At 67.1% G+C, this 55,222-nt stretch carries 56 protein-coding genes, 1 tRNA gene and 2 pseudogenes (1 of these 59 cut by a window edge); 19 read left to right on the top strand and 40 right to left on the bottom strand.

From position 1 onward, the window contains the following. Positions 1-1,402: the 5' portion of a heavy metal translocating P-type ATPase gene (locus E3O49_RS15480; protein WP_241981041.1), read on the bottom strand. It extends 1,088 nt beyond the left edge of the window; only the first 1,402 of its 2,490 coding nucleotides appear in the window; it begins with the start codon at positions 1,400-1,402; the stop codon falls past the left edge of the window. Positions 1,403-1,512: 110 nt separating this feature from the next. Here E3O49_RS15480 and E3O49_RS15475 point away from each other — a divergent pair, with 110 nt between their 5' ends. Next, positions 1,513-1,824: a hypothetical protein gene (locus tag E3O49_RS15475; RefSeq protein ID WP_134403004.1), complete on the top strand. Its 312-nt coding sequence runs from the start codon at positions 1,513-1,515 to the stop codon at positions 1,822-1,824. A gap of 2 nt (positions 1,825-1,826) precedes the next feature. Next, positions 1,827-2,045 carry a hypothetical protein gene (locus E3O49_RS15470; protein WP_134365889.1) on the top strand — a complete coding sequence of 73 codons (219 nt, stop codon included), beginning with the start codon at positions 1,827-1,829 and terminating at the stop codon, positions 2,043-2,045. Between the two features lie 245 nt (positions 2,046-2,290). Here the strand turns inward: E3O49_RS15470 and E3O49_RS15465 are convergent, their stop codons facing one another. From E3O49_RS15465 to E3O49_RS18855, 16 genes are all read right to left on the bottom strand, one after another. Further along, on the bottom strand, positions 2,291-3,226 hold the full coding sequence (locus tag E3O49_RS15465) for a M56 family metallopeptidase (protein ID WP_160141130.1): 936 nt from the start codon (positions 3,224-3,226) through the stop codon (positions 2,291-2,293). 29 nt (positions 3,227-3,255) lie between these two features. Next, entirely contained in the window at positions 3,256-3,636 is a 381-nt protein-coding gene (locus E3O49_RS15460) for a BlaI/MecI/CopY family transcriptional regulator (protein WP_134365891.1), read from the bottom strand. A 100-nt stretch (positions 3,637-3,736) separates the two neighbouring features. Further along, on the bottom strand, positions 3,737-4,369 hold the full coding sequence (locus E3O49_RS15455) for a DUF3105 domain-containing protein (RefSeq protein WP_134365892.1): 633 nt from the start codon (positions 4,367-4,369) through the stop codon (positions 3,737-3,739). 14 nt (positions 4,370-4,383) lie between these two features. Further along, on the bottom strand, positions 4,384-4,686 hold the full coding sequence (locus E3O49_RS15450; protein WP_134365893.1) for a glutaredoxin family protein: 303 nt from the start codon (positions 4,684-4,686) through the stop codon (positions 4,384-4,386). Positions 4,687-4,720: 34 nt separating this feature from the next. Continuing rightward, complete coding sequence (locus tag E3O49_RS15445) at positions 4,721-5,341, bottom strand: redoxin domain-containing protein (RefSeq protein ID WP_134365894.1); 621 nt, start codon at positions 5,339-5,341, stop codon at positions 4,721-4,723. Then, a complete protein-coding gene (locus E3O49_RS15440) occupies positions 5,341-6,348 on the bottom strand; it encodes a cytochrome c biogenesis CcdA family protein (RefSeq protein ID WP_198417498.1) in 1,008 nt (335 codons plus the stop codon). Before E3O49_RS15440 ends, E3O49_RS15445 begins: the two co-directional genes overlap by 1 nt. A 105-nt stretch (positions 6,349-6,453) precedes the next feature. Further along, the gene (locus E3O49_RS15435; RefSeq protein WP_134403003.1) at positions 6,454-7,956 is read right to left on the bottom strand and encodes a multicopper oxidase family protein; all 1,503 of its coding nucleotides are present in this window, start codon (positions 7,954-7,956) and stop codon (positions 6,454-6,456) included. A 58-nt stretch (positions 7,957-8,014) separates the two neighbouring features. Continuing rightward, positions 8,015-8,758 (bottom strand): cytochrome c biogenesis CcdA family protein, encoded by a 744-nt coding sequence (locus tag E3O49_RS15430; protein ID WP_134451867.1) that lies wholly within the window; start codon positions 8,756-8,758, stop codon positions 8,015-8,017. 24 nt (positions 8,759-8,782) lie between these two features. After that, positions 8,783-9,724 carry a prolipoprotein diacylglyceryl transferase gene (gene lgt / locus E3O49_RS15425; protein WP_134368114.1) on the bottom strand — a complete coding sequence of 314 codons (942 nt, stop codon included), beginning with the start codon at positions 9,722-9,724 and terminating at the stop codon, positions 8,783-8,785. Positions 9,725-9,788: 64 nt separating this feature from the next. Next, positions 9,789-10,361, bottom strand: a complete 573-nt coding sequence (locus tag E3O49_RS15420) for a TlpA family protein disulfide reductase (RefSeq protein WP_241976046.1) — start codon at positions 10,359-10,361, stop codon at positions 9,789-9,791. A gap of 31 nt (positions 10,362-10,392) precedes the next feature. Then, positions 10,393-11,703: a M23 family metallopeptidase gene (locus E3O49_RS15415; protein WP_134404960.1), complete on the bottom strand. Its 1,311-nt coding sequence runs from the start codon at positions 11,701-11,703 to the stop codon at positions 10,393-10,395. Beyond that, a complete protein-coding gene (locus E3O49_RS15410) occupies positions 11,690-12,370 on the bottom strand; it encodes a M23 family metallopeptidase (protein ID WP_160141129.1) in 681 nt (226 codons plus the stop codon). The genes E3O49_RS15415 and E3O49_RS15410 overlap by 14 nt, the downstream gene beginning before the upstream one ends. Before the next feature lie 286 nt (positions 12,371-12,656). Beyond that, a complete protein-coding gene (locus E3O49_RS15405) occupies positions 12,657-13,259 on the bottom strand; it encodes a DUF305 domain-containing protein (protein WP_166789039.1) in 603 nt (200 codons plus the stop codon). A gap of 96 nt (positions 13,260-13,355) precedes the next feature. Next, entirely contained in the window at positions 13,356-13,847 is a 492-nt protein-coding gene (locus E3O49_RS15400; protein ID WP_134368118.1) for a hypothetical protein, read from the bottom strand. 102 nt (positions 13,848-13,949) lie between these two features. Further along, positions 13,950-16,205, bottom strand: coding sequence for a heavy metal translocating P-type ATPase (locus tag E3O49_RS15395; protein ID WP_134368122.1), 2,256 nt, complete (start codon positions 16,203-16,205; stop codon positions 13,950-13,952). A gap of 32 nt (positions 16,206-16,237) precedes the next feature. Further along, positions 16,238-16,558, bottom strand: a complete 321-nt coding sequence (locus E3O49_RS18855; RefSeq protein ID WP_134368119.1) for a heavy-metal-associated domain-containing protein — start codon at positions 16,556-16,558, stop codon at positions 16,238-16,240. 238 nt (positions 16,559-16,796) lie between these two features. Here E3O49_RS18855 and E3O49_RS15385 point away from each other — a divergent pair, with 238 nt between their 5' ends. Then, entirely contained in the window at positions 16,797-17,114 is a 318-nt protein-coding gene (locus E3O49_RS15385) for a metal-sensitive transcriptional regulator (protein ID WP_134368120.1), read from the top strand. Positions 17,115-17,560: 446 nt separating this feature from the next. Here the strand turns inward: E3O49_RS15385 and E3O49_RS15380 are convergent. The 3 genes from E3O49_RS15380 to E3O49_RS15370 form a co-directional block, all read right to left on the bottom strand. Next, a tRNA-Gln gene (locus tag E3O49_RS15380) sits at positions 17,561-17,632 on the bottom strand. Positions 17,633-17,838: 206 nt separating this feature from the next. Next, complete coding sequence (gene gltX / locus E3O49_RS15375) at positions 17,839-19,359, bottom strand: glutamate--tRNA ligase (protein ID WP_134451865.1); 1,521 nt, start codon at positions 19,357-19,359, stop codon at positions 17,839-17,841. A gap of 11 nt (positions 19,360-19,370) precedes the next feature. Then, positions 19,371-20,396, bottom strand: coding sequence for a LysR family transcriptional regulator (locus E3O49_RS15370; protein WP_134451863.1), 1,026 nt, complete (start codon positions 20,394-20,396; stop codon positions 19,371-19,373). An 81-nt stretch (positions 20,397-20,477) separates the two neighbouring features. Between E3O49_RS15370 and E3O49_RS15365 the strand changes: the two genes are divergently transcribed. Next, positions 20,478-21,602, top strand: coding sequence for an aminotransferase class V-fold PLP-dependent enzyme (locus tag E3O49_RS15365; protein ID WP_134365231.1), 1,125 nt, complete (start codon positions 20,478-20,480; stop codon positions 21,600-21,602). 146 nt (positions 21,603-21,748) lie between these two features. On the opposite strand, the gene E3O49_RS15360 is transcribed toward E3O49_RS15365, so the two are convergent. After that, positions 21,749-22,459, bottom strand: coding sequence for a type 1 glutamine amidotransferase domain-containing protein (locus tag E3O49_RS15360; protein WP_134365230.1), 711 nt, complete (start codon positions 22,457-22,459; stop codon positions 21,749-21,751). 48 nt (positions 22,460-22,507) lie between these two features. Next, positions 22,508-23,527: an NADP-dependent oxidoreductase gene (locus E3O49_RS15355; protein ID WP_134365229.1), complete on the bottom strand. Its 1,020-nt coding sequence runs from the start codon at positions 23,525-23,527 to the stop codon at positions 22,508-22,510. A 94-nt stretch (positions 23,528-23,621) separates the two neighbouring features. Here E3O49_RS15355 and E3O49_RS15350 point away from each other — a divergent pair, with 94 nt between their 5' ends. Next, entirely contained in the window at positions 23,622-24,257 is a 636-nt protein-coding gene (locus E3O49_RS15350) for a TetR/AcrR family transcriptional regulator (protein WP_134402827.1), read from the top strand. A gap of 17 nt (positions 24,258-24,274) precedes the next feature. On the opposite strand, the gene E3O49_RS15345 is transcribed toward E3O49_RS15350, so the two are convergent. The 3 genes from E3O49_RS15345 to E3O49_RS15335 are packed head-to-tail and all read right to left on the bottom strand — an operon-like array spanning position 24,275 to position 27,266. Next, the gene (locus E3O49_RS15345; RefSeq protein WP_134365227.1) at positions 24,275-25,039 is read right to left on the bottom strand and encodes a fumarylacetoacetate hydrolase family protein; all 765 of its coding nucleotides are present in this window, start codon (positions 25,037-25,039) and stop codon (positions 24,275-24,277) included. Then, positions 25,036-26,202, bottom strand: coding sequence for a branched-chain amino acid aminotransferase (locus E3O49_RS15340; protein ID WP_134365226.1), 1,167 nt, complete (start codon positions 26,200-26,202; stop codon positions 25,036-25,038). The genes E3O49_RS15345 and E3O49_RS15340 overlap by 4 nt, the downstream gene beginning before the upstream one ends. Then, entirely contained in the window at positions 26,199-27,266 is a 1,068-nt protein-coding gene (locus E3O49_RS15335) for a 3-isopropylmalate dehydrogenase (protein ID WP_134365225.1), read from the bottom strand. Before E3O49_RS15335 ends, E3O49_RS15340 begins: the two co-directional genes overlap by 4 nt. Positions 27,267-27,367: 101 nt before the next feature. On the opposite strand from E3O49_RS15335, the gene E3O49_RS15330 reads away from it, so the two are divergent. Beyond that, positions 27,368-27,634, top strand: coding sequence for a DUF6458 family protein (locus E3O49_RS15330; RefSeq protein WP_134365224.1), 267 nt, complete (start codon positions 27,368-27,370; stop codon positions 27,632-27,634). Positions 27,635-27,657: 23 nt separating this feature from the next. On the opposite strand, the gene E3O49_RS15325 is transcribed toward E3O49_RS15330, so the two are convergent. Further along, a complete protein-coding gene (locus tag E3O49_RS15325) occupies positions 27,658-29,163 on the bottom strand; it encodes an MFS transporter (RefSeq protein WP_370262106.1) in 1,506 nt (501 codons plus the stop codon). Between the two features lie 113 nt (positions 29,164-29,276). Here E3O49_RS15325 and E3O49_RS15320 point away from each other — a divergent pair, with 113 nt between their 5' ends. After that, the gene (locus tag E3O49_RS15320; protein ID WP_134365223.1) at positions 29,277-29,870 is read left to right on the top strand and encodes a TetR/AcrR family transcriptional regulator; all 594 of its coding nucleotides are present in this window, start codon (positions 29,277-29,279) and stop codon (positions 29,868-29,870) included. A gap of 12 nt (positions 29,871-29,882) precedes the next feature. Here E3O49_RS15320 and serA read toward each other — a convergent pair whose 3' ends face one another. Beyond that, positions 29,883-31,475 (bottom strand): phosphoglycerate dehydrogenase, encoded by a 1,593-nt coding sequence (gene serA / locus E3O49_RS15315; RefSeq protein WP_134402826.1) that lies wholly within the window; start codon positions 31,473-31,475, stop codon positions 29,883-29,885. A 97-nt stretch (positions 31,476-31,572) separates the two neighbouring features. Between serA and E3O49_RS15310 the strand changes: the two genes are divergently transcribed. Further along, positions 31,573-31,968 (top strand): DoxX family protein, encoded by a 396-nt coding sequence (locus E3O49_RS15310; protein WP_134365221.1) that lies wholly within the window; start codon positions 31,573-31,575, stop codon positions 31,966-31,968. Between the two features lie 10 nt (positions 31,969-31,978). On the opposite strand, the gene E3O49_RS15305 is transcribed toward E3O49_RS15310, so the two are convergent. From E3O49_RS15305 to E3O49_RS15295, 3 genes are read right to left on the bottom strand one after another with little or no spacing between them, the layout of a single operon-like run. Then, positions 31,979-32,347: a hypothetical protein gene (locus E3O49_RS15305; RefSeq protein WP_134402825.1), complete on the bottom strand. Its 369-nt coding sequence runs from the start codon at positions 32,345-32,347 to the stop codon at positions 31,979-31,981. After that, complete coding sequence (locus tag E3O49_RS15300) at positions 32,344-32,880, bottom strand: DNA polymerase III subunit gamma/tau (protein ID WP_134365219.1); 537 nt, start codon at positions 32,878-32,880, stop codon at positions 32,344-32,346. Before E3O49_RS15300 ends, E3O49_RS15305 begins: the two co-directional genes overlap by 4 nt. 36 nt (positions 32,881-32,916) lie before the next feature. Next, entirely contained in the window at positions 32,917-33,975 is a 1,059-nt protein-coding gene (locus tag E3O49_RS15295) for a zinc-dependent alcohol dehydrogenase family protein (protein WP_134402824.1), read from the bottom strand. A 173-nt stretch (positions 33,976-34,148) separates the two neighbouring features. Between E3O49_RS15295 and E3O49_RS15290 the strand changes: the two are divergent. Continuing rightward, positions 34,149-34,430: pseudogene (locus tag E3O49_RS15290) on the top strand (alpha/beta fold hydrolase); the annotation flags it as partial. Positions 34,431-34,490: 60 nt separating this feature from the next. Here E3O49_RS15290 and E3O49_RS15285 read toward each other — a convergent pair. The 6 genes from E3O49_RS15285 to E3O49_RS15260 form a co-directional block, all read right to left on the bottom strand. Beyond that, positions 34,491-35,627, bottom strand: coding sequence for an FAD-binding oxidoreductase (locus tag E3O49_RS15285; RefSeq protein ID WP_134402823.1), 1,137 nt, complete (start codon positions 35,625-35,627; stop codon positions 34,491-34,493). Positions 35,628-35,833: 206 nt separating this feature from the next. Then, complete coding sequence (gene ilvC / locus E3O49_RS15280; RefSeq protein WP_134365217.1) at positions 35,834-36,862, bottom strand: ketol-acid reductoisomerase; 1,029 nt, start codon at positions 36,860-36,862, stop codon at positions 35,834-35,836. A gap of 75 nt (positions 36,863-36,937) precedes the next feature. Beyond that, positions 36,938-37,447, bottom strand: coding sequence for an acetolactate synthase small subunit (gene ilvN / locus E3O49_RS15275; RefSeq protein ID WP_134365216.1), 510 nt, complete (start codon positions 37,445-37,447; stop codon positions 36,938-36,940). A gap of 2 nt (positions 37,448-37,449) precedes the next feature. Further along, positions 37,450-39,285: an acetolactate synthase large subunit gene (locus E3O49_RS15270; protein WP_134402822.1), complete on the bottom strand. Its 1,836-nt coding sequence runs from the start codon at positions 39,283-39,285 to the stop codon at positions 37,450-37,452. Between the two features lie 35 nt (positions 39,286-39,320). After that, on the bottom strand, positions 39,321-41,015 hold the full coding sequence (gene ilvD, locus E3O49_RS15265; RefSeq protein WP_134365214.1) for a dihydroxy-acid dehydratase: 1,695 nt from the start codon (positions 41,013-41,015) through the stop codon (positions 39,321-39,323). Positions 41,016-41,044: 29 nt separating this feature from the next. Beyond that, complete coding sequence (locus E3O49_RS15260) at positions 41,045-43,252, bottom strand: bifunctional alpha,alpha-trehalose-phosphate synthase (UDP-forming)/trehalose-phosphatase (protein ID WP_241975940.1); 2,208 nt, start codon at positions 43,250-43,252, stop codon at positions 41,045-41,047. Positions 43,253-43,443: 191 nt separating this feature from the next. Between E3O49_RS15260 and E3O49_RS15255 the strand changes: the two genes are divergently transcribed. The 4 genes from E3O49_RS15255 to E3O49_RS15240 all read left to right on the top strand — a co-directional run bounded on the left by E3O49_RS15255 (position 43,444) and on the right by E3O49_RS15240 (position 45,842). After that, a complete protein-coding gene (locus E3O49_RS15255; RefSeq protein ID WP_134402820.1) occupies positions 43,444-44,088 on the top strand; it encodes a hypothetical protein in 645 nt (214 codons plus the stop codon). After that, positions 44,085-44,891, top strand: a complete 807-nt coding sequence (locus E3O49_RS15250; protein ID WP_134451862.1) for a PspA/IM30 family protein — start codon at positions 44,085-44,087, stop codon at positions 44,889-44,891. Before E3O49_RS15255 ends, E3O49_RS15250 begins: the two co-directional genes overlap by 4 nt. Positions 44,892-45,149: 258 nt before the next feature. Next, positions 45,150-45,338, top strand: a complete 189-nt coding sequence (locus tag E3O49_RS15245; protein WP_134365211.1) for a hypothetical protein — start codon at positions 45,150-45,152, stop codon at positions 45,336-45,338. Positions 45,339-45,428: 90 nt separating this feature from the next. Continuing rightward, a complete protein-coding gene (locus E3O49_RS15240) occupies positions 45,429-45,842 on the top strand; it encodes a hypothetical protein (protein ID WP_134365210.1) in 414 nt (137 codons plus the stop codon). A gap of 46 nt (positions 45,843-45,888) precedes the next feature. Here the strand turns inward: E3O49_RS15240 and E3O49_RS15235 are convergent, their stop codons facing one another. Then, positions 45,889-47,265 (bottom strand): glucose-6-phosphate dehydrogenase, encoded by a 1,377-nt coding sequence (locus E3O49_RS15235; RefSeq protein WP_134402818.1) that lies wholly within the window; start codon positions 47,263-47,265, stop codon positions 45,889-45,891. Between the two features lie 29 nt (positions 47,266-47,294). On the opposite strand from E3O49_RS15235, the pseudogene E3O49_RS15230 reads away from it, so the two are divergent. The 5 genes and pseudogenes from E3O49_RS15230 (at position 47,295) to E3O49_RS15210 (ending at position 51,637) form a co-directional block, all read left to right on the top strand. Then, positions 47,295-49,123 (top strand): annotated as a pseudogene (locus E3O49_RS15230) (glycoside hydrolase family 15 protein). Positions 49,124-49,190: 67 nt separating this feature from the next. Then, positions 49,191-49,811 (top strand): biotin transporter BioY, encoded by a 621-nt coding sequence (locus E3O49_RS15225; RefSeq protein ID WP_134365208.1) that lies wholly within the window; start codon positions 49,191-49,193, stop codon positions 49,809-49,811. After that, the gene (locus E3O49_RS15220) at positions 49,808-50,488 is read left to right on the top strand and encodes an energy-coupling factor ABC transporter ATP-binding protein (RefSeq protein ID WP_134365207.1); all 681 of its coding nucleotides are present in this window, start codon (positions 49,808-49,810) and stop codon (positions 50,486-50,488) included. The genes E3O49_RS15225 and E3O49_RS15220 overlap by 4 nt, the downstream gene beginning before the upstream one ends. Next, positions 50,485-51,078: an energy-coupling factor transporter transmembrane component T family protein gene (locus tag E3O49_RS15215; RefSeq protein WP_134365206.1), complete on the top strand. Its 594-nt coding sequence runs from the start codon at positions 50,485-50,487 to the stop codon at positions 51,076-51,078. The genes E3O49_RS15220 and E3O49_RS15215 overlap by 4 nt, the downstream gene beginning before the upstream one ends. Before the next feature lie 100 nt (positions 51,079-51,178). Further along, positions 51,179-51,637: a flavodoxin family protein gene (locus E3O49_RS15210; protein ID WP_241975938.1), complete on the top strand. Its 459-nt coding sequence runs from the start codon at positions 51,179-51,181 to the stop codon at positions 51,635-51,637. A 49-nt stretch (positions 51,638-51,686) separates the two neighbouring features. Here E3O49_RS15210 and E3O49_RS15205 read toward each other — a convergent pair whose 3' ends face one another. Genes E3O49_RS15205 through E3O49_RS15195 form a run of 3 tightly spaced genes read right to left on the bottom strand, consistent with a single transcriptional unit; the run spans position 51,687 to position 54,806 of the window. Beyond that, positions 51,687-52,583 carry a glycine betaine ABC transporter substrate-binding protein gene (locus tag E3O49_RS15205; RefSeq protein ID WP_134365205.1) on the bottom strand — a complete coding sequence of 299 codons (897 nt, stop codon included), beginning with the start codon at positions 52,581-52,583 and terminating at the stop codon, positions 51,687-51,689. A 52-nt stretch (positions 52,584-52,635) separates the two neighbouring features. Next, entirely contained in the window at positions 52,636-53,523 is an 888-nt protein-coding gene (locus E3O49_RS15200; RefSeq protein ID WP_134402817.1) for an ABC transporter permease, read from the bottom strand. After that, positions 53,520-54,806 carry a quaternary amine ABC transporter ATP-binding protein gene (locus E3O49_RS15195; RefSeq protein ID WP_241978593.1) on the bottom strand — a complete coding sequence of 429 codons (1,287 nt, stop codon included), beginning with the start codon at positions 54,804-54,806 and terminating at the stop codon, positions 53,520-53,522. The genes E3O49_RS15200 and E3O49_RS15195 overlap by 4 nt, the downstream gene beginning before the upstream one ends. Before the next feature lie 78 nt (positions 54,807-54,884). On the opposite strand from E3O49_RS15195, the gene E3O49_RS16890 reads away from it, so the two are divergent. Beyond that, positions 54,885-55,222: hypothetical protein (locus E3O49_RS16890; protein ID WP_206750368.1), on the top strand; the 338-nt coding region annotated here is incomplete at its 3' end.

Raw genomic sequence — 55,222 nt, 5'->3', positions numbered from 1 at the left:
CGGTGCCGACCATGATGGCGGTCGGTGTCGCCAGGCCGAGCGCATCCGGGCAGGTGATGACGACGACGGTGATCGCGAAGAGGATCGCGGTAGGAAGGCTCGCGCCGGCCAGGAGCCAGGCGCCGAGGGTGGCGCTGCCGCCGATGAGGGCTACGAGCACGAGCCAGAAGGCTGCGCGGTCGGCGAGGCGTTGTCCGGGTGCCTTGGAGTTCTGCGCTTCCTGGACCAGGGCCACGATCTGAGCGAGCGCGGTATCGGCGCCGACTTTGGTCGCGCGCACGCGAAGGGTTCCGGTGGTGTTGACTGTGGCGCCGATCACGGTCGATCCGACGCTCTTTGCGACGGGAAGGCTCTCCCCGGTGACCATGGATTCGTCAATGTCAGACTCACCGTCTTCCACAACGGCGTCAGTTGGAACTTTGGCTCCGGGCCGCACCAGAAGCAGGTCGCCGGGGACAACCTCCGCCGTCGGGACCTCAACCGGTTCTCCGTCCCGGATGACCAATACCAGGGACGGGGCCAACTCGAGAAGCGTGCGAATGGCATCGTTTGCGCCGCCCCTGGCCCGCATTTCGAACCAGTGTCCCAAGAGGACGAAGCTGGTTAGAACGGTTGCAGCCTCGTAGAAGACATCCCCGCCACCGGTGAGGGTGACGAACAGGCTATAGAGCCAGCCCGCTCCAACACCGACGGCCACCAGCACCATCATGTCGAGGGTGCGAGCCCGCAGAGCCCGGACGGCCCCATCGAAAAAGATCCAAGCCGAATAGAAAACGACTGGCAGGGACAGTATCAACGCGAACACGTCATCGCGCAGCCCGAACGGGGTGGGAACCGTGAAACCGAAAACTTCCCGGCCGATCGGCGACCACAGAGTGATCGGAACCGACAGGATGGCCGCCACCAGAAGCCGGTTGCGCATGTCCCGGATCATGCCAGCCATGGACATGTCGCCGTGGGCACCACCATGTCCCATGGTCTCCTGCATGGTTCGAGCCGGTTGCCCGGGTTTCATTTCATGTGTGGCGTGGTCGGTGACGGATTCCGCCATCGGGTCGCAGATGTGATCGGGCACGGAGCGTCCAGCGCAGTGGTAACCGCATTCCCGGATCCATCCCGCCAGGTCAGCGACGGAGGTCTGTCCGGGATCGAAGGTCACGTTGGCCGTCTGCGCCACTGGATTCGCTTCAACAGTCACCACGCCGGGCCGGCGGGCGAGCACTGACTCAACGATCGCTTGCGAGGAGGCCCACTGCACCCCCCGCACTTCCACGACGGTAGTTTCAAATTTCTCGCTCATGTGACGATCCCATTCCTTAAATCGGCTCCACAAGAACGGCTTTCCAACCCGTGGAACACTCCCCACCATATACCCACGGGGGGTATACGCATACGTGATCATCGGTTTTCATCGGCAGTTTGCATCGACTTTCCTGTGCGTTGCCGTTGACTGCGATCATGGCTCAGCTCATCTACTATCATGGATAGTATTTAACAACAAAGGAGGCGCTCATGCGCTCACGAATTTGGATTTACTCTCTTACCGCCGGTGCCCTGCTTGCGGCAGGTGCCGTCGCTCCGGCCTATGCCGCCGAGAGCATTGCCACGGACAGTAGCCTGTCGGTAACGATTCCCCAGGCGGCGGGTGACGGCCGCGATGCGACGGTTGCCGCGCACGTGCACACGATGCCAGACATGCCAGACATGCCAGACATGGTGGCTGCGACGAACGGCATGGCCAACATGCATGAAGCGATGATGACTCATCATCACCCGATGAGGCCTGCTACGCCCGGTCGCGAACACGGAAAGGCTGAGGAGTAGCGGTGGGCGCGGCACTGTATGGTCTCGCCCTGCTCGCCTGCCCGGTCGGCATGGGGTTGATGATGTGGTTCATGTTGCGTGGGAAGAAGGCACCTGACGCGCTGACGGCCATGGCACCGGCCGACAAAGAGGAGTTGACCAACCTCCGCACGGAGGTGGACCGGTTGCGGGCGAGCCGGAGCGGTGCCTCGGCACAGCCCGGAGACGCGGGCGTCCGGTGAGCGAAACCGTCCTCCCTGCGGTAGTTTTGACGGCCTCACTGACTTTCACCTACCTCTTCTGCATCCGTCCTATGCGTAAGGGGAGTTCTGTCCACGGCGGGGCCGCTCAAATCCTGCACGACGCCGGCCCGAGCGCCGAGGACGTGGCCGAGCTGGCGCGTTTGCGCCAGGAAGTAGCGACGTTGCGAGGATAGCGCACACAGAAACCCCCATCCGTAACGGATGGGGGTTTCTGTGTTCGCAGGCTACATCGTCAGGGCTTGTCCGCTTACCGGGCAGGGTGGCATTGGCGTCGCCGCGGATGCCGGTGCAATGGCGACGAACACGGGCACTGAAAGGAGTATCCCCAGGGCCAGGGCTGCCAGGGTTGTCCGTCCGGCCCCGAGGGGCCGGACGGGTGAAATGAGCCTTCGGACTCGGCTGAGGGCTGACTCTCCGCCCGCGCCCAGAGCCGTCACGGGAGTCATTCCATGCTCGGCCAGGCGCACCAGTGCCGTTGCTACCGTGGTGCGATCGCTCTGACGGGCGGCATTGTCATCGGCGAGCATCTCAACGAGCCGGCCCAGCTCCGTGCGGGCGGTGCGGAATGCCGCGATACGTGGGAACGCCCGCTGTAGGGAGTCGGCCGCTGCCAGGATCAGGTCGTGGCGACCTCGTAGGTGCGCGCGCTCGTGGGCCAGGACCGCCAGGAGCTGACTATGATCCAAGGCGGACAAGGCCGCACTGGTTAGAACGATTTGGCGGCCGCGGCCGGGTAAGCAGTATGCGGCGGCGGCCGGGTGCTCGACGACGAGCGCGTCGTAGCGGAGGTGGGGTCGCGCGATCAGGGCCAGGGCGTCCAGTTGCGCCTTCCTGTTGCGGGCCGCGAGCGTTCTATCAGCGACGACGCAGTAGGCGACTCGGGCGAGGATGACCAGCGCTGCGGCGGCCCCGGTGGCGCTGACAACGGCACCGCCAGGAGTGGAGTATTGCGCAACGATGGTCATGGCGCAGGTGCGGATCAACTGGCCGAGGTCCGTGGTCCAGGGAATTGCCGGCACCGCCAGGCTCAGGCCGGCGAGCAGCGCCGCCGAAACAAGGGAGACGCTCAGCGCCTGCCATGCGGCGATGCCGATTCGTGGAGACCGCTCGAGCCATGAAGCCCGGCTCAGCAGTGCTGGCCCGAGCAAGGCAAGGGCCACGGCAAAGACTGTCAAAACAGCTGGCGCTGTCATGGAGCTATGCTTTTTCGACCTTGAAGGTGGTCATCCAGCGCATTGCGAAGGCTGGCGACTTCCTCAGGCGGGATGTGTTCGAGGAAATGCAAAAGCGTCACCGCCGTGTCCGCTCCTCCGGCAAGAACCTCACCCATGAACGCAGCGGTGTGTTGCTCGCGAGTCTGTGCCGCTTTGTAGAGGTAGGCCCGGCCGTCCTTCTCCCGGGTCAGCATGCCTTTGCGGCGGAGGTTGTCCATCACTGTCATCACCGTTGTGTAGGCCAGAGTGCGTTCGTGCTGTAGATCTTCCAACACCTCGCGGACGGCGACCGGGTGCCCCCAGGACCAGATACGGTCCATGACCAACTGCTCCAGCGTGCCGAGTGGTCGCACCATCTGTGGCTCCCTTCTGCACATTGGTTGAGTCGACGTCCCCAGTCAACTATCTTTCATAGTAATGCACGTCCCGATGCGCGTCCCGCGGGGGCGGTGTTGATTAGCCTTGGACGCCGCCGGAGCAGGGTGCCCCGGGTTCGGGCGTCTGGGGGCCCTGCAGGTAGGCCTGCAGGAACACCGGCAGGCGGGAGTCATCCACACTGTCCAGTTGGAGTTGTTTTCCCCAGGCGCTTACGATCACCGGGGCGGGGAGGTCGGGATACGGGCTCAACAGTTCGTACGGGTTCGATGCCGCATCTGCGGTCAGGGTGTCAATCTGATCTTGCGGCAGATCGGAACGGTAGGTGATCCAGACCGCGCCATGCTCGAGCGAGTGCACGGCCCGCCAGGTGTCAACTGGCTGCGTGTATACGCCGCAGTTAGTCAGCTCGGCAGAGTGATCTCCGCCGACAGGGGGAAGCGTCGGAAAGGCAACCTCGTTGTTCACGTGGTTTCGGCTGAGTCCGTCGAAGCTCTGCACGCCGCTGATGGGCTTGTCTGCTGCTGCGGTGACCGCATCCTTGCTTTGCTGATTGACGACGAAGACGGAGGCGACTATTGCCGCGACGACGATAGCGACGACGGCGCCGGAGCCATAGATCCAGAAACTCCGACGCCGCTCGCTCCGCTTCATCTCTGCTCGTGCAGCCGCAACGATCGTCTGCCGGTCTGCACTGTTTTTTTTGCTCGCCATTCGGCCGCTTCTTTCTACTCTTGTTGTCTGTTGTGATGAGCGACCGTGCCGGAGCGTGATTCGGCGGCCGTGGGGTGTTGCGACAGATGCCGGGCCAGCTTTTTCTCCGAAAGGCGCCCGTAGCTGAACATGACCCCGTCGATGAGGACGCCCGGCGCAAAAGCTACGCCGTGGCGAACCGCGAGGCCCCGCCCCTCGTCGGTACCCAGCCCGATTTCCAGAACCTCAAACGGGTGGTCACGGGCCAGTCGGGAGAGCACCAGCTTTGCTTGATCACAGGAGGGGCAGGAGGCCTGGGTCAGGATCGTGATTATCATCACGAGTTCGCCCGGGCTGATGTCAGCTGCGCGATTATCTGATCGATGGGCACATACATCGTGTAGTTCGGCGGCCCGCCGTAGTCGGCCCTCCACTGAATTTTCCCCGTGGCCCAACCAGGATGAAGCTATGTCCATTGCGAGAATCGCCCATCATGCCGTATTTGTTGGTCTGATAGGTCACGGAGACATCCAGCTGGGTGTCGGCCAGTGCAACAGCGGTCAGCTTGTCGTCGGCCATCTTCTGGGCAATCAGTTCCACTGGCCCGCTGGTGATGGTGAGGACTTGGTCAATACCGGCGGACTTTAGTTGAGCCTGTGCGGACTCCAGATCCCGGATCTGGTCCCAGCACGGCTGGCATCCGATGCCTTCGTGGAAAAAGAGCATCACTGATTTGCCGCGGTAGTCACTCAGATTAACGGTTCCGCCGGCCGTGGAAGGCAGTGAGAAGGCGGGCGCTTCGACTCCCGGGCCAGGTGCCCCGACCGTGTAACTGACGGGAGCGGCGTCCTCTTTCCTCGTGGGATTCGTGGTCTGCGTGAGGAGGGAGACGAGGATGGTCGCTGCCACCGCGACCGCCACGACGATCACGATCGCTCGGCGCACGAAGGTGCGTGTGGCGGGTGGTTGCGGGCGCTGCTTGTTCGCTGCCATTAGTCTGACTCCTCTGCATGAGTGCGGCTGGACCTCTCGGTCGATCTGGTCGACGCGAGGGCTTCAGGTGAAGCCTCCAACGTTGGCTGGTCTGTAGAGCAGGAGGCGCAAGAATCCGCCTCGACGGCATCTGTTGTTGGTGAGCTCGAGCTCGTGCGGCTACGCACGGCCTTCCAGAGTAGGAGGCCCAGGGCGGCGAACACGGCAACGGTCGAGACCCACCCGGGCACGAAGGAGAGGTACTCTTGAATGACGGCGGCCCAGTGCCCCAGTGCAGCCGCAAGCCCAACCTGCCACCCATCGGGTGCCATGCCGGGTCCCTGCACGGCCAAGACGATGGTGATCACACCCATTGTGATCATCAGCGCACCCGAGAGCAGAGTTCCCAAGGGCAACCTCCACCGGGTTCCGGGCCCAATCGGGACGGTCGTGGAAGAGAGCAGGCGGTTAGCTCCCCAGTCTTTCCGGTCCCAGACCAGCGCCAAAGCACACAAGGGAGCCACCATCCCGAATACGTAAGCCACGCCCACGGCAGTAGCAGCAGGCAAGGACGAGGCGGCCCCGGAGAGCGCCGCCACGCCAGCCAAAACCGGTGCACAGCACGCGCTGGCGGCCCCAGAGAAGACACCGAGACCGTATACAGAACCGATACCGGTTCCGCCGCCTCGGCCAGACGGCATGGGCAGCATCATTTTCCAACCCGCAAGCGTGGCGATTCCCAGGCCCACCATCGCGACGCCGACTGCACTAAAAATCCCGAAGTGATACTGGAACAAAACGCGGCTGAGGACGGCAGCACCTAGGGCGATGGGGAGAATGATCGTGCCGACACCGGCCGCGAATACGAATGTCATCGCCAGGATCTGGCTTCGGCTACGGAAGCTGGAAGCAAAAAGGCCGGCAACATGACTGAGGCGCAGCAAGGGGCCATCAAGGCCACCACACCACCGAGAAACGCTGCCAAAATCGTTGTTGACAGCAAAACTCGCCCCATAACCCAGCTCCAATCACCACCTGCCGGGACAACCCCAAACTACTATCACTCATAGTATTTCAATTTAGCTGAGCATTCCCTCCATGTTGGAGACCCGTCTCGCGTCCGTCGGCACCCGTCAGCGAACGTAAGAAAAGACCCCCATCATGCCGCGGCCGGCGTGATAGGCGTTGTGGCAATGTGCGAGCCATTGGCCCGGGTTGTCCGCGTCGAATTCGAACGTCACCGTCTCGTTGGGCCGAACGATGACCGTATCCTTCCGTGCTCCGTCGCCGGCGATTTGGAAGGTGTGCCCGTGCAGATGCATGGGGTGCCACATCTTCGTCTGGTTGATGATCTTCACTTGGATGCGGTCGTTGACGGCGACCTCGAAGGCGCCCGCGAAGGGGGTCATCATGTCAAAACGTCGACCGTTTATGCCCCAGTCGTACTTTGCCATGGTGCCGGTCAGGCGCATGGTGTGAACGCGGTTGGGCGACCGGGGTGACAGCAGGACGGACTCGTGTGCTTTCAGACGACCGCCGTCGGTGACCTTCCCATCGAGTACGGTGGGCAGCCCGTTCGTATCGGGGGCCGTCCCGGTGCCGGTGCTGATGAGGCCGTGCGCGACGCCTTTCTTGCCCTCTGGTAAAGCGACGACCGGTGTGAAACCGGTCGCGACGGTGAGGATCGCGTCGATACGTTCCCCCATGGCCAGGACGACTGCGTCCACGTCTTGATGCTTGACGGGGAATCCGTCCGCGTGGGTGAGGGTGATTTTCTGTCCCGGCACACCGACCCGGTAAGCGGTGTCGCCTGCTGCGTTGATGATGCGCAGGCGAATGCGGTTGCCCGGGCGGCTGGCAAAGATTTCCGCGTCACTGGTGGTTTTATCGTTGAACAGATGCGCCGGCATCGTCACGTCACCTGCGTCACCGCCGAGGTAGGAGCTGTGGGACCCCATCAGCATGTGCTTCATCGTCATGTCCATCCCGGACATGTTCATTCCCATGGACAGTTCGTCGAGGGCTTCCTGAGGAGTGCCGGTAATGCCGTCGAGCCAGTCGTCCAGCACAATGACCCAGTCCTGGTCGTAGGACAGTGGTTCTTTTGGATCCTCGATGATGAGGGCACCGTAGAGGGCCCGCTCGCGTTGCATTTCGGCGTGCGAGTGGTACCAATAGGTGCCCGGCCGGTTGAGCCGGAACTTGTAGTTGAAGTCGGATCCTGGGGCGATGGCGTTCTGTGTGAGGTCAGGGACGCCGTCGGCGTCGTTTCGGAGCGCCAGGCCGTGCCAGTGCACGGTGGTGGCTTCTGCAAGAGCGTTGGATACGGCAACCTCCAGCCGGTCGCCGACTGCTGCTCGGATCGTGGGCCCGGTGAGGGAGCCGTTGTAGCCCCAGGTCGTCAGCGTCGTACCGGCGACGCTGGTGGCAAACGCCCCGGCGTTCAACTGTTGTGTGCTCCTGCGCCCGGTAGCGGGGCGGCGTGCCTCGACTTTGGCGATCATCGGATCGTCCGGCAGAATCCGGTCGGACGGTCGCGAGTTCGGGGATGGTGTGCTGCAGGCTGCCAGTGCAACCGTGGTCGCCGTGGCGATCGATGCGCCAAGGAAAGTGCGGCGGGTGAGGAATTGGTTCATGGCGGTTCCTTCAAAAGAGAATGGGATGAATGAGCGGGAAGCGTGACGGTGAGCCCTGCTAGATCGGGAGCACAACCGCACCAATCAGTGCTTGCATGCTGTAGATCCACAGTGTCCACACGCCGCTAGCCATGAGCACCCCGATCAGGATCAGCATGGAGCCGCCAACTCTGTTGATCGCGCGAATGTGGCGTTTCAACCAGGCAATCGCACTGGCCATCCAGTTGAACCCAAGAGCGACCAACAGAAACGGGATACCCAGTCCCAGGCAGTAGAACAGGCCCAACAGGGCGCCCCGCCCGGGGGATCCCGTGCCGAGGCTGAGCAGTGAAATGGCTGTCAGAGTCGGACCGAGGCAGGGCGTCCAACCGACGCCGAAGACCAAACCGAGAAGAGGCGCCCCAGCCAACCCGGTGGCCGGCGCGAAACGCGGTTTCACCGTGCGTTGAAACGCAGAGAAAGCGCCGATAAACGCCAGCCCCATGATGATCACGACAATACCGAGCACACGGGTGATCGGATCTTGCCAGCGCACCAGCCAATACCCTGCAGCTCCGAAGGCGGCGCCATAGGAGATGAACACGACCGAGAAACCCAGGACGAACAAGCCGACGCCGATGAGGAGGCGTCGTCGGGTGTGGACGCCCCCTTGACCGGCCATGCCGCCCACGTATGCCAGGTATCCGGGCACCAGGGGCAGTACGCAGGGCGACGCGAAGGAGACAAGACCAGCCAGCAAGGCGATCGGGATTGCAATCAGTAGTTGTCCGCTGAGGACGATTTGGGCGAAGTCTTCACCCATGGCTCCGCCTCATCATCGACGCCCTCATTTCTGCCCTACGGTGTTGCTCGGCGGGGCGTCAACGGCGTGCGTAGAAGCGGCAGTCGGCGGCAGTCCCGTGATCGGTTGTTGAAGCGATGCGCGTTGCCGACCGGGGAGGTACGGGCTTGTTTCCGGTCCCGTGTGGCGGCAGGATTGGACGATGATCAAGATGAGGCCGACGACTGCGACTGCTGCCGCTGTGATCATGTTGATCTTGACGCCGAGAAGTTCAAATTCTGTCGGGTCCAGCCGGAAGGATTCAAACCAGGTGCGGCCCACCCCGTAGATGATCAGGTAGAGGCCGAGGGTCTTGCCCCAGCGGAGGTTGTACTGACGCTCGGCGAGCAGGACGATGATGACGCCGGCCAGGTTCCACAGAATCTCGTACAGGAACAGGGGGTGAAAGAGTGTCTCCGCAGGCAATCCGGTGGGGAACGCCGGTTGGCCTGGGTTGATCTGGAGGCCCCATGGGAGCGTGGTCGGGGTGCCGAAGAGTTCTTGATTGAAGTAATTACCGAGGCGCCCGAACGACTGGGCGAGCAGCATGCCGGGGGCGAGGGCGTCGCCGAACGAGAGGAATCGCACTCCGGCTCGACGGCAGGCAATGTACACGCCGAGGCCGCCGAAGAGGATGGCCCCGAAGATCGCCAGTCCGCCCTCCCACACGTAGAGCGTCTTCCAGAGATCCGCTCCGGGAAAGAAATAGTCGGTTGGATGCGTGACCACGTGATAGAGCCGTCCGCCGAGGATGCCGAACGGGACGGCCCACAGCGTGATGTCCAAGACGATCCCGGGCTCTCCGCCGCGGCGGGTGAGCCGCCGGGACGTCAGGACCACGGCGACCACGATGCCGGTGAGGATGAACAGGGCGTAGAAGTGAATCTGGAACGGCCCGAGCTGGAAGGAGCTGATGTCCGGGCTCGGGATGCTGCTGAGAATGGTCATGGGCGGGGCGTTCTTTCCTGGGTTTGGAGCGGGCGGAGGGCGCTCGGGTACCGCCGTGAAATGGTCATTTGTCTGGCTCGAGTGCGCTTCTGATCAGCGCATCGAGGACGCTCGCGTCGGGGATCCGGCCGAGTATCCGTGCGGACACGCGGCCCTGCTTATCGAGGACGATGGTCGTCGGAACGGCGTTCGGCGCGACCGTTCCGCTGAAGGCCAGTTGCATAGAGCCCGTGTCGGCGTCGATGACAGATGGGTAGGTGATGCCGTAGGTCGCCGCGAAGCCGTGTGCAGTGCTGAGTTGGTCACGGATATTCACTCCCAGGAAGCTGACTCCCTGGTCCTGATATTTGGTCCACAGAGCCTGAAGGTCGGGGGCTTCGGCCCGGCAGGGTGCGCAACCGGCGTACCAGAAATTCAAAACGAGTACTCGTCCCCGATAATCCGCCGGCGTCGTCGTGCCACCGGACTCCAGGGTGCCGGTGAAATCGACCGGCGTCAGCCGATTCGCCGACGCGATCTCGGTGACCGATCCGTCGCCAGCAATGTAGTTTTTGTTGCTGCCGGCCCGGTACTGGTCAGCGAGCGAATCACTCGCGCAAGCGCTGAGCAGTATCGCGGCTGCCACCCCGAACGTCACTGCTCCAACGAGCCGGGTTCTCCACCTGCGATCATCCAAGGGTGATCCCTCTCGCGCTCATGAACGGCACGGGGTTGATTCGGGCGCCATCGACTCGAGTCTCGAAGTGCAAGTGGCATCCGCTGGAGGCCCCGGTCGTGCCGACGAGGGAAATGGTCTCGCCGGCGGCGACCTGCTGGCCATTGCTGACCAGGATCTGGCTGTTGTGTGCGTAGCCGGTTTGAACGCCATTGCCGTGGTCGATGAGGACCCAATTGCCGTAGCTGCCGAGATACCCGGCGAAAATGACCGTGCCCCCGGTCGCGGCCGATACCGCTCGCCCACACCCAGCGGCGATGTCAGTACCGTAATGAAAGGCGCCGACGCCGGCCACAGGTTTGGAGGGGCGCGGGCCGAAGGAGTCGCTGATCCAGCCAGACACGGGAAGCGCCCACCCTTGCTCGCTGAGCTGACCGACGTCCAGAGCCGATCCACCGCCTCCCCCGGACGACGCGGCAGCGCCACCAGCGCCAGCAGCTGCAGCAGCAGCCGCAGCAGCGGAGGCTGCAGCTGCCGCCTCGGCTGCTCGGCGAGCTTCCTCGCCTTTGGCATAATCGGCCTCTGTGGCGGCGCGGTTATCGCTGAGGACCGCGAGTTGCGCTTGGAGAGTGCCTGCGTTCTGCTCTTGTTCCGCGAGCTTTGACATCAGTGCGGCGCTGGCCGTGGTGGCGTCCTTCAGGGTCGTCTCTGCTTCTCTGGCAAGGGCGCCGAGCGCCTCCTTCGCTACCTTCGCCTGGTCGGTCAAGACAGTCGCGGAATTCCGGTCCGTCGCTGCATGTTCGTAGATTGTGCTGGAACGCTCGGTGAGCTTGCTCATGGCGCCAAGCTGGTAGAGCAAGGCGTCGGAGTTCTCGCCCTGGAGAAAGATGGTCATTGAGAGATCGGAAGCGCCCGCGCGGGCCAGCGTCGCGGCCAACCGGCCGGCCTGGCGCTGGGACACGCTGGCGCGCTGAGTGGCGTCATCGGCCTGGCTCTGGAGAGTCGTGGCGCGGTAGGTGGCTTCGTCGAATGCCCCCTGTGCGCGCTCGTACTCAGCACCGCGTCGAGCGGCCAGGTCCCTGGCCGTCGCCACCTCGGTCACGAGCCCGGCGATCAAATCCTTGATCGCCATGATTTGCATTTGCTTCGACGCCTCGCTCGAACGCGCGCTCTCGACGTCTGACCACGACGGGTACCCGCCGGCTGCTGCCGGGGACGCCACGCCGATGACGGCGACCAGCGACAGCGTAGCGATCATCGTTCCGGCCCATTTCACGAGGACCGGGCGTTTGGGCGACTGCGGGTGGCATTTAGTTTGCGCCATTGGGACGTACTTTCTGCGTGAGCCAGGCAAATGGGTCTGTCGGTGCGGAGCCGTCGAGCAGTATCTCGAAATGAAGGTGTGGTCCGGTACTCTGACCGGTCGTGCCGACATTGCCCACGAACTGGCCAACCAGAACAGGTTGCCCAACGCTGAGAGCGAGGGAGCCCTCCGTCATGTGGGCGTAGAGGCTGCTGACAAGCCGCCCGCCGATCATGTGGTCGATGATGGCGTAGACGCCGAGGCCGCTATCGTCGGTCGCCGATACTTCTCTCACCACGCCGTCTGCGATCGCTTGGATGGGAGTGTTCACACCGGGGTTCATGTCGATTCCCTTATGGAAGCTCGAGCACCCAACGCAGGGCGGCACCCGCGGACCGAAGTCCGTCGAGATCGGAACCCCGACAGTGAAGGGCCACTGGATTGGCGAATCCAAGTAGTTGACATACGTGCCAGCTGTTTGGGTATACGCGCCCGGCAAAGGCTTTTTCACTCGTTCCACGGTGAATCCGTCGCGAAGGACAGCGGTTACCGCGCCTGCCTCGTTTGCCGGAAAGGCTTGCGCCGCACCGCCTGTTACTCGGCTCCGTGAGACTGCCATCACGGCGTCTGGGTTCACCGCGAGAGCAGGCAGGGAGACGCTGACCGCGAGGAGCGCGACAAACGTCATCGCGACGCCGCCGAACAATCGATGCCGCGTCGGCGGTCGTGCCGGGCCCGGGGCCCGCTTTTGCCACGACAGGGGTGACCGTGTCCTGCGTCGGCGCGCTTCGGCCGCGCGCAGGAGCCGGCGGGATGTGACCGGTGGTGAGTGCATAAATGTTGTTCCTCGAGATGCCGGAGAGTAGTACCGATGGCGCGCACCAGGCGGCGACGAACCTCAGCGAGGGATCGTCGTGGGCGCGCATGAGAATGAGCGGGGCTCGCTCGCGCGGCGCCCCGTGCGTCAGAGAGTCCTACAGGGTCGCGAGGATGCTTTTCATGACACCGATCTCTTCGGTTTGGGTTGCCACGATGTTCGACGCCATGGCCTTCGCGTCTACGTTCTGGCCCTCATCCACTTCCAGCTGCGCCATCTTGATGGCACCCTCGTGGTGGACGATCATCTGGTTCAGGTAGAGCTTGCCGGCCTCTGCACCGGAGGCCTTGTTGAGCGCCATCATGTCAGCATCGGACATGAGGCCGTCCGATCCGTCGCCCATACCGGACATTCCATCCATGCCCTGGGTGCTGGTCTCGTCGGTACCCCAGTCGGTGAGCCAAGCCTTGAGCTGCTTGATTTCAGGCTGCTGGGCAGCCTTGATCTGCGTGGCAAGATCAAGAATTCGCTGGTCGATACCCACTTTGGCGAGGATGTCGTCGCTCATCTCAACAGCCTGTTTGTGGTGCGGGATCATCATCTGGGCAAACGTCACATCAGCTGGTGCGGAAGCGGCGGAAGCGGCAGCGCTGGACGTGGCAGATGGGGCATTGGGGGCTGTTCCGTTGGTGCAGGCACTAAGCGTGAGCGCCGCGGCCAGGGACGCTGACGTGACCAGATACATACGTGATTTAAGCATTCTGTTTTCCATTCATAGTTAGACCCAAGAAACCGCAGCGCCGAAAGGCGCAAGAAATCCGCGCGGCGACATGACGGCGCGCGGGAGGGTTTGGTTCTAAATACGATTGATGGAAAGTGCTGTCAGACTCGGTCGGTAAATATGGAGTGTCGGGCCGCTGAGGTGACGAACATTGCATCCGCCTGCGTCGAGCAGTCGACGATAGAGGGACGGCTGCCGGGCGAGCAAGATCAGCGAAGCGAGCACGAGCACAATGGTGCAGGTCATCGCGAGGATTGCACAGTCCAGTACGCAGTCAGCGCAGCCGAGCACCCCGATGCGGGCGTGAGCGGCAATGGAGGCTGCCGCGACAACGGCGCCTGTTGCGACAACGCCAGCGCCAGCGCCGACGCCGGGCACAATACCCACATCGGGTGCCTGGCCGGATGCGGTCGCAAATGCGGTCCCACCGGTCTCATGCCCGGCGTGCGTTGAGTTCATGGCCAGAAAACTGAACAGAATCGCGGCCAAGGCGACCATCGCCATAAGCGTGGACCGGAAGGCAGGCTTCCGGAGGTACGCCGCTCGTGTGATGCGATCGAGCTTCATGTCACCTCCGGGTCCATGCCTGTCGCGGTTAGCGTCTCCGTGTATACCCCCCTACAGTATCGACTTTTGCGCAGGGCTACCTGTGAAACCAAAAGCAGCAGGTCAGTCGACGCCTATCGGCACTGCCACGGGGACGCCGGTGGGCGACGCAGTGATCGTCAGGTTGAGGCCGCGGAAGCTGCGCAACCGGAGGCTGTTGCTCACGACGAAGACGGAGGACAACGCCATTGCGCCGCCCGCGATCAGCGGGTTGAGCAGGCCCAACATGGCCAGCGGGATCGCGGCCACGTTGTAGGCGAAGGCCCAGAAGAGGTTGGCCTTGATGGTGGCGAGGGTGCGGCGGGAAAGCCGGATCGCATCCGCTGCCGCCACGAGGTTACTGCGCACCAGGGTCAGGTCGCTGGCCTCGATCGCGACATCCGTTCCGGATCCCATCGCGATGCCGAGGTCGGCGGTGGCCAGCGCGACAGCATCGTTTACGCCGTCGCCGACCATCGCCACGACACGTCCCTCGCCCTGCAACTGCCGGATGATTGCCGCTTTCTCGGCCGGGAGGACGCCGGCCCGGACTTCAGTGATGCCGACTTCTGCGGCCACGGATGCGGCCACGGTCGCGTTGTCACCGGTGAGGAGCACCGGTCGCAGGCCGAGGCGCCGGAACTCGGCGATGGCAGCGGCACTGGTGTCCTTGACCGTGTCGGACACGGCGATCAAGCCCTTCGCGTGGCCGTCCCAGGCCACAGCTACCACGGTGCGACCCTGGTCCTCGAACGATGAGAGCGCCGCTTGGAGTTCAGACGTGAGCGGGATGGCCCACTGCTCGGTCAGCCAGCGCGGCCGGCCAACCAGCACGACCCGGCCGTCGATGAGGACTTGCACGCCGAGCCCGTCGGTCGAGGCGAACGACTCCGGCGCCGGCAGTTCGCCGCTGCGCTCTCGGGCACCGGACACGATGGCTTGGGCGATCGGATGCTCGGAACCGGTTTCCGCCGCGCCGGCGAGGCCGAGGAGTTCCTCTTCGGTGACGCCAGAGACGGGGGCGGTCGCGACGAGGGTCATCCGGCCGGTGGTGACGGTGCCGGTCTTGTCGAGCACGATGGTGTCGACCCGGCGGGTGGATTCGAGCACCTGCGGGCCCTTGATCAGGATGCCCAGTTGGGCGCCGCGCCCGGTTCCGACCAGCAGCGCGGTCGGCGTTGCCAGGCCCAGCGCGCACGGGCAGGCGATGATCAGGGTGGCCACGGCCGCGGTGAATGCCACGACGGGCCCGGCGCCGATGAGCAGCCAGACGGCGAGGGTCGCCAGGGACAGAGCGATCACGATGGGCACGAAGACGGCGGAGACGCGGTCGGCGAGGCGCTGCACCTCGGCCTTGCCGGTTTGCGCCTGCTCGACCAGATGACCGAGTTGGGCGAGCTGCGTGTCGGCTCCGATCCGGGTCGCCCGGACAACCAGGCGCCCACCCGAGTTGAGGGTGGCGCCGACCACGGCGGCGCCGGGGCCGACCTCGACCGGAACGGACTCGCCGGTGAGCATGCTCGCGTCGATCGCCGAGTTTCCTTCGGTGACCGTGCCGTCCGTGGCGATTTTCTCTCCGGGGCGCACCACGAAGTGGTCGCCGACAACCAGGGATGCGGTTGGCACGTTGGTCTCGACGCCGTCCCGCAAGAGGGTCGTCTCTTTCGCGCCGAGTTCGAGCAACGCCTTCAGTGCGGCGCCGGACTGCTTCTTGGCGCGGGCCTCGAAGTAGCGGCCGGCCAGAATGAACACGGTGACCGCCGAGGCGACCTCCAGGTAAATCTCAGCGGCTCCGCCCTTGGGGCTGGCGGTGAGGCTGAAGCTCATGGTCATACCGGGCATTCCGGCGGTGCCGAAGAACAGCGCAAACAGCGACCAGCCGAGGGCGGCGAGCACGCCGATGCTGATCAGAGTGTCCATGGTTGCTGCACCGTGGCGCAGGTTGGTCCAGGCGGCGCGGTGGAAGGGCCAGGCTCCCCAGACAGCGACGGGCGCGGCCAAGGTAAGGGCCAGCCACTGCCAGTTGGTGAATTGAAGCGGCGGGATCATCGAGAGCAGGAGAACGGGGGCGGCGAGCACCCCAGACACGATCAGCCGCTGGCGTAGGCCTGCGACCTCGCGGTCCTGCTCCGTCGGCGCATCGGGGACCTCAGCTTCGGGCGGTCTCGGACGTTCGGCCGTGTAGCCGGTCTCCACGATTACCGCGATGGCCTGCTCGATCGTCGTACCGTCGGGGACGAAAACGCTGGCTTTTTCGGTGGCGTAGTTGACGGAGGCCTCCACCCCGGGCATGCGGTTGAGTTTCTTCTCGATCCGGGCCGCGCAGGAGGCGCAGGTCATGCCTCCGACGAGCAGGTCGACCTGCTGGCCGCTCACGGTGTCGCCGTGACCAGTTCGTAGCCTGCTTCGTCGACGGCGGCAGCCACCGCGGCAGGATTTAGCGGGCCCGCGCTGGAAACGGTGACCAACGAGACACCACCCGGGACAAGTTCAACATCCACGGTTTCGGCCCCGGGGACCCTGCCCACTTCGGCCGTCACGCTCTTCACGCAGTGAGAGCAGGTCATGCCCGACACGTGGAAAGTCGTCGTAACGGCGCCGGACTCGGCAGTACGCTCCGATTTGTGTGTCTGCGACCCGCAAGAGCACGAAGCGTCGGTAAGGCCAAGATCATTCTGATTCAACGACGACATAGTATTCACGATTCCTTTCGTTCCGCGGCGATCGAAGCAACCGTCGGGAAGTACCCCCAGGGGGTAATCTCAATGTATACCCCTGGGGGGTACTCGGTCAACATGAGGCGACGGCAAACAACCACTCAGCGCCCAATTCGTTAGATACCGCCGGGGGGTATAGTTATATCGTTACTCTGCTACTCATATGCAGGCTTCGTTATCCCACGGGTCAGAACAGATCAGGACAAAGACATCGATGAGTGATTCGAACGACGAGGCGGCCCACGCCGGCCCCCACGGATACATCTCAAATAAGGATGCCTACTTGAAGCGACTTCGTCGCATCGAGGGGCAGGCCCGCGGCTTACAGGGCATGGTCGAAGACGAACAATACTGCATCGATATCCTGACGCAAATATCGGCCATGACCAGCGCTCTGCAGTCCGTGGCACTGGGTCTGCTAGACGACCACATGAGTCACTGCGTTGTGGCCGCCGTCGCATCTGGCGGTGAAGAAGGGGCCGCCAAGATCCGGGAGGCCTCGACCGCAATCGCTCGATTGGTTCGCTCGTAGGCTCCCTGCAGCTAACCTTTCCTGCCAGTCGCTGGCCTAGGCCAGCGACTGGCCTTGCCGGCGCAGCCGTCTTCGACAGTCCGCCGTTGGCCGCGGGGGCGATCGTCACTGTGGGCTGCATCAATCATCATCACAGCAGTCGGCACGCCGGAGCCAGTCTCGCGAGCTCTGGCCCATCTCTGTGAGCCGTAGGGCAGAAACCCCACAGCCGCCATTGCAAAACCACGCTCAACGGTCACCCATCCGGAGACTCGAACCAAGAACATCACGTTTCACGTCATGTCCATCGACACTTCGCCCTGGCCGACTCGGCAATCCGCGGGAAATCGGGCGAAAGGGGCAACGCGGAACCGATTCTTCGTCCGGATAGCGAGATTCAGACGTGGCTCAACAGGGTCGCACAAATGACAAAACCCCCCCCGAATGACCGGGGGTTTCACTCAGTGCTGGGGTACCTGGACTCGAACCAAGAACAACTGAACCAGAATCAGTCGTGTTGCCAATTACACCATACCCCACTGCCCGTTCCGAAGAACCGGCCGACTCGTAACTCTAACCCACCTTGCCGGGCGGTACAAATTCAGGGCCGAATTCGATGGCGAGAACGTGCCGCCGGCGATCCGGGCGGAGCCGGGCGGAGCCGGGCGGAGCCGGGCGGAGCCGGGCGGAGCCGGGCGGAGCCGGGCGGTGGCGAGCCAGGGCCCACCTCCGCCCGGAGCCTCGGTTACTCGAGGGTGTGCGCCGCCAGGCGGGTGAGCCGCAGCACGGACTCCGCCTTGCCGAGGATCTCCATCGACTCGAACAGCGGCGGCGAGATGCGGCGGCCTGAGACGGCGACCCGCAACGGGCCGAAGGCCACTCGGGGCTTGAGTGCGAGGCCGTCGATCAGCGTCTCGGTGAGCGTGGTGTGCACGCGGTCGTGCGTCCATTCCGCTTCGGGAATGTCCAGCAGCGCCGCGGTGGAGGCGGCGAGGATCTCCTGGGAATTCTTCGGGAGCGAGGCGAGCGCATCCGGCTGGTAGACCAGCGAGTCGCCGCCGATGAACAGGAAGCCGAGCATGCCGGGCGCCTCACCGAGCAGGGCGATGCGCTCCTGAACGAGCGGGGCCGCGGCCTCGAGGATGGCCTGCTGCACCTCGCTCAGCGGTTCCGTCACGTCGCCGGCGGCCACCAGGTACGGGATGACCCGAGCGGCGAAGTCCGCGGGGTCGAGCAGGCGGATGTGGTCGCCGTTGAGCGACTCGGCCTTTTTGAGGTCGAAGCGGGCCGGGTTCGGCAATACGTCGACAACGTCGAACGCGGCGATCATCTCATCGATCGTGAACACGTCGCGGTCGCTCGCGAGCGACCAGCCGAGCAGCGACAGGTAGTTGACCAGGCCCTCCGGCACGAAGCCGCGAGCGCGGTGGTGGAACAGGTTGGACTCGGGGTCGCGCTTGGAGAGCTTCTTGTTGCCCTCCCCCATCACGTAGGGCATGTGCCCGAAGCGCGGCACGAACGTAGCCAGCCCGATGTCGATCAGCGCGTGGTACAGCGCGATCTGGCGCGGCGTGGAGGAGAGCAGGTCTTCGCCGCGCAGCACGTGGGTGACGCCCATCATGGCGTCGTCGACCGGGTTCACGAACGGGTATAACGGATGCCCGTTGGGCCGCACCACGACGAAGTCGCTGAACGAGCCGGCCGGGAAGGTGATCTCGCCGCGAACCAGGTCGTCGAAGGAGATGTCCGTGTCCGGCACCTTCAGTCGCAACGCCGGCGAACGGCCCTCGGCGCGGAAGGCTGCCTTCTGCTCGTCACTCAGATCGCGTTCGAAGTTGTCGTAGCCGGCCTTGGGATCGCGTCCGCGTGCGACATTGCGCACCTCGATCTCCTCACCGGTGGCGAAGCTCTCGTAGATGTGGCCGGATGCCTTGAGCTTCTCAATGACGTCGGCGTAGATGTCGTAGCGCTCGGACTGGCGGTAGGGGCCGTGCGGCCCGCCGACCTCGACGCCCTCGTCCCAGTCCAGGCGCAGCCAGCGCAGCGCGTCGAGGAGCTGCACGAAGCTCTCCTCGGTGTCACGGGCCGGGTCGGTGTCCTCGATCCGGAAGATAAACGTGCCACCTGTGTGCCGGGCGTAAGCCCAGTTGAACAGGGCCGTGCGGATGAGGCCGACGTGCGGCGTTCCGGTCGGCGAGGGGCAGAACCGAACGCGGACGTCGGTGCCGGTGGCGGTGGAAAACGGGTGCGCTATTGTCTCAGACATCGACATCGAGTCTAGTTGGCGACGGCCCCGGCCGGGGCGGCCGCGGTGAGCGCGGTGAGCGCGGTGAGCGCGGTGAGCGCGGTGAGCGCGGTGAGCGCGGTGAGCGCGGCCAGACGCCGCAGGGTCGCGGCGATGGCGGGCACTCCGGCGGCACCGGCGACCGTGACCGCGTGCAGGGTGCGGTGGTCCCGGGCCAGGGTCGGGCGGATGCTCACCGACGGGTGCGCCGCGACGGATGCGGGGGCGAGCCCGGCACCGACGGCCAGCGCGGGCAGCATCGCGACGCCGATTCCCGCCGCTACGAGGCCGAGCACCGCAGCCGTGTTGTCAGTCTCGTAGGAGATGCGGGGCGTGAAACCGCTGTGCTCGCAGAGCTCCAGCAGGTGACCGCGGCACCGCGGGCATCCGCCGATCCAGTTCTCCCCGGCCAGGTCGGCGAGGTCGACCGCGTCGTCGCCGGCGTGCGCGTGGCCGGCCGGCAACACGAGCAGCATCTCGTCCCGGCGGAGCGTGGTCACGACCAGGCCGTGCGCGCTGGCCCGGTGCGGGTCGACCCGGTCGCCGGGGTAGCTGAAGGTGATCGCCAGGTCGGCGTCGTCTTCGCGCACGAGAGCCACGGCCTCCGGCGGCTCGGCCTCGACGTAGGTGACGGTGATACCCGGATGCCGGCTCCGCAGATCCGCGATCAACCGGGGCACGATCGTGGCCGAGGCGGAGGGGAAGGCCGCCAGCCTCACCTGGCCGGCCCGCAGCCCCTGCAGCTCGGCCAGCTCTCCGGACGCGGCCTCCAGGGCGACGGTCACCGTCACGGCGTGCCGGGCGAGAAGCCGGCCGGCCTCGGTGAGCCGCACGCCGCGGCCGACGCGCTCGATCACGGCCATGCCGATGCGCTGTTCCAGCCGTTTGAGGTGCTGGCTCACGGCCGGCTGGCTGTAGCCCAGCGCGGCGGCCGCCGCGGTGATCGACCCGTGGGCGGCGATGGCGCCCACGACGCGCAGGCTCTGCGCATCGAGAACGGGCGGGGCGACGGGAGTCATTCCCGAATCATAACCTGCGGCTATGTTTCACATCATTTAGTGGCTGTTGTCGAATGCATGCCCCCGCCGCATGCTGGAGGAATGAATCCGATCGACTCCCCCGCCGCGCGTTCGACCGACGCGCGCTCGGAACTGCCGGAGCTGCCGGAGCTGCCGCCCCACATCGGGGTGCGGGAGGCGCGCGCCCGGTTCCGCGGCGGCCGCGGCTACCTGGCCGCCTGCACGCTGGGGCTGCCGACCAGGGAGACGGAGGCGGCCCTTCGCGCGGACGCCGAGGCGTGGGCGCTCGGACAGGCCTCGGCGACGGGCTATGCCGCCGCCGTCGAGCGGGTTCGGCACGCGTACGCGGGGCTCGTGCACGTTCCGGTGAGCCGGGTCGCGATCGGGTCGCAGGCATCCGTGCTGGCCGGCCTGCTCGCCGCGAGCGTGCCCGACGGCGCGGAGGTGCTCTGCGTTGACGGCGACTTCAGCTCGATGGTGTTTCCCTTCCTCGGCCAGGCCCACCGCGGGGTCACCGTGCGGCATCTGCCGCTGGCTGAGCTGGCCGCCGGAATCACCGCCGACACCTGGCTCGTGGCCTGGTCGCTGGTGCAGTCGGCCACCGGCGCGGTCGCCGACACCGTGGCGATCAGGGCCGCGGCCGCACGGCACGGGAGCCTCACCCTCTGCGACACGACGCAGGCCGCCGGGTGGATGCCGGTGGACGCATCCGTCTTCGACGCCACCATCTGCCACAGCTACAAGTGGCTCTGCGCTCCCCGGGGCGTGGCCTTCCTGACCGTGACCGAGCGCCTGGCCGCCCGGCTGTTCCCCGTGCAGGCCGGCTGGTACGCCGGCCGGGACCCATGGGCCTCCTGCTACGGACCGGCCATGGACCTCGCGACCGACGCGCGCCGGTTCGACGTCTCCCCCGCCTGGAACGCCTGGGTGGGCGCCGAGCCCGCGCTGGACCTGTTCGGCCGGCTCGACCTGGCCGAGGTGCGCGATCACGCCGTGGCGCTGGGCGACACCCTCTGCACCGGGCTCGGCCTGGCGCCGGCCGGCCAGGCGATCGTGACCTGGCCGGATGCCGACGGCACCGACCTGGACCGGCTCACCCAGGCGGGGCTCACCGCTTCGGGCCGGGCCGGTCGGGCGCGGGTGGCCTTCCACCTCTGGAACGACGAGGACGACGTCGCCGACGCCCTCCGCGCCCTCCGCCCCTGACAATCCGCCGCCCGCCGCCCGCCGCCCGCCGCCCGCCGGTCCGGACCCGCAACCCACCGTCAAGCCCGGGCGCGGTCCGCCGAGCGGTGAGCAACTCCCCTCAAAAAGCGAAAAAGAGGGTCGGAACTCACGGCTCGGCGGGGTGGTCAGGCGGTCTTTTCGGTTACGGCCGCGATGATCGCGGTAGCGAGGGCGGCCGAGGAGGCCGGGTTCTGGCCGGTGTAAAGGTTGCGGTCGATCTCCATGTGCTCGCCCCACGCCTCGCCGGCGACGAAGTCGGCGCCCAGTTCGACCAGGCGGCTCTGCACGAGCCACTTCGCCTTCGGGGCGAGGCCGCCGAGGGTCTCCTCCTCGTCGGTGAAGCCGGTCATCCGGTAGCCGGTGAACGGCCAGCTACCGTCGGCACGCTTGGCGGCGAGCATCGCGGCCGGTGCGTGGCAGAGCACGCCGAGGATGCGACCGGAGTCGAGGGCCTCGGTCATGATGGCGCCGGAGACGGCGTCGACGGCGAGGTCTTCCATCGGGCCGTGACCGCCCGGGTAGAAGACGACGTCGTAGTCGGCGACCGTGACGCTATCGATCGAGCGCGGTTCGTCGAGTTCGGTGCCGATCGTGTCGAGGTACGCGACGATGGCCTCGGCGCGGTCTTCGCCACCGGCGGCCGCAGGCGTCAGGCTGCCCGCGTCGATGGTGGGGGCGACGCCGCCCGGCGTAGCGATGGTGATCTGCCAGCCGGCCTCGGTGAACAGGCGGTGCGGTTCGGCGAGCTCCTCGGCCCAGTAACCGGTCGGGTGCAGGCTGCCGTCGTTGAGGGTCCAGTGGTCAGCGGCACTGACGACGAAAAGTACTGAATTCATGGTTTCTCCAGAGATTGTGATCGTATGAAAAGGATGCTGTCGGGTCGATCAGACGTTCGTGCGGACGACCATCTTGCCGGTGTTCTCACCGCGCATGAGACCGAGGAACGCCTCGACCGCGTTGTCGATCCCGTCGACGACCGTCTCGTCGAAGACGACCTCGCCCGAGGCGAGCCAGCCGGCCATGTCGGTGGAGAACGCGGCGAAGTGCTGCACGTAGTTGCCCACGATGAAGCCTTTGAGGGTCAGGCCTCGACCGATCATGTTCGCCAGGTTACGGGGGCCGACAGATGCCTCGGTGTTGTTGTACACGGAGATCGCGCCGCAGAGGGCAGCACGGCCGCCATCGTTGAAGGTGGCCAGGGCCGCCTCGAGGTGCTCCCCGCCGACGTTGTCGAAGTAGACGTCGATGCCGTCCGGAGCGGCGGCGGCGAGCTGCTCGGCGATGTTGCCATCCTTGTAGTTGAAGGCGGCGTCGAAGCCGTACTTCTCGGTCAGCAGGGCGACCTTCTCGGCCGAACCGGCCGAGCCGATCACGCGCTTGGCGCCCTTGAGCCTGGCGATCTGGCCGACCATGCTGCCGACGGCGCCGGCGGCGCCGGAGACGAAGACGGTGTCGCCTTCCTTGAGTCCGGCCACCTCGAGCAGGCCGACGTAGGCGGTGAGGGCGGTCATGCCGAGCACGCCGAGGTAGGCGGAGAGCGGCACGCCCGGGAGCTCGGGGACGACCCGGAATCCGGCGGCATCCTCCTGCACCAGGTCGCGCCAGCCGAACTGGTGCACGACCACGTCGCCGACGGCAACCGAGTCGGAGGCCGAGGCGACCACGCGGCCGACGGCCCCGCCGGTCATGGTGTCCCCCAGCGCGTAGGGCGCGGAGTAGGACTTGGCGTCGTTCATCCGACCGCGCATGTAGGGGTCGACCGACACGAATTCGTTGGCGACGCGCACCTGGCCGGCGGCCAACTCGGGCAGGTCGATCCGGATGGTGCTGAAGTCGGCATCCGTCGGCCAGCCGGTGGGGCGCGCGGCGAGCTGGATCTGGGTGCTGGTGGTGGACGAGGCCATCGGGGGCTCCTCTGCTATTTTGTAACGGATGGTCTAATATATTGTGTACTGAGCGATACACAAAACCACTCACAGGAAAATTGGAGGAAACGCGATGGGACGGATGCAGAGCTTCGAGCGCATCACCGTCGTGCAGGCGGCCCGGGACCTGTTCTGGGACAAGGGCTTCGACGCGGCCTCCCTCGCCGATCTGGAAGCCGCCACCGGACTCAAGCGATCCAGCATCTACCACGCGTTCGGCAGCAAGCGCGGCCTCTTCGACGCCGCCGTCGAGGACTACCAGGACACCGTGATCCGGCCGCGCCTGCGCATCCTGACCGGGGCCGGGGCCGGGGTCGGCCCCTCGGCCGGCCGCGCGTCACTGATCGCCTACTTCGCGGAACTCCGCTCGGCGGTGTGCGCCCTGCCGGAGGATTCCCCCCGCCGCGGCTGCCTGCTCGTGAACTGCGCCGCGGGCCTCGCCGCCCACGACGACCCGGCCCGCCAGGTCGTCGACGACTACCGGTCGGAGCTGACCCGCGCCCTTCAGGACGCCCTCCGGGCGGCCGGGTCGGCTCCGGGAGAATCCGGGCCTGACCGCGCCCCTGAGCGTGCGAGGACCCTGGCCTCACTGGGGATGAGCGCCATGCTCCTCGCCCGGGTCAACGCGGCCGAGTCGGTCGCCCTGCTCGACACGGCGCTGGACCAGATTCGGGCCTGGTTTCCGCAGGACGCGCCCGCAGCAGGCTGACAGTCGCGCGGCCGGGCTCAGGCCCGGCGCACCGGGTTCGACAACACGCCGATGCCCGCGATCTCGACCTGCACGGTGTCGCCGTCGGCGACGGCGCGGGCCCGGCCGGGGGCCCCGGTCAGGATGACATCGCCCGGCAGCAGGGTAAACACGCCGGAGACGAAGGAGATCATCTCCGCCACGGTGTGTTTGAGCAGCGCCGCGGTGCCCTCCTGGAAGGTCTCACCGTTGATGCGGGATTCGATCGAGAGGCCGGTCCAGTCGAACTCGGTGTCGATGACCGGGCCGAGCGGGCAGAACGAGTCGAAGCTCTTCGCCCGGGTCAGGTGCCCGTCCCGCTCGCGCAGGTCAACAGCGGTGACGTCGTTCGCGATCGTGTAGCCGAAGATGGAGTCCTCGGCGTCCAGCACGGACACGTTCTTCGTGATCTTGCCGATCACGATGGCGAGTTCGCCCTCCACCCGCACGTCCCGCGACGCGGCCGGCAGCACGATCGGGTCGCCCGGGCCCACGACGGCGGTGTTCGGCTTGAGGAAGAACCGCGGCTCGGAGTCCATGGCGACGGACTGCTCGTCTTCGTCGGCGAAGTAGGACCAGGCCATCCCGACGATCTTCGACCGCGGGATCACCGGGGCGAGCAGCTTCACGTCGCGCACGGGGACGCGCTGGCCGGTGGGGTCGTAGCCCGCGAACATCGGGTCGCCCTTGAGCACCACCAGCTCGTCGTCGTCGATGATCCCGAACGAGATCAGCCCGTCATTGTTGAACCGCGCGATCTTCATGCGGTTCCGGCCGGGGCGTCGAGGCGGGTGAGCCAGCCGTGGCGGTCGGGCAGGCGGCCGTACTGGATGTCGGTCAGTTCCTGGCGGAGCGCCATCGTGATCCGGCCGGCCGGCGCATCCGGGTCGCCGATTTCGAGGTTCGGACCCTTGAGCTGGGAGATGGGCGTGACGACGGCGGCGGTCCCGCAGGCGAACACCTCGGTGATGGCACCGGATGCCACCCCCTCCTGCCATTCGCCGAGGGTCACGTCTCGCTCCTCCACGGTCAGTCCCCTGTCCCGGGCCAGCTGGATGATGCTGTCGCGGGTGACGCCCTCGAGGATGGACCCGGTCAGGCGCGGCGTGACGATCGTGTCGGCGCCGTAGACGAAGAACACGTTCATGCCGCCGAGCTCGTCGATGCGGCTGCTGGTCTCGCCGTCGAGGAAGAGCACCTGCGCGCATCCGTTGTCGTAGGCCTGCATCTGGGGCAGCAGGCTGGCGGCGTAGTTGCCGCCGCACTTGGCCGCACCGGTGCCGCCGCGGCCGGCTCGGGAGTACTCGGTCGAGAGCCAGATCTTGATCGGGGCCACGCCGTCGGCGAAGTAGGCGCCGGCCGGGCTCGCGATCACGTAGTAGCCCACCTGGTGGGCGGCCCGCACGCCGAGGAAGCTCTCGTTGGCGATCATGAAGGGGCGCAGGTACAGGCTGGTCTCCGGAGCCGAGGGCACCCAGTCGCCGTCGATGGCGACCATCTGTTTGATCGATTCGATGAAGTCGGCCACCGGCAGCTCGGGCAGTGCCAGGCGGCGGGCCGAGCGCTGCAGCCGCTCCGCGTTCTTCTCGGGGCGGAAGGTCCAGATCGAACCGTCGGCGTGACGGTAGGCCTTCAGGCCCTCGAAGATCTCCTGCCCGTAGTGCAGCACGGAGGACGCCGGGTCCAGCTGAAGCGGGCCGTAGGGCATGACGCGGGCGTTGTGCCAGCCGTCGTCGATGGTCCAGTCGATCGCGACCATGTGATCGGTGAACTTCTTGCCGAATCCGGGGTCGGCGAGGATGTCCTCGCGCTCGACCTGCGACCGGGCCGCCTCGGAGGGCGTGACGGCGAAGCTCAGCGGGAAGGTCGTGGTCTCGGTGGACGTGGTATCGGTCGGTGTGGTCTCGCTGGGTGCTGCCTGGCTCATTGGAGTCCCTTGTCTGTCAGTCGGGTCACGATGGCATCGCCCACCTCGGAGGTGCTCCGGGGCGTCCGATCGCGGGCGGCGATATCCGCGGTGACGGCCGCGGAAACCCGCGTCGACGCATCCGCGAGGCCCAGGTGGTCCAGGAGGAGAGCGACCGAGAGGATGGCCGCGGTGGGGTCTGCCAGCTGCTTGCCCGCGATGTCCGGGGCCGAACCGTGCACGGGCTCGAACATGCTGGGGAACCGGCCCTCGGGATTGATGTTCCCGGAGGCCGCGAGACCGATGCCGCCGCTGATTGCGGCCGCCAGATCGGTCAGGATGTCGCCGAAGAGGTTGTCCGTGACGATGACATCAAACCTACTCGGATTCGTGACGAGGAAAATCGTCGCGGCATCCACGTGCAGGTAGTCGACGGCCACCTCGGGGAACTCGGCGGCGACGGATGCGACGACCCGCTGCCAGAGGCTACCGGCGAAGACGAGCACATTGGTCTTGTGCACGAGGGTGAGGTGTTTGCCCGGCCGGGCCTGGGCGACGGCGAAGGCGTGGCGCACGACCCGCTCGACGCCGAAGGCCGTGTTCACGGAGACCTCGTTGGCGACCTCGTGTGCCGTGCCCTGGCGGATGGCGCCGCCGTTGCCGACGTACGGGCCCTCGGTGCCCTCGCGCACGACGACGAAATCGACGTTGCCGGGGGCGGCCAACGGGCTCTGCACACCCGGGAACAGCACGCTCGGGCGCAGGTTGACGTAGTGGTCGAGCGAGAAGCGCAGCTTCAGGAGCAGTCCGCGTTCGATGTTGGCGTCTTTGAGACGGGGGTCCCCGGGGGTCCCGCCGACGGCGCCGAGCAGGATGGCGTCGTGGCCGGCGATCGAGCCGAGGTCCTCGTCGGTGAGCACGTCACCGGTTTCGAGGAACCGGGTCGCGCCGAGGGAGAACCAGGTCAGGTCGAAAGACACGTCCTCTGATGCCGTGGCGGCACCCAGGACCTTGACCGCTTCGGCGACGACCTCGGGGCCGATCCCGTCTCCGGGAATGACAGCGAGCTTGATCTGAGGGGACATTCGACTCCGTATGTCTGGACGTTGGCTGTAGATAAACCCTACTGCGACACATGAAGTGTCTAAGCTGGACAATTCCTGACAACCAACAGAAAGCAGTCAGCATGAGTATCGGATTCGGAATCTTCCTCCTCGTCGTCGGCGCCGTCATGGTGTTCGCCTTGAACGTCTCCGTGGAGTGGATGGACATCGAGCTGGTCGGCTACATCCTGATGGCTGCCGGCGCCGTCATCACCATCCTCGGCATCGTCCTGCTCACCCGCAAGCGCAGCACCCTGACCACCACCCGCAGCGCCATCGACCCGGCGAGCGGCGAGCAGGTCACCTCACAGAAGAGCTCCGTCGACGACATCCAGACGAACGGTCTTTAGCAGTACGGCACGCTGGCGGCGGCTCAGGTGGCTTTGCGCAGGGTGATCAGCGCCACCAACGCCGCCGCCAGCACCAGCCCGGCCCCGATCCAGGCCGTGGGCCCGATCCCGCCCGCGAACGCGTCGCGGGCGGACTGCAGCAGCAGGTCGGCCCGGCCGGCCGGCAGCCCGGCGGCCACGGCCACGGCGCCGCCGAGCGTCTCGGATGCGGCCGCGCGCTGCGCCGCTGTCAGCGATTCCGGCAGCACGACAGCGCTGCGGTAACTCGCCGTCAGGATGGTGCCGAGGATCGTCGTGCCGAGCACCGCACCGAGCTCGTACGCGGTTTCCCCGACAGCGGATGCCGCTCCCATCTTGTCCGCGGGAGCGCTCGCCACGATCAGTTCGTTCGACACCGTCTCGGCGGCGCCGATTCCGATCCCGAGTGCGACGAAAACCAGCGCGATGCCGGCCGCGTCCAGGTTCGCCCCGCCGAGCGCGGCGGCCGCATAGCCGCACGCCGAGATCAGCAGTGCCACCGGCACCACGATCGACGGCCGCACCCGGCGGGCGATCGGAACGATGACCAGGCCGGACACGATCATGGCCACCAGCCCCGGCACGAGCACGAGCCCGGCCGCCAGCGGTGAGAGGCCCAGGACGAGCTGCAGGTACTGGGACACGAAGAACAGCCCGCCGACGAGTGCGACAACGCTCAGCAGGTTGACGCCGATCGCCCCGCTGAACGCGCCCTGCCGGAACAGGGCGAGGTCGATCATCGGGTGGGTGAGCCGGCCCTGGCGGCGGACGAAGAGGATGCCCGCGGCGAGGCCGAGCACGATCGGAGCCAGGGCCGGGAGCGTGGCGCCGGCTTCGGCAACGGCCTTGATGCCGTAGACGACGGGCAGCATGGTGGCCAGTGAGAGCGCGATGCTCGGGGCGTCGATGCGCCCGGGGTTCGGGTCGCGGGATTCGGGCACCAGCAGCGGGCCGAGCACCAGGAGCGGCACCAGCAGCGGCACCGCCAGCAGGAAGACGGAGCCCCACTTGAAGTGTTCCAGCAGCACGCCGCCCACGACGGGGCCCAGGGCGCTGCCGGCGGCGAAACCGCTCGCCCAGATGGCGATGGCCAGTCGGCGCTGGTTGCGGTCGGTGAAGACGGACCGCAACAGGGACAGCGTCGGAGGCATCAGCATGGCGCCGAAGAAACCCAGCACGGCGCGATCGATGATGAGCCACTCGATGCTGGGGGCGAAGGCAGCCACGACGGAGACGGCTCCGAAGCCGGCCGAGCCGATCAGGAGCAGCCGGCGCCGGCCAATCCGGTCACCGAGGCTGCCCATGGCCACGAGGAGCCCGGCGAGCATGAGCGGGTAGATGTCGATCACCCAGAGCAACTGGGTTCCGGTCGGGCGGAGGTCCTCGGAAATGGCCGGCAGGGCGAGGTTGAGCACCGTGTTGTCGATCGATACCAGGAGCACGGGCAGCATCAGAACGACCAGGGCCCACCACCGGCGGCGGGAGCTGATCACCCGGCTCTCGGCTGCAATGGGGCTGGTCTCACGGAGGGAGTTGGACACGGTGACGACTGCTTTCGGCTTCAGGGACGGTGACTGTACCGTCCGGACGGTGAAGTAAACCGTCCAGACGGTATAGTAGCACCATGACCTCTGCCCCCGCTTCCCCGGCCGGGACCGCGCCGCGCCCCTCCCCCACGCGCGATCGCCTCCTCGACGCCTTCGCCCAGCTGCTGATCGACCAGGGCGAACGGGCGAGCACCCTCGAGGCGGTCGCCGCGGCCGCCGGCCTCTCCAAGGGCGGCCTGCTCTACCACTTCGGCTCGAAGGACGCCCTGATCGAAGGGCTCCTGTCGCGGCTGGACGCGCTCGTGGCCGACGATGTCGAGCGGATCCGGGCGGCGCCGGCGGGCGCGGTAGACTACCTGATCCGCACGTCGATGAGCGAGGGCACTCCCCTCGACCAGGCGATCGGGGCCGCCGTCTGCCTGGCGCAGGGGGCGCATCCGCTCGCCAACCGCACCCTGGCTTCAACTCGGCGCCAGTGGCTGAGCGCTATCGAGGAGGCGGTGGGAGACCCGGACGTGGCCGAGACGATCATGCTCATCAGTGACGGGCTGTACTACGAATCCACCCTCGCGACCCCGGGCCGGCTCGCCGCCGATGAGACATCGGCGGCGAGACTGGACCGGTTGCTGGCCGTGATCGGGCGAATGGCCGAGCGACCCGCGATCGGGTGACTACTCGGGTGATTACTCGGTGATGGCGATTTCGACCATGATGTCGGCCTCGATCGCGTCGCGCACCTTGGCCAGCAGGGTGGCCGGAACGGGCGAGTCCACCGTGAGAACGCTGAGGGCCTTGCCGCCGGCCACGTGGCGGGCGATCTGCATCCCGGCGATGTTGATCTGCGCCTCGCCGAACTCACGGCCGTAGACCGCGACGATGCCCGGACGGTCCGTGTAGAGCATCACGATCAGGTGTTCGTCGAAGGGAACCTCGACGTCGTAGCCGTTGATCTCGACGATCTTCTCGATCTGCTTGGTGCCGGTCAGGGTGCCGGAGACCGACACCTGCGAGCCGTCCGCGAGGGCGCCGCGCAGCGTGATGACGTTGCGGTACTCCGGCGATTCCTTGTCGGTGATCATGCGCACGGCGACGCCGCGCTGTTCGGCCAGGAGCGGCGCGTTGACGTAGGACACGGTCTCACTGACGACATTTGTGAAGATGCCCTTGAGTGCGGCGAGCCGGAGCACGCTCACGTCGTAGTCGGCGAGCTCGCCGCGCACCTCCACGTCGACGCTGGTCAGCGGGCTGTGGGCGCCGAGACCGGAGAAAACCTGGCCGAGCTTCTCCACCAGCGGGATGCCGGGGCGCACGTAGGGGTCGATGACGCCGCCGGCGACGTTGACCGCGTCGGGGACGAGCTCACCCGACAGGGCGAGGCGAACCGACTTGGCGACGGAGACGCCGGCCTTCTCCTGGGCCTCGTCCGTGGACGCGCCGAGGTGGGGCGTGGTGATGATGTTGTCGAGGCCGAGCAGCTTCGACCCGGTCGGCGGTTCGTTGACGAACACGTCGAGGCCCGCGCCGGCGATCGTGCCTGCGGTGAGGGCGTCGTAGAGGTCGTCCTCGTTGATGAGGCCGCCGCGGGCCACGTTCACGACGAACGCGGTGGGCTTCATCAGCTTGAACTGCTCGGCGCCGATCATGCCGTTGGTCTCGGGCGTCTTGGGCATGTGGATGGTGATGAAGTCCGACTGCGCGAGAAGCTCGTCCAGGCTGACCGGCTGCACGCCGAGCTGCTGGGCCCGGGCGGAGGTGATGTAGGGGTCGTACGCGATGATGTTCGTGCCGAAGGCCTGCATGCGCGCCGCGATCAGGGCGCCGATCCGGCCGAGGCCGATGATGCCGATGGTCTTTTCGTACAGCTCGACCCCGGTGTACTTGGAGCGCTTCCACTGCCCCTGCGCCAGCGCGCCGTGGGCGGCCGGGATGTGACGGGCCAGGCTGATGATGTGGCCGACGGTCAGTTCTGCTGCGGAAATAATGTTGGAGGTCGGGGCATTGACGACCATGACGCCCGCGGCCGTGGCCGCTTTAATGTCGACGTTGTCGAGGCCGACGCCCGCACGGGCGATGACCTTGAGCAGCGGTGCGGCGGCGATGGCCTCGGCATCCACCTTCGTGGCGGAGCGCACCAGCACGGCGTGGGCGGTGGCCAGCTCATTGAGCAGAGCAACCCGGTCTGTGCCGTCTACGGAGCGAACCTCGAAGTCGGGCCCGAGGGCGTCGACGGTGGCAGGTGATAGTTCTTCAGCAATCAAGACAACTGGTTTTGACACGAAAACGGATCCTCCGATAGCAGCGTAAAAGCGTTGAATGCGCCGCGACCCTGGGGCGCCCGATATGGCAATATTCTATCGGCTGCAGAATGGGGGCATGAGCATCGTTACCTTCCCGGACGTCCAGTGGGCACTCCGCATCGTTCTGGCCGTGGTTTTCATCGGGGCCGGGATCACCCACTTCCTGCCGCCCGTGGCACGCACGATGGCCGCGATGATCCCGCCACGACTGCGTTTCGCCGGGCCGCTGAGCCCTCGGAATCTGGTGATCGTGACGGGTCTCTGCGAAATCGCCGGCGGCATCGGTCTGCTGATCGGTAGCACGATTGTTACAGCCGGGGTGAGCCTGGTGGTCTTTCTGGCCGCCGTCTTCCCGGCGAACGCCTTCGCCGCCCGCTACCCGGACCGCTTCGGCCCCGCCGCCATCCCCCTCGTGCCGCGCCTGATCGGCCAGCTCGTGCTGATGGGCCTGATCGTGGTGGCCATTCTCTGACCGGACCCGGTCAGGCGATCAGACTGCCGAGTCCGAACATGAAGATGTCGGCGGCGATGGCCGCGTTGAGGCAGAGCCCGGCGAGGAACAGCGCCGCCTGGGCGCCCGCTCCCCTGGCACGGCCGAGCCAGGCGGCCAGCAGGTAGACGAGGATGGGCAGCAGAATGCCGGTCAGCAGCACGAACAGGCCGAAGCCGCTGAACTGGGTGTCGAGGCCCTGCGCGGTCTGGTTCAGGCCGACCAGGTTGCCGATCCCCTCCCAGATGTCGTACGCGTAGAAGAGGCCGAACACGATGGCGATCCCGAAACGGAGCCAGCGCGGGGTACGGCGCCGGGAGGCGGGTGCGGCAGCGGATGTCGTCAGTTTCGCGTCGCTCATGCGCTCGCCCCGTTTCCGAAGATGAACGGCAGCGGCGCGAGCAGCACTACCCCGAGGAGCAGCCAGCCGATCCGCGCTCTCGGATGGGTGCGGGTCAGCCAGAACGTCACCGCGAACCAGACCGCGGGAGCGGCGACGGCCAGCCAGAGTCCGAGGGAGAACATGAACTGGCCCAGCACGTCGACCAGGGGGTTCTGGATCCGGCCGACGCCGACGAACCAGCCGATCGTGTAGAGCAGGTAGACGCCGCCGAAGACGCCCAGGGCGACCAGAGTCAGGGAACTCATCGGCACCCGCCCGCGGGCTGCCTCGGCGGCTTCCACGGCCGCGGTCGGGCCCGCCACGGTCCAGCCCTCCGGCACCTCCGAGATGTCGGGCTCACCGGCCTGCTCGGCAGGGGCCTCGGCGGGTCGCTCGACGGCCGCGCCGGGGCGCCCCGTCTCGGTCCCGGACGCCAGCGTGGGGTCGTCGTCTCCGGCCCAGCCCAGGGCGTCGCTGTCCCGATTATCGCCGTTGCCGGTTCCAGAAGTCATGGCTCCAGCGTACCGAGTCTGATCACACTCGGATGGTCACACCCGGCTGATCACGACCTTCAGGGCCTTCGTCTCGGCAGCGCGGGAGAAGGTGTCGTAGGCGTCCAGGATCTGGTCGAAGCTGAACCGGTGCGTGGCGAGCTTCTCTGCGGGGATCCTGTGCTGGGCCACCAGTTTGAGCAGCATGGGCGTGGTGTTGGTGTTCACCAGCCCCATGCTGATGTTGATGTTCTGGATCCACAGGTTTTCCAGGTGCAGCTCGACGGACTTCCCGTGCACGCCGACATTGGCCACGTTGCCCCCGGGACGCACGACGTCGAGGGCCATGGAGAAGGTCTCCGGGATCCCCACCGCCTCGATCGCCACGTCGACTCCGGCGCCGTCGGTCAGGGCGAGGACCTGCTCCTTCCAGTCGGCGGCGCCCGAGACGACGGCATCCGTCGCCCCGAACAGGCGCGCCTGCTCCAGACGGTTCTCGTCCAGGTCCACGGCGATGATGGTGCCGGCGCCGTACAGCCCGGCCGTCGCGATGGCAGCCAGCCCGACCGGCCCGGCCCCGATCACGGCGACCGCGTCACCCGGCTTGACCCGGCCGTACTGAACCCCAATCTCGAATCCGGTGGGCAGGATGTCGGAGAGCATCACGCCCTGCTCGTCGCTCACTCCCTCCGGGAGCTTGTGCAGGGAGTTCTCCGCATACGGCACCCGCACGTACTCGGCCTGGGTTCCGTCGATGAGGTGGCCGAAGACCCAGCCCGTGCCGGACGCTCCCTCGTCGCCGAGGCAGTGCGAGTACAGCCCGGTCTTGCAGTTCACGCAGTGCCCGCAGGACTTGATGCAGGAGATGATGACGCGGTCGCCGACCGCGAGGCTCTGCACGGCGTTGCCGACCGCCGTGATCGTGCCGACGCCCTCATGCCCGAGGATGCGGCCCTCCTGCACGGCCGGAACGTCGCCCTTCAGGATGTGCAGGTCGGTGCCGCAGATGGTGGTGGTGTCGACCCGCACGATCGCGTCGGACGACTCGACGATCGTCGGGTCGGGCACGTCCTCCCAGGCATTCTTGCCGGGACCGTGGTAAACAAGCGCCTTCATGGTGACTCCTTCGTCGACGGGTTCCGGGTATTCCCCCGGCGTCGAACACGGTACTCCCGTAGACTTTTTCCATCACGGATGGGGAGTCCCACGGCAATCCCTTCGCCCTTACCGGCGCCCCGGAACCGCGCATCGGCTGGTATGACCTGAACGGATGCCGGCTGTACGCCGAAGTGCGCGGCGCCGGTCCGCCGGTGCTCCTCATGGGTGCCGCCAGCGACGACGCCGAGATGTTCCGGCCGATCGCCGAGCGCCTGGCCGGTTTCACCGTGGTGACGTGGGAACCTCGCGGCACCCGGCGCAGCGGCCGCGAGGACTGGCCGTGTGATTCGGCCCGGCACGCCGACGACGCCGCGGCGCTGCTTCGGGCGCTGGGCCTCGCCCCCGCCGCGGTCTTCGGCGCGAGCGCCGGCGGGATCGTGGCGCTGCAGCTGGCGCTGCGGCATCCGTCGCTCGTGCGCCAGGTGCTCGTCTTCGAGCCGGGGTACTTCCGGCACACCGCGAACGGTGTCGCCCTACTGAACCGGGTCAACGACGCCGTGCGGGTCCCAGGTGCGCTTGAGCCCGCTGAGGCGCCGGAGTTTCGCGGGCCCGAAGACGGCCAATGCTGCGGCCAGCGGGTCCTGGTCAGGTTCCGCCCCGAGGAAGTTCACGTACTGGCAGCCCGAGGCGAAGGGCTCCATCTCGGCGGCGAACCCGCGCACGAACGCGATCCGGGCTTCGTCGTCGGCGGCATCGGGCCAGAAGCCGTAGATGTTCAGCCAGAACTGTGCCGCCCGGTTCGGGAACGGGGGGGCCTCCTCGTCGACCCGTGCGACCGCGCCGCCCATGTGGTGGATGTCGAATCCCGTCCCACGCCAGGTCTGTTCGGCCGCCCGGCGGGCGATGACCTGGATCACGTCGTCGTCGAGCCGGTCGAAGGAGGTGTTCTTCCAGTACCCACGCACGCCCCGGGGGAAGAGCTCGTCGACGGCAGACTGCCATGCGGTCCAGCGCGCCGGTTCGACCACCTCGGCGTCGGGCGGCGCGGCCCGGCGCAGTCGGTCCACGATCTCCTCGCCGGCCGCGATGTCCGGTGACGCCCAGGCGAAGCCGAGCAGCATCAGCGGGTCGTCCCCCGGCTCCCAGCCGGGCGGCGGCACCAGGAAGCTGATGATCGAGGTCAGCTCGGCGGGCAGGTCTCGGGTCCAGGCCTCGAAGGCGCGGAGCGCCTCCAGCCAGCGGTCCCGACCGTAGACGAGGTTGCCGGAGAACACCTCGGCGGGCAGCGGATGCGCCTGGAACGTGAACGTGGACACCACCCCGAAGTTGCCGCCGCCTCCGCGCAGCCCCCAGAGCAGTTCGGAGTTCTCGGAGTCGCTCGCCGTCACGTTCTCCCCCGCCGCGGTCAGGACCTCGGCGGCGACCAGGTTATCGATGGTGAGGCCGTGGGCGCGGGCGAACTGCACCACCGGACCGATGTCGCCCGCATCGGCAGCCCGCACGACCGCGACCGGGTGGCGGTCGATCATGCCGTTCCAGACGCGTCTGGCCTCGTCGTAGCCGGTGTCGCCGACCGTGATCACGAGACCGGAAATATGCCTCTGCAGGTCGTTCACCGCGTCGAGGGAGTGGGGATGCCCGCTCTGCTGCCGTGTCGTCTGCTTGCCCATGGGTTCACCTGCGATTGCCGTCGTCGATGTCTGCTGGCCGCGCGTGAGGAAAGTGGAAGCGGCCGGGTTCATCCACTGGAAACCATGTTAAACACCTGCCGGCCGCGGCAAGCACCCCGGACGCATGCCCCGGGCCATCAGCGGTTTTAACGCGCAAACGGGGCCGATCGTGTGGATCGGCCCCGTTGTTGATACGCGCTTGGGTGTTAGCGCGCGGCTTCGCCGTCGACGTAGTCGTCGTCGGAAGAGGCGTTCCAGGCGAACAGCTTGCGCAGCTCGCGGCCGGTGGCCTCGATCGGGTGCTCTTCGCCCTTCTTGCGCAGGGCGAGGAACTCCGGCGCTCCAGCGTCCTGGTCCTGGATGAACCGCTCGGCGAACGCGCCGCTCTGGATGTCGGCGAGAACGGCCTTCATGTTCTCCTTGACGTGCGGGTCGATCACGCGCGGGCCGGAGACGTAGTCGCCGTACTCTGCGGTGTCGGAGACGCTCCAGCGCTGCTTGGCGATGCCGCCCTCCCACATCAGGTCGACGATGAGCTTGAGCTCGTGCAGCACCTCGAAGTAGGCGACCTGCGGCTGGTAGCCGGCCTCGGTCAGAACCTCGAAGCCGTACTGGATCAGCTGCGACGCGCCGCCGCAGAGAACGGCCTGCTCGCCGAAGAGGTCGGTTTCGGTCTCTTCGGTGAACGTGGTCTTGATGCCGGCGGCGCGCAGGCCACCGATCGCCTTGGCGTAGCTGAGGGTGAGCGGCCAGGCCTGGCCCGACGCGTCCTTCTCCACGGCCACGATCACGGGGACGCCGCGGCCGGCCTCGTACTCACGGCGCACGGTGTGGCCCGGTCCCTTGGGGGCGACCATGACGACGTCGATGCCCTCGGGGGCCTGGATGTAGCCGAAACGGATGTTGAAGCCGTGTCCGAAGACGAGGGCCTTGCCCTCGGCCAGGTTCGGCAGGACGTCGGCGGCGAACAGGTGACGCTGCACCTGGTCGGGCGCGAGGATGACGATGACGTCGGCCCAGGCGGATGCCTCGGCGGTGCTGAGAACGGTGAAACCGGCCTCTTCGGCCTTGGCCTTGGACTTGGAGCCCTCCTTGAGGCCGATGACGACCTCGACACCCGAGTCGCGGAGGTTCTGCGCGTGGGCGTGGCCCTGCGAGCCATAGCCGATGACGGCTACCTTTTTGCCCTGGATGATCGACAGGTCGGCGTCTTTGTCGTAGTAAATCTCAGACACGGGGTAATTCTCCTTAGTGTGGGGATTGGGTCGAGCTGGTGGAGACCGGAAGGTCAAACGGTGGAGACCGGCAGGTCAGTTCTTGAAGACGCGTTCGCTGATGGATTTCGATCCGCGGCCGATGGCCAGCAGGCCGGACTGGGCGATTTCCTTGATCCCGTAGGGCTCGAGGACGCGCAGCAGAGCCTGGGTCTTGCCGGAGTCGCCGGTGACCTCGATCACGACGGCGTCCACGGACACGTCGACGACGCGGGCGCGGAAGAGCGTGACGGCTTCCAGCACCATGGACCGGGTCGTGTTGTCGGCGCGCACCTTGACGAGCAGGTGTTCGCGCTGCACGGACTGCGCCGGGTCCAGTTCGACGATCTTGATCACGTTGATCAGCTTGTTCAGCTGCTTGGTCACCTGTTCCAGCGGGGCGTCCTCGACGTCGACGAGGATCGTGATGCGGGACAGACCGGGGACCTCGGTGTGACCGACGGCGAGGCTCTCGATGTTGAATCCGCGGCGGGCGAACAGGCCGGCGACGCGGGTCAGCAGGCCGGGCTTGTCCTCGACCAGGAGGCTCAGAACGTGGCTGGTCATGGTTATTCCTCTCCCCAGGTCGGTGCATGGTCCTTGGCGTACTGGACGTAGCTGTTGCTGACGCCCTGCGGCACCATCGGCCAGACCATCGCGTCGCGGCTGACCACGAAGTCGATCACGACCGGGCGGTCGTTGGTCGCGAGCGCCAGCTTGATGGCGTCGTCGACCTGGTCGGCGCTGGTCACGCGGATGGCGAGGGCGCCGTAGGCCTCCGACAGCTTCACGAAGTCCGGCACCATGTCGGAGCCGTGCCCGGTGTTGAGGTCGGTGAAGGAGTGCCGCCCGTCGTAGAACAGGGTCTGCCACTGGCGCACCATGCCCAGGGAGGAGTTGTTGATGATCGCGACCTTGATCGGGATGTTGTTGATCGTGCAGGTGGCGAGTTCCTGGTTGGTCATCTGGAAGCATCCGTCGCCGTCGATCGACCAGACCACCCGGTCGGGCTCGGCGACCTTGGCGCCCATCGCCGCGGGGATGGAGTAGCCCATCGTGCCCGCTCCGCCGGAGTTCAGCCAGGAGTTGGGACGTTCGTACTTGATGAACTGGGCGGCCCACATCTGGTGCTGGCCGACGCCGGCCGCGTACACGGCCTCCGGCCCGGTCAGTTCGCCGATGCGCTGGATCACGAACTGCGGGCTCATCAGCCCGTCGGTGGGTTCCGCGTAGCCGAGCGGGAATTCCTCGCGCAGGCCGCTGAGGTAGGTCCACCAGGCGCTGATGTCGGGGGTCGTCGTCTTCGCGGCGGCCGCGTAGGCGGCGGTGAGGTCGGCGATGACATCCTTGGCATCGCCGACGATCGGCACATCGGCGGCGCGGATCTTGCCGATTTCAGCGGGGTCGACATCGACGTGCACGATCGAGGCGTGCGGCGCGAACTCGGAGACCTTGCCGGTGACCCGGTCGTCGAACCGGGCGCCGAGCGCGATGATCAGGTCGGATTCCTGCAGGGCCAGCACCGCGGACACGGTTCCGTGCATGCCGGGCATGCCCAGGTGCTGCTGGTGGGAGTCGGGGAACGCGCCTCGGGCCATCAGGGTGGTGACGACGGGCGTGTTGGTCAGCTCGGCGAAGGCGAGCAGTTCTTCCGACGCCCGGGCGCGGATGACGCCGCCGCCGACGTAGAGCACGGGCTTCTTCGCCTCGGCGAGCAGCTGGGCCGCGGCCTGCACCTGCTTGCCGTGCGCCTTGGTGATGGGGCGGTAGCCGGGCAGGTCGAGCTTCGGCGGCCAGATGAAGGGCGCCTTCTGCTGCTGGGCGTCCTTGGTGATGTCCACGAGCACGGGGCCGGGACGGCCGGTGGAGGCGATCAGGTGCGCCGAGGCGATGGCCGCGGGGATGTCCTCGGCCCGCTTGACCAGGAAGGAGTGCTTGGTGATCGGCATGGTGATGCCGACGATGTCGGCCTCCTGGAACGCATCCGTGCCCATCAGGGTCGAGAAGACCTGACCGGTGATGCAGAGGATCGGCACCGAGTCCATGTAGGCGTCGGCGATGGCCGTGACCAGGTTGGTGGCGCCCGGGCCGGAGGTGGCGATGGCCACGCCCACCCGGTTGCTGGCGGACGCGTAGCCCTCGGCCGCGTGGCCGGCGCCCTGTTCGTGGCGCACCAGGATGTGCCGGATGGAGTCCTGTGTCATCAGCTCGTCGTAGAGCGGGATCACGGCGCCGCCGGGCAGGCCGAAGACGTCGGTCACTCCCAGCAGTTCCAGCGATCGGATGATGGCCCCCGAGCCGGTCAGGATCTCCGGCTTGCCCTGGCCCGCGTCCACGGACGCGGCGGCGGTCGAGGGCGAGGGCGATGGCGATGGCGATGGCACGGGTGAGGTGTCCGCGGTCATGAAATCAAATCCCTAGTTCGATTGCGAATGGTGAGCTAGCCGGTCACGGCGCCAACGGCCGCGGACTGCACGAGCTTCGAATACTTGGCGAGAACGCCCCGGGTGTAGCGCGGAGGCAGAGCGGCCCAGCCAACACTCCGGACGGCCAGCTCATCAGGGTCGACCAGTAGGTCGAGCGTGCGAGCTGCGATATCGACCCGTATGAGATCACCATCGCGCACGAAGGCGATTGGACCTGCGTCCACCGCTTCGGGTGCTATATGGCCGATGCACAGTCCGGTTGTGCCGCCTGAGAATCGACCGTCCGTTAAGAGTAGTACATCGGCGCCGAGCCCGGCGCCCTTGATGGCCGCGGTGATCGAGAGCATCTCCCGCATTCCCGGGCCGCCCTTCGGGCCCTCGTAGCGGATGACGACCACGTCACCCTTCTCGATCGTGCCCTCGGTGAGGGCGTCCATGGCGGCGCGCTCGCGCTCGAACACGCGGGCCGGGCCCTCGAACACGTCGGAGTCGAAGCCGGCGGTCTTGACGACGGCGCCCTCGGGGGCCATCGACCCCTTGAGGATGGTGATGCCGCCGCTGGCGTGGATCGGGTTGTCGAGCGTGCGCAGCACCTCGCCGTCCAGTTCGGGTGGGTCGACCTCGGCCAGGTTCTCGGCGACGGTCTTGCCGGTCACGGTGAGCGCGTCGCCGTGGATCAGCCCGGCCTCGAGCAGGGCGCGCATGACGGCGGGAACCCCGCCGTGGCGGTCCACGTCGTTCATGACGTACTTGCCGAACGGCTTGAGGTCGCCGATGTGGGGAACCTTGTCGCCGATCCGGTTGAAGTCGTCGAGGGTCAGGTCGACCTCGGCCTCGTTCGCGATGGCCAGCAGGTGCAGCACCACGTTGGTGGAGCCGCCGAACGCCATCGCCACCGCGATCGCGTTCTCGAAGGCCTTGCGGGTCAGGATGTCCCTGGCCGTGATCCCCAGGCGCAGCAGGTTGACGACGGCCTCGCCGGAGCGGTGCGCGTAGTAGTCGCGGCGGCGGTCGGCGGAGGCGGGCGAGGCGGAGCCGGGCAGGCTCATGCCGAGGGCCTCGGCGACGCTGGCCATCGTGTTGGCGGTGTACATGCCGCCGCAGGCACCCTCGCCGGGGGCGAAGGCGCACTCGATCCGCTTGGCGTCGGCTTCAGACATCCGCCCGGCCTTCACCGCGCCGACCGCTTCGAACGAGTCGATGATGGTGATGTCTTTTTCGGTGCCGTCGGAGAGCTTGACCCAGCCGGGCGCGATCGAGCCGGCGTAGAGGAAGACACTGGCCAGGTCGAGGCGCGCGGCGGCCATCAGCATGCCGGGGAGCGACTTGTCGCAGCCGGCCAGGAGCACGGAGCCGTCGAGTCGCTCGGCCTGCATGACGACCTCGACCGAGTCGGCGATGACCTCGCGGGACACCAGGGAGAAGTGCATGCCCTCATGGCCCATCGAGATGCCGTCGGAGACCGAGATGGTGCCGAACTGAAGCGGGTAGCCGCCGCCGCCGTGCACGCCTTCCTTGGCGGCCTGCGCGAGGCGGTCCAGCGACAGGTTGCAGGGGGTGATCTCGTTCCAGGAACTGGCGATACCGATCTGGGGTTTTTCCCAGTCGGCGTCTCCCATCCCGACGGCACGAAGCATCCCACGAGAAGTGGTGGCTTCGATCCCGTCTGTCACGTCGCGGCTGCGTGGCTTCAGATCGATCTCAGTCATGCACTGAGTCTAGAACCTCGAAGTGGGGCTCAGTTCGCCCGGGCCTCGGCCGCGGTGGCGGCCGCCTCCCGGATGTCCGCGATGATTCCCAGCACCCGGGGAACCTCCTCAGGCCCCCGCACGCGGTAGCCGGCCAGTGACGGCCCGGCGCCGATCTTGAGGCCGAGGTCACCCTCGTGCAGCACCGCGAAGGCGTCCTCGTCGGTCAGGTCGTCCCCGGCGTAGAACACCCGGTCGGCTCCCGTGTACTCGCGGAGCCGCTCGAGCGCGTCCCCCTTGGTGCTGCCCCGCACCGCGAACTCGAGCACGTCCTTGCCGGCGCGCACGGTCATCCCGGGTATCAGCACGCTGAGCTGGTCCCTGGCCTCCTTCTGGGCGGCCTGGCCGGCCTGCGGCGTGGCCAGGCGGGTGTGCAGGGCGCGCCCCGCGGGCTTTCGCTCAATCCAGGTGCCCTCGACGGATGCGGAGATGCCCTCGAGCACCCGGTTCAGGGTTTCCAGTTGTTCCAGTTCGGCGGCCACGAGATCCAACTGGATGTCGGCGGTGTCGAGCTGCACCTCGATCCCGTGGGAGCCGGTGAGCAGCACGTCATCCTGCGGGTCGGACACGTACCGCAGGCTGACCAGGGCCCGGCCGGAGACGAAGGCCACCCGCACTCCGTCCAGGTCGAGCAGGCGCTGCACGGCGCCCCGGGTGCCGTCCACGGCCCGCGCATCTTCCGGCCGGTCGACGTGCGGGGCGAGGGTCCCGTCGAAGTCGAGGGCCACGAGGAGCTTGTCCGCGCCGCTGACCTCGCGGAGCGCGCCCACGAGGGCGTCGGGGATTCCGGGGCGCACGGCGGCTCCTTCGGTGAGGGTGCGGAGGAAGGACGAGGACCAGGCGGCGACGTCGTTGTCGAAGACCTTGCGGCGCAGCGCGCGCATCCGTCGCTGACGTTCCGGGCGGGGCATGGCGATCGCCCGGAGGATGGCCGCCTTTACCCCGTCGATGTCGTGCGGGTTGATCAGCACGGCCTGCTTGAGCTCGTCGGCGGCCCCGGCGAACTCGCTCAGGACGAGTACGCCGTCGCGGTCGAAGCGCACAGCGACGTATTCCTTGGCGACGAGGTTCATGCCGTCCCGGAGCGCGGTGACGAGCATCACGTCCGCGGCCAGGTACAGGGCGACCATCTCCTCCCGCGGGTAGCCGTGGTGGTGGTAACTGATGGCGGTGTGGCTGATGGTCGAGAAGTCCCCGTTGAGCCGGCCGACCGCCAGTTCGATCTCGTCCCGCAGCGCGATGTAAGGCCCGACCCGTTCGCGGGAGGGGCTGGCCACCTGCACCAGGGTGACGTCCTCGACGCTCAGGCTGCCGTCGGCGAGCAGCTCGCCGAAGGCCTTGATCCGGTGCGCGATGCCCTTGGTGTAGTCCAGGCGGTCGACGCCGAGCATGATGGTCTTCGGGTTGCCGAGGTCTTCGCGGATCTGGCGGGCGCGCGCCTGAACCTCGGGGTCACGGGCCAGTTCCTCGTAGGAGGCCGCGTCGATGGAGATCGGGAAGTGTTTGGCGATCACTCGCCGCGTCTGGCCGTCGGGCGCCGGAACGTCGATGGCGACGCCGCGGGTCGGGTAACCGTAGAGGCGGCGCACGGCCCGGGAGAAGTTGCCCGCGTCGGCCAGGCGCTGGAATCCGACCAGGTCGGCCCCCAGCAGGCCGTCGAGGATCTGCTTGCGCCAGGGCAGCTGGGCGTAGATCCCGTAGGGCGGGAAGGGGATGTGGTTGAAGAAGCCGATCACGAGGTCGGGGCGCGCCTCGCGCAGCATCCGTGGCACGAGCTGCAGCTGGTAGTCGTGCACCCAGACGGTCGCGCCGGTGGACGCGGCGGCGGCGGCGGCCTCGGCAAAGCGCCGGTTGACCCGGACATAGGCGTCCCACCACTCGCGGTGAAAGCTCGGCGGTGCGATCACGTCGTGGTACAGCGGCCAGATGGTGTCGTTGGAGAAGCCCTCGTAATAGTCCTCGAGGTCGGCTTCGCTCAGCCGCACCGGCACGATCGAGATGCCGTCGTTCTCGAACGGTTCGAAGGTGCGGTCGGCGACTCCCGGCCAGCCGACCCAGGCGCCGTCGGAACTCCGCATCAACGGCTCCAGGGCGGTGACCAGCCCGCCGGGCGAGGTGCGCCAACTCTCGGTGCCGTCGTCGGCGACGTCGATCTCGACCGGGAGGCGGTTGGAGACCACGACCAGGGAATAGGTCACGTCGTGGCCATCGGCGGATGCCGTGGGTTCGGCTGAAGAAGAAATGGTCTCGTCCGTTCCGGCGGGCGCGGAGGCGATCGCCTGGGTGGACTTTCAAGGCTACCAGCGGGTCGGAAAGCGGCGTATTTTGGTTTGCAAACGTGTCGCGACGTGGCATGACCCAACGAGAACCGTTCGAAAAAGGCGGACCCATGACAACGCTCAGTTCGGTGCTGATCGCACTCTTCGTCATCATCCTTGTTTCCTTCATCGTGACCTTCGTCGTGGTGCGCATGCTCTACAAACGCCTTCGCCCGAGCCGGATGCTGACCGGCGCGGTTCTGCGCTCACAAGCCCGGGTGGTCCGGGGCCCGCAACGCGAGGTCCTGAAGCTGCGCGTGCGGCTGCAGGACACTCTCGACAGCGGGCAGGCAGCGGTCGACCTGGCCCGAAGCAGCGAGGGCCCGCTCGGCGAACTCCCGCGGCTCTTTCGCCGGGTCCGGAGCGAGGGCGCGACGCTGGAAACGCAGTTGCGGCTGCTGCAGAGCGAGAGCGATCCCGCTGTTCTCGCCGAGGCGATACCGGTGGCGCGCCGCCGGGTCGACCAGGTCGCCGTGCTGGTGCGCCGCCTGCGCTCGGCCGTCGCTTCCGGCCTCGGCGACCTGACCGACGACAGCCTGATGACCCTGCATTCCGATGTCGACCATGAGGTCGACGCGCTGAGGGCCGGAGTGCAGGAGTTGCGCACGCTCAACGGCAACGACGCATTCCCCTCCCCTCCTGTCCTTGAGGCGATGCACCGGGGGTCCACGAACCGGGTGTCAACGAACCGTCTGACCGGGGGGAACGGATCATGACCATCAGCTCGCGGCTGCGGGTCATCCTTCGCAGCAAGTCGTCCCGAGCCCTGACCCGGCTGGAGGACCCCCGGGAGGCCCTCGACGACAGCTACGAGCAACAGGTCAGGATGCTGCAGCAGATGCGGCAGGGACTGGCCGAGGTGGCGACGACGAAGAAACGGATCGAGCTGCAGGGGCAGGAAATGGGCTCCCGCTACCAGCGGCTGGCCGACCAGGCCCAGGAGGCTCTGAACCAGGGACGGGAAGACCTCGCCCGCACGGCACTCGAGCGCCGCTCCCTCCTCGAGAGCCAGGTCGCGGCCCTGCAGAACCAGTACACCGCGCTGGAACACCAGCAGGCGCAACTGCACGACAACGAGCGTCGCCTCGCTGAACGGGTCGCCGCCTTCCGCACGGAGAAAGAGACGATCAAGGCCACCTACTCCGCGTCCGAGGCGCGGGTGAGGGCCAACCAGGCCGCGGCGGGGATCGGCTCCCAGATGAGCGATGTCGGCATCAACCTCGACCGGGCCAAAGACCGGGTCGCGCAGATGCAGGCCCGCGCCGCCGCCACCGACGAGCTGCTCTCCAGCGGCGCCTTGAGCGATGCCACCGCCGCGCCCGACGCGGACCTCGAACGCCAGCTGTCGGCCGGCACGACGAAAGCAGACGTCGACCGCCAACTCCAGGCGATGAAGAACGCCCGCGCTTCCCGCCCGGGCAGCGCCCCCGGCACCGGGCCGGGCAGCCGGGGCGGAGCCCGACCCCAGCCCGGAACCGACGCCTGGCTGAGCATCGGCCAGGGCCCGAACACCCCCTGACCGGTCGGCGAACCAGCCCGCCCGCTCCGACGAAGTCCGTGCCGGTGAAGCAGGCCCGGCGTCGAACCAATTCGACGGAGATTTTGAGTTAAAACCACCCAATCGGTGCGCCGGGGCACGATATCGGCAAAATCTCCGTCGAATTGGTTCGCGAGCAGTTCGTGGGGCGGCGGGCAGCGGGCAGTGGCCGGTGAAAAAACGGGTCGGATCACAGGAATATCCGGTGGGCCGGGTAGCGTGGAGGCAGGAGGCCCTTTTATGCGCAAGTTCATTTTCAGCAGTGCCATGCTCGGTGTACTGGCCGGCGGGCTGAACATCCTGCACGCCACCCGCACCGAGAAACACGACTGGCGTCTGGTCCTGATGTGGATCGGCTGGGGACTCAGTTTCGCCGTCGCCGTCGGCACGATCATCGAAGACGCCGACGAGCGCCAGATCGAGCACTGACCGGGGGTTCTGCGGCGTGTCAGAACGGTTTGCCTGCGTGAAGGCGGCACACTGGGAGTAATACTCAGCACAGCCGAGAGGGGCTCCCCGATGTTTGGTCGTCGACGTCGCGTCGAACCGGTGGCGCCGGTCACCCCGCCGCCCCTGGCCGAGCTCACCGACGAACAGGTCTTCGCTCTTCTGCACGAGCAGCTCGCGCAGCTTGTCGGAACCCAGGGGCAGTGGACCCTCGTGCCCCGCAGCAGCGACGACACCGATGTGATCTTCCACGGCCTGAAGGCACACCAGATCGCGTCCTCGCTCGCTGCCGTGCTGCGCATCGAGACGGCTGCCCTGCGCGGCGAGGTCTCGGCGGAGCCGACGGCCCTGTCCTGGACGCCGGCCCCGATTTCCGTGTGGGCCGAGCCGGAGCGAGCAGCCCTGGCCCCCGTGGCACTGCCCCACTTCTCCTCGGCCGCGCCCGAAGCGGCCGAGTCGACGGATCGCGCCCGACTCGTCGCTTAAGAGCGGCGCGAGCAGCCAGACCGACCGGTCTGGGCTCCTGGGTCAGTCAGCCGACGGGTTTCCAATCCGCCGGGCCCGTGGTCCCCGCCGGATAGTCCCCCAGGGGTACGGCATCCGTGCGCCAGGCGGCAAGCACCGGCGCCACGATGCGCCAGCACTCTTCCGCGGAGTCCCCACGCACCGAGAGCGTCGGATCCCCGCCGAGCACTCCCTCGAGCACCTCGCCGTACGCCAGCAGTTGACCCGGCCCGAATGCCGCGTTGAGGTGCACCCGGTCAAGGGTGAGCGGGTCCCCCGGGCCGTTGAGGTTCAGTTCCAGCGAGATCTCGTCCGGGACCAGCAGGATCCGCAGGACGGTCGGGCCCGGCTGGGCGCCGAACCCGGTCGGCAGGTACGGCACCGGTTTGAAAGTGATCACGATTTCACGGCGGCGCTCGGCGAGGGCCTTCCCTGATCGCAGGGTGAACGGGACGCCCGCCCAGCGCCAGGTGTTGATCTCGAGAGTGACCTCGGCCAGAGTCTCGGTATTGTTCTCCGCCCGCACCCCGTGCTCATCGACGTACGACGGCACGGAGTGCCCGTCGACGACACCGGCGGTGTAGCGAGCGCGATGGCTATTGCGTGCGGGGTTGCCGTTGCGCAGCCGGGTGGCGCGCAGCACGATTCCCTTCGCATCCCGGAGGTCGGCCGCTCCCAGAGAGGACGGTGGCTCCATGGCCAGCACGGCCAGCACCTGCAGAAGGTGACTCTGGATCATGTCGACCAGGGCGCCGGCGCGGTCGTAGTACCCCGCCCGGCCCTCCAGGCCGAGCTGCTCGTCGTAGACGATGTCCACACGCTCGATGTGCTCGCTGCTCCACAGCGGTTCGAAGATCCGGTTGGCGAATCGGAGCCCGAGCAGGTTGTAGACGGTGGAGCGCCCCAGAAAGTGGTCAACGCGATGGATCTGGTTCTCGGGCACGAATCCGGCGAGCCGGGCGTTCAGGGCGACGGCGCTCTCCTCATCGACGCCAAAGGGTTTCTCGAGGGCGATCTGGGCGCCCGCCGGCAGCCCGACCTCGGCGAGCGCGTCACACACCAGGGCGGCGACGGCGGGAGGCACGGCCAGGTACACGGCCGGCACGCCCTCGCATTCCGCCAGCACCCGGGCGAGGTCCGCCGGATCCGCGGGATTCGCCGTGTGATACGTGGTCTCGGCGATGACCCTGTCCACGGCGGACCCTGAGGCTCCGGCCGTGGCGAACGATTTCTTCACGACGGCCCGCCAGGCGGCCGGAGTGAATTCTTCCCGCCCCGCTCCGACCAGCTGCAGCCGGCGCTCGGGCTGCTTCGTCAGGAGCTGACCCAGGGCGGGCATGAGAAGGCGGGATGACAGGTCCCCGCCCGCACCCAGGAGAAGAAACGTCGAGATGTGCGCGGTCATCTGACAAACCTAGCTGGCAGGGTGTCTGCATGGCGCTCAACATCGAAGATTATGCCCTGATCAGCGACTGCCACACCGCGGCCCTCGTCGGCCGGGACGGGAGCATTGACTGGCTCTGCCTGCCCCGCTACGACTCGGCCTCGATGTTCGGGGCCCTCCTCGGCGACGAGGACCACGGACGATGGCTCCTGGCGCCCGTGGACGATTCGGCCACCTGCACACGCTCCTATGTCGACGGCACCTTCATCCTGTCCCAGGTCTGGACGACGGAGACGGGGCAGGTGGGGGTCCTGGATTTCATGCCCCACGGCGATCGGCGATCGGACCTGGTGCGCCGGGTGCTGGGCATCTCCGGATCGGTGCGGATGGGCCAGGAGTTACGCATCCGCTTCGGCTGTGCGACGACCATGCCCTGGGTTCGCCAGCTCCGCCGCGGAGACCAGCGTGACCTGATCGCCGTGGCGGGTCCGGACGCCGTGATCCTGCGGGGTCCCGGCCTGACTCCGGCGGACCACCGGCACGTCTCGCAATTGACCGTCGCGGCCGGCGAGACCGTCGACCTGCAACTGGCCTGGTACCCGTCGCACGAGGAGCCGCCACACGCCCTGGATGTCACCGACTCCCTGCACCGCACGGCCGAGTGGTGGCAGGGCTGGGCGCGCTCGTACACCCACGAAGGCGCTTTCCGGGACGAGGTGGTGCGATCGATGCTCGTGCTGCGTGCGCTCACGCACGAGACCACCGGGGGAATCGTGGCTGCCGCGACCACGTCCCTTCCCGAGTCCCGGGGCGGGCACCGCAACTGGGATTACCGGTACGTCTGGCTCCGGGATGCCGCCCTCACCCGGTCCGTGCTGCTGTCCCACGGATACGAGGTGGAGGCCCAGGGCTGGCGGGCCTGGCTGTTGCGGGCGGTTGCTGGCGGTTGCCGGCGGTTGCCGGCGACCCGGAGGATGTGCAGATCATGTACGGGCTCTCGGGCGAACGCTACCTCCCCGAACGCGAGCTGACCAGCCTGCCGGGATACCGCGGCGCCGGACCGGTGCGGGTGGGCAACGGCGCCGTCAACCAGTTCCAGGCCGACGTCATCGGCGAGGTGCTGGTTGCGCTGCACGCTGCCCGCGAGGCGGGGATCACTGAAACGGAGTTCTCCTGGCCGCTGCAGCGGGCCCTGATCGACTACCTCGAGCACAACTGGTCTCGCCCGGACCAGGGCATCTGGGAGGTGCGCGGACCGGCCCGCGAATTCGCCCACTCCCGCGTGATGGTCTGGGCGGCCTTCGACCGGATGGTGCGCGGCGTGAGCGAGTTCGGACTCGACGGGCCGGTCGAGCGCTGGGCCGAATTGCGCGAGAAGGTGCGGCTGGACATCGAGCGGCACGGATTCGACGCGGAGCGCAACATCTTCACCCAGTACTTCGGCGGTAGCGATGTGGACGCATCCCTGCTCGTACTCCCCCAGGTCGGCTTCTGCGCGCCGGACGATCCACGGATGCTCGGCACGGTGGCCGCGATCGAGGCCGACCTTCTCAGCGGCGGCCTGGTGCTGCGCTACCGCACCGACACGACCGTGGCCGGTCTCCCCGCGGGCGAGCAACCATTCCTGGCGTGCTCGTTCTGGCTGGTCGAACAGTATGCCGCGTCCGGCAGGGGCTCCGACGCGACGGCCCTGATGGAGCGTCTGGTAGCACTCTCCAACGACGTCGGCCTGCTCTCCGAGGAGTACGACGTTCGCTACGGTCACCAGGCGGGCAACACGCCGCAGGCGCTGTCCCACCTGGCGCTGGCGCTGGCGGCTGACGCGATCGTCGCCGGCTCCGTGCCGGTCGGAACATCCGCCGCCGGCCCAGGATTATAGAGTTCGGTCATATTCTTTGTAGGTCTTCGTCGGAACGGGGCCGCCGGAGGATTCTAGATTGAAGAGCATGACCGCACGCACCCGCACCCGCACACTCACCGTCCGTGATCTCGCGCAGATTGCCATCTTCGCCGCCCTGATCGCTGCCCTGGGGCTGCCGGGCGCCCTGACCATCGGTGCGGTGGCCGTGCCGATCACCTTCCAGACCCTGGGGGTGATGCTGGCGGGCGCCGTGCTCGGCGCCCGGAAGGGCTTCTTCGCCGTGGCGCTGCTCCTTGTGCTGGCCGCGGCGGGCCTGCCCCTGTTGTCGGGCGGCCGCGGCGGGCTGGTCTGGTTCACCACGAGCCCGGCGGCCGGTTACCTCTACGGCTGGCTGCTGGGCGTGGTGGTCATCGGCTACCTGACCGGGAGGCTGCTCCCCCGCTACCCGTTCTGGGCCGCGCTGGGTGCGACCGTGCTGGGCGGCATCGTCGTGGTCTACCTCGTCGGCGTACCGGTCACCGCGCTGAACCTGGGCCTGCCGGTCTGGGTTGCGGCGGTCGACAGCGTGAAATTCCTGCCGGGTGACGTGCTCAAGGCTGTCGTCACCGTGCTGGTCGCACGCCAGGTGCACAAGGCCTACCCCGGGCTGATCCCGGTGCGTCGCCGGTCAGCCCGCACGTCGAAGGTCTTCGCCGGTCGCCGATGAGCTCGATCAGCTTCGACGGGGTCTCGCATGCGTTCGGCGAACGGATGGTGCTACGCGACATCCGTCTGAATCTCACCGAGCGGAGGGTTGGGATCGTCGGCGCCAATGGCTCCGGCAAGTCCACGCTGGTGCGGCTGATCAACGGGTTGATCACCCCCGACAGCGGAACGGTCACGGTCGACGGGCTGAACGTGGCCCGCAACGCCAAAGAGGTGCGGCGCAAGGTGGGGTTCATTTTCACGAACCCGGACAACCAGATCGTCATGCCCACCGTCGCGGAGGACGTCGCGTTCACCCTGCGGCGGCGCGGGCTGACCCGGGATGAGGTAGCCGCCCGAACGACGGCCGCGCTGGATCGGTTCGGCCTCAGCCAGCATGCCGACCACCCGGCGCACCGACTGTCCGGCGGTCAGAAACAGCTGCTCGCCCTGGCCGCCGTGCTCGTCGCTGAACCGCAGATCGTGGTGGCGGACGAACCGACCACCCTGCTCGACGCGCGGAACGCCCGCCGGATCACCGAGCTCCTGCTCGGGATGAGCCAGCAGGTCATCGTGGTGACCCACCAGCTCGAGTTGCTGGCCGCCTTCGACCGTGTGGTGGTGATCGAGGACGGCCGGGTCGTCGCCGACGGCACGCCGGAGGCCGCCCTCGGGTCGTATCGGGCACTGCTGGCATGATCGGGCTGTACCACCCCGGGCACTCGCTCATCCACCGTGCACCGATGCTGCTCAAGCTGGCGCTGCTCTCCGCCGGGGTGATGATCGTGGGGCTGCTCGGGGAGCCGTGGCAACTCGGCGCCGCCCTCGCGGTCGTGTTCGGGCTCTACCTCGTGGCGCGCGTGCCCCTGGCACCGGCCTGGCAGCAGATCGGGCCGATCCTCTGGGTCCTGCTGATCGCCGTGCCCGTGCAGGCTCTGTTCGCGGGCTGGACCGTCGCCGGCCTGATGGCCGGGCGCCTGCTGATCGCGGTGGCGCTGGCCGCACTGTTCACCCTGACCACCACGGTCACGGCCGTGCTCGAGGGGTTCCAACGGATGCTGCGGCCGTTGCGCCGCTGGATCGACGCCGACCGGGTCGGACTGCTCGTGGCCCTCACCCTGCGCTGCATCCCCCTCGTCGCCGAGATCGTGACCGAGGTGATCGAGGCCCGCCGGGCCCGGGGAACCCAGGGATCTCTGCTGGCCCTCGCTGTGCCGGTCGTGGTGCGCTCCCTGTATGCGGCGGACGCGATCGGCGAGGCCCTGGTGGCCCGCGGCCTCGACGACTGAACCGCTCCCCGGCCGAGGCGCCGCATCCCTTGCCGGTCCGCATGGCCGGGGGCAGACTGATCAGGGCAGAACCTCCCCGGACCCGATAGTGGAGGACACCATGGGCACAGGAAACATGAGCACGCTCGTCGTCTACGACTCGAACTTCGGCAACACCCAGGTGATCGCCGAGGCGATTGCCGCAGAGCTCGGCGAGGACACCCGAGCCGTTCCCGTTGCCGGTCTGGGACTCGACAGTCTCACCGGCGTCGAACTCCTCGTCGTGGGCGGCCCGGTCAACGGCTGGCGTCCCTCGCCGCGGATGCAGACGTTCCTCGCCCAGTTCAGCCACGGAACCCTGCGAGGGGTGCGGGCCGCGGCGTTCGACACGCGGCTCAGGCTGTTCATCCACGGAGACGCCGCCGGCAAGATGGCGCACGCCCTCGAGCGGGCGGGCGCCCATATCGTGGCCAGGCCCGTGGGGTTCGTCGTGGAGGGCACGCACGGTCCCCTGGCGGCGGGCGAGCTCGAGAAAGCGGTCGCGTGGGCGGGGTCGATCGTGTCCGCCATCCACCGATAGTGCGCGAAAAAGGCCCGGATCGAGGGGATCCGGGCCTTGTGGGGTTGCGCTACTTGCTGGTGAGCAAGTCCACGTAATCCTGGTTTTCGGAGATCCACTTCGCCACGATCGGCTCGTAGTCCTTGCCGTCGTAGTCGACGAACATGGCCTTTTCGAGCGAGTACAGCTTGTCGAGGTCCATGTCGAAGCCCTTGATCCAGGTGGTGGCCCGCGGGAAGTCGTCGGCGAAGTCGGCCTTGGCGTAGGAGTGCAGACTCTCCTTGCCCTTCAGCGCGCCCTTGGGGTCGTCGAGGGTCTTGATCGGCAGCGAACCGTACGCCCAGTGCGGCTCCCAGAGGGTCACGGCGATGTTCTCGCCGGCTTTGGTGGCCGCGGTGAGTTCGGTGAGCATGGCGGCGGTCGACGAGGTCAGGTATTCCATGTCCTCGAGGCCGTAGGTCGGGATGACCTTCTCGGTGGTCGCCTTGGTCAGGCCGGCTCCGGGCTCGATCCCGACGATGCGATTGCCGAACTTGTCGGCGTTCTTGGCCAGCTCGTCGAGGGAGTCGATCGGGGCGTCCTCGTTCACGGCGATGGTCAGCCGTGATTCCTTGTTCCAGGCCCCCAGATCGACGATGTCGTCGCCGTATTCCTTGACGTAGGACGCGTGGGTCTTGGGCATCCAGACATCCATGTTCAGGTCGTAGTCGCCGGTGGAGAGACCGGAGTAGACGGGGGCGACGTCAGCGTATTCCAGCTCGGCGTTGTAGCCCTTCTCGTCGAGGATGGCCTTCCAGAGTTCGGACACCGCGACGCCTTCGTCCCAGCCGTTGAACACGGCGATGGTGATGTCTTTCTTGTCCTTATTGCCGTTTCCGACGGTCTCCGCTTCGGAGGCCGCGCAGCCGGACAGGGCGAGAAGCCCGACGGCTCCGATGGCGAGGAGGGACAGTGATCGTTTCTTCATGGTGTTTCCTTTCGGGTCACCTGACGGTGACCGGGGTGCAACAGTGAGCAGGTCAGGCAGCCAGAGCTTGCTGGCTGCGACGCTTGCGGGCCGCGAGGATGCGGCCGAGGGGGGTGTCGCCGGTGCCGAGGGCCGCGGTCAGTCGGTCGAGGAAGATCGCGAGGATCACCACGGCCAGGCCGGCCTCGAAGCCGAGTGCGACATCGATGCGGTTCAGGCTGGCGACGACATCCGCTCCGAGCCCACCGGCACCGACCATTCCTGCGATGACGACCATCGACAGGGAGAGCATGATGACCTGGTTGATACCGGCCATGATGGTCGGCATGGCCAGCGGCAGCTGGATCTGGCGGAGTATCCGCCACGGCGAGGCGCCGAAGGCCTGGCCGGCTTCGACGACTTCCCGGTCCACCCCGCGGATACCCAGTTCGGTCAGGCGCACTCCCGGAGCCATCGCGAAGATGATGGTGGCCACGATGCCGGGAACGACGCCGACGCGGAACAGGATCAGCGCGGGAATCAGGTACACGAAGGCCGGCATGGTCTGCATGAAGTCCAGAATCGGGCGGATGATGTTGGACGCCACCGTCGATTTGGCCGCCAGAATTCCCAGCGGCAGGCTGAAAGCGATCGCCAGCACACTGGCGACGAGCACCAGCGCGAGGGTGTCCATCGCGTTTTCCCACTGGTCGACGCCGACGATCACCGTGAGGCCGAGGATTGTTCCGACCATGAATTTCCAGCCGCGGGTGGCCAGGGCCAGTCCCGCCGCGAGCACGATGATCACCCAGAAGGGCGGCGTCACCAGCAGGAAGTCGACCAGCTCATACGCACCGTCGAAGGCGGCCCGGATGAAGTCGAAGAAGAAACCGAACGTGTCGGTGATCCAGTCGATGAAGCCCTCGACGATGGTGCCGAGGGGAAGGCGGAAGTCGTTCACAGTGCGGCTCCTTCCAGCGCGGTTTCGCGCAGGGTTTCGGTGATCATGCTGACGGAGATGGTCGCCGCCGGCTCGATCACGGGCAGGTCACCGGTGTTCGTGCTCACGTTGCCGAGCGCGGCCAGCAGGGTCACCCGGGGGATGACGCCGAGCAGGCGCTTCTTCTCGTCGACGACGGCAATGGCCAGGTCGCTCTCAACCGAGGGTTCGACCAGCTCGACGAGCGGGGCATCCGGGCTGACCGAGACGGCGTCGCCCAGGATGATCGAGCGCAGGTCGGCGTCCCCGGCCTTGACGAGTTTGAGCACGTCGCGGTCGCGAACGACCCCGGCGAAGCTGCCGTCGCGGTTGAGCACGAACGCGGCGGAAGTCTGGAAGTCGCGCATGATGCGGAGGGCGGCACGCGGACCACCGGTGGTCGTGACGACGGCGCGCACCGGCTCCATCACACTGGCAGCGGTCAGCACCCGGGCACGGTCGACGTCCTGCACGAACTGGGCGACGTAATCGTTGGCCGGGTCGGTGAGGATCTCTTCCGGCGTGCCGATCTGAACGATCCGCCCGTCGCGCATGACCGCGATGCGGTCACCCAGGAACATGGCCTCGTTGAGGTCGTGCGTGATGAAGATGATGGTCTTGCCGAGCTCGGCCTGCAGCTCGATCAGCTGTTCCTGCATCTCGCGGCGGATCAGCGGGTCGAGAGCCGAGAAGGCCTCGTCCATCAGCAGCACATCGGTGTCGGCGGCGAGTGCGCGGCCGAGGCCGACGCGCTGCTGCATCCCACCGGAGAGTTCAGACGGCAGGCTGTCGGCCCAGCCGTCGAGCCCCACGAGACGGATGATGGTGCGGGCCTTGGCCAGGCGTTCCTCGCGCCCCATACCCTGCACCTCGAGTCCGTAGGCCACATTGTCGATGACCGAGCGGTGCGGCAGCAGGGCGAAGTGCTGGAAGACCATGGAGATGTTCTTGCGACGCACGTCCCGCAGCTGGGCGGCCGGGATGCCGGTGATCGGCTGACCCGCCACGGTCACGGTGCCGGAGGTGGCATCCAGTAGACCGTTGAGCATGCGGATCAGGGTGGACTTGCCCGAGCCGGACAGCCCCATCACCACGAATATCTCGCCACGGTGCACCTCGAAGGAGGCGTCGATCACGGCGGCGGTGCCCAGCGAGGACACCTCGTCGCGGCTCGATCCCGCTTTCATTTTCTTGACTACCTCGTGCGGGCGACGCCCGAACGCTTTGTACAGTCGATCTGCCTTCACGGCAATGGTTTCGGTCACGGATTCTCCCCGGCACGCCGGGCGCGGCCGTCTTGACGGCCGACGTGTCGGGTGCGCGCTGTGTCGGACGGGTAGGCCGTGACCGGCCTCGACGCCGTTTCGGGCGTGGGCTGGAGCGATCATGGGACCGCATCCGTCAGGGCCTCACCATACGAAATGGCCGTCCCAATGGGGTCGTGGCTGCGTGTTCGCGTCCTGGTGAAGGGTCGTAAGACCAGCTACTACCCTAACACGGGGGGAGTTTTCATCGCAGGATCTGCGATTTCAGCGGCGGTAGGCAACCCTGGGTCGGGCTCCGGCGGCGGCGCTTCGGGTTTCACCGCACGGATGAACGTGGCCGGCTCGGTCACGAATGCGCGCCCGCTCGGCGAGGTCCACCTCAGGGTGCCGGCCTCCAGGTGTTTCACCGTCCACCG

It is taken from the genome of Cryobacterium shii, from assembly GCF_004402595.1.
Taxonomy (GTDB): domain Bacteria; phylum Actinomycetota; class Actinomycetes; order Actinomycetales; family Microbacteriaceae; genus Cryobacterium; species Cryobacterium shii.
This window is presented reverse-complemented; position numbering and strand designations above follow the sequence as displayed.

Excerpts from the sequence above, each read along its gene's own strand:
- E3O49_RS15475 (WP_134403004.1), top strand. The coding sequence starts at position 1,513 with ATGCGCTCACGAATTTGGATTTACTCTCTTACCGCCGGTGCCCTGCTT.
- E3O49_RS15460 (WP_134365891.1), bottom strand. The coding sequence starts at position 3,636 with ATGGTGCGACCACTCGGCACGCTGGAGCAGTTGGTCATGGACCGTATC.
- E3O49_RS15455 (WP_134365892.1), bottom strand. The coding sequence starts at position 4,369 with ATGGCGAGCAAAAAAAACAGTGCAGACCGGCAGACGATCGTTGCGGCT.
- E3O49_RS15450 (WP_134365893.1), bottom strand. The coding sequence starts at position 4,686 with ATGATAATCACGATCCTGACCCAGGCCTCCTGCCCCTCCTGTGATCAA.
- E3O49_RS15445 (WP_134365894.1), bottom strand. The coding sequence starts at position 5,341 with ATGGCAGCGAACAAGCAGCGCCCGCAACCACCCGCCACACGCACCTTC.
- E3O49_RS15435 (WP_134403003.1), bottom strand. The coding sequence starts at position 7,956 with ATGAACCAATTCCTCACCCGCCGCACTTTCCTTGGCGCATCGATCGCC.
- E3O49_RS15430 (WP_134451867.1), bottom strand. The coding sequence starts at position 8,758 with ATGGGTGAAGACTTCGCCCAAATCGTCCTCAGCGGACAACTACTGATT.
- lgt (WP_134368114.1), bottom strand. The coding sequence starts at position 9,724 with ATGACCATTCTCAGCAGCATCCCGAGCCCGGACATCAGCTCCTTCCAG.
- E3O49_RS15415 (WP_134404960.1), bottom strand. The coding sequence starts at position 11,703 with ATGGCGCAAACTAAATGCCACCCGCAGTCGCCCAAACGCCCGGTCCTC.
- E3O49_RS15410 (WP_160141129.1), bottom strand. The coding sequence starts at position 12,370 with ATGACGTTTGTCGCGCTCCTCGCGGTCAGCGTCTCCCTGCCTGCTCTC.
- E3O49_RS15405 (WP_166789039.1), bottom strand. The coding sequence starts at position 13,259 with ATGCTTAAATCACGTATGTATCTGGTCACGTCAGCGTCCCTGGCCGCG.
- E3O49_RS15400 (WP_134368118.1), bottom strand. The coding sequence starts at position 13,847 with ATGAAGCTCGATCGCATCACACGAGCGGCGTACCTCCGGAAGCCTGCC.
- E3O49_RS15395 (WP_134368122.1), bottom strand. The coding sequence starts at position 16,205 with ATGACCTGCGCCTCCTGCGCGGCCCGGATCGAGAAGAAACTCAACCGC.
- E3O49_RS18855 (WP_134368119.1), bottom strand. The coding sequence starts at position 16,558 with ATGTCGTCGTTGAATCAGAATGATCTTGGCCTTACCGACGCTTCGTGC.
- E3O49_RS15385 (WP_134368120.1), top strand. The coding sequence starts at position 16,797 with ATGAGTGATTCGAACGACGAGGCGGCCCACGCCGGCCCCCACGGATAC.
- gltX (WP_134451865.1), bottom strand. The coding sequence starts at position 19,359 with ATGTCTGAGACAATAGCGCACCCGTTTTCCACCGCCACCGGCACCGAC.
- E3O49_RS15370 (WP_134451863.1), bottom strand. The coding sequence starts at position 20,396 with ATGACTCCCGTCGCCCCGCCCGTTCTCGATGCGCAGAGCCTGCGCGTC.
- E3O49_RS15365 (WP_134365231.1), top strand. The coding sequence starts at position 20,478 with ATGAATCCGATCGACTCCCCCGCCGCGCGTTCGACCGACGCGCGCTCG.
- E3O49_RS15360 (WP_134365230.1), bottom strand. The coding sequence starts at position 22,459 with ATGAATTCAGTACTTTTCGTCGTCAGTGCCGCTGACCACTGGACCCTC.
- E3O49_RS15355 (WP_134365229.1), bottom strand. The coding sequence starts at position 23,527 with ATGGCCTCGTCCACCACCAGCACCCAGATCCAGCTCGCCGCGCGCCCC.
- E3O49_RS15350 (WP_134402827.1), top strand. The coding sequence starts at position 23,622 with ATGGGACGGATGCAGAGCTTCGAGCGCATCACCGTCGTGCAGGCGGCC.
- E3O49_RS15345 (WP_134365227.1), bottom strand. The coding sequence starts at position 25,039 with ATGAAGATCGCGCGGTTCAACAATGACGGGCTGATCTCGTTCGGGATC.
- E3O49_RS15340 (WP_134365226.1), bottom strand. The coding sequence starts at position 26,202 with ATGAGCCAGGCAGCACCCAGCGAGACCACACCGACCGATACCACGTCC.
- E3O49_RS15335 (WP_134365225.1), bottom strand. The coding sequence starts at position 27,266 with ATGTCCCCTCAGATCAAGCTCGCTGTCATTCCCGGAGACGGGATCGGC.
- E3O49_RS15330 (WP_134365224.1), top strand. The coding sequence starts at position 27,368 with ATGAGTATCGGATTCGGAATCTTCCTCCTCGTCGTCGGCGCCGTCATG.
- E3O49_RS15320 (WP_134365223.1), top strand. The coding sequence starts at position 29,277 with ATGACCTCTGCCCCCGCTTCCCCGGCCGGGACCGCGCCGCGCCCCTCC.
- E3O49_RS15310 (WP_134365221.1), top strand. The coding sequence starts at position 31,573 with ATGAGCATCGTTACCTTCCCGGACGTCCAGTGGGCACTCCGCATCGTT.
- E3O49_RS15305 (WP_134402825.1), bottom strand. The coding sequence starts at position 32,347 with ATGAGCGACGCGAAACTGACGACATCCGCTGCCGCACCCGCCTCCCGG.
- E3O49_RS15300 (WP_134365219.1), bottom strand. The coding sequence starts at position 32,880 with ATGACTTCTGGAACCGGCAACGGCGATAATCGGGACAGCGACGCCCTG.
- E3O49_RS15295 (WP_134402824.1), bottom strand. The coding sequence starts at position 33,975 with ATGAAGGCGCTTGTTTACCACGGTCCCGGCAAGAATGCCTGGGAGGAC.
- E3O49_RS15285 (WP_134402823.1), bottom strand. The coding sequence starts at position 35,627 with ATGGGCAAGCAGACGACACGGCAGCAGAGCGGGCATCCCCACTCCCTC.
- ilvN (WP_134365216.1), bottom strand. The coding sequence starts at position 37,447 with ATGACCAGCCACGTTCTGAGCCTCCTGGTCGAGGACAAGCCCGGCCTG.
- E3O49_RS15270 (WP_134402822.1), bottom strand. The coding sequence starts at position 39,285 with ATGACCGCGGACACCTCACCCGTGCCATCGCCATCGCCATCGCCCTCG.
- ilvD (WP_134365214.1), bottom strand. The coding sequence starts at position 41,015 with ATGACTGAGATCGATCTGAAGCCACGCAGCCGCGACGTGACAGACGGG.
- E3O49_RS15255 (WP_134402820.1), top strand. The coding sequence starts at position 43,444 with ATGACAACGCTCAGTTCGGTGCTGATCGCACTCTTCGTCATCATCCTT.
- E3O49_RS15250 (WP_134451862.1), top strand. The coding sequence starts at position 44,085 with ATGACCATCAGCTCGCGGCTGCGGGTCATCCTTCGCAGCAAGTCGTCC.
- E3O49_RS15245 (WP_134365211.1), top strand. The coding sequence starts at position 45,150 with ATGCGCAAGTTCATTTTCAGCAGTGCCATGCTCGGTGTACTGGCCGGC.
- E3O49_RS15240 (WP_134365210.1), top strand. The coding sequence starts at position 45,429 with ATGTTTGGTCGTCGACGTCGCGTCGAACCGGTGGCGCCGGTCACCCCG.
- E3O49_RS15235 (WP_134402818.1), bottom strand. The coding sequence starts at position 47,265 with ATGACCGCGCACATCTCGACGTTTCTTCTCCTGGGTGCGGGCGGGGAC.
- E3O49_RS15225 (WP_134365208.1), top strand. The coding sequence starts at position 49,191 with ATGACCGCACGCACCCGCACCCGCACACTCACCGTCCGTGATCTCGCG.
- E3O49_RS15220 (WP_134365207.1), top strand. The coding sequence starts at position 49,808 with ATGAGCTCGATCAGCTTCGACGGGGTCTCGCATGCGTTCGGCGAACGG.
- E3O49_RS15215 (WP_134365206.1), top strand. The coding sequence starts at position 50,485 with ATGATCGGGCTGTACCACCCCGGGCACTCGCTCATCCACCGTGCACCG.
- E3O49_RS15210 (WP_241975938.1), top strand. The coding sequence starts at position 51,179 with ATGGGCACAGGAAACATGAGCACGCTCGTCGTCTACGACTCGAACTTC.
- E3O49_RS15205 (WP_134365205.1), bottom strand. The coding sequence starts at position 52,583 with ATGAAGAAACGATCACTGTCCCTCCTCGCCATCGGAGCCGTCGGGCTT.